General features: G+C 35.2%; 71 protein-coding genes, 1 tRNA gene and 1 riboswitch (1 of these 73 cut by a window edge). Of the genes, 52 read left to right on the forward strand and 20 right to left on the reverse strand.

Going from position 1 to position 55,771, the window contains the following annotated elements; genetic code table 11:
- Positions 1–306: T9SS type B sorting domain-containing protein (locus BLQ00_RS15740; RefSeq protein ID WP_139149437.1), on the forward strand; the 306-nt coding region annotated here is incomplete at its 5' end.
- 146 nt (positions 307–452) lie between these two features.
- On the opposite strand, the gene BLQ00_RS15745 is transcribed toward BLQ00_RS15740, so the two are convergent.
- The gene (locus BLQ00_RS15745) at positions 453–1,976 is read right to left on the reverse strand and encodes an OmpP1/FadL family transporter (protein ID WP_093145281.1); all 1,524 of its coding nucleotides are present in this window, start codon (positions 1,974–1,976) and stop codon (positions 453–455) included.
- Positions 1,977–2,004: 28 nt separating this feature from the next.
- On the reverse strand, positions 2,005–2,994 hold the full coding sequence (locus BLQ00_RS15750; protein WP_093145282.1) for a hypothetical protein: 990 nt from the start codon (positions 2,992–2,994) through the stop codon (positions 2,005–2,007).
- A gap of 102 nt (positions 2,995–3,096) precedes the next feature.
- On the opposite strand from BLQ00_RS15750, the gene proS reads away from it, so the two are divergent.
- The 3 genes from proS (at position 3,097) to rpsT (ending at position 5,002) form a co-directional block, all read left to right on the forward strand.
- Entirely contained in the window at positions 3,097–4,572 is a 1,476-nt protein-coding gene (proS, locus tag BLQ00_RS15755) for a proline--tRNA ligase (protein ID WP_093145283.1), read from the forward strand.
- A 79-nt stretch (positions 4,573–4,651) separates the two neighbouring features.
- A tRNA-Glu gene (locus BLQ00_RS15760) sits at positions 4,652–4,723 on the forward strand.
- A 27-nt stretch (positions 4,724–4,750) separates the two neighbouring features.
- Positions 4,751–5,002 carry a 30S ribosomal protein S20 gene (gene rpsT, locus BLQ00_RS15765; protein WP_093145284.1) on the forward strand — a complete coding sequence of 84 codons (252 nt, stop codon included), beginning with the start codon at positions 4,751–4,753 and terminating at the stop codon, positions 5,000–5,002.
- Positions 5,003–5,085: 83 nt separating this feature from the next.
- On the opposite strand, the gene coaD is transcribed toward rpsT, so the two are convergent.
- Together coaD and BLQ00_RS15775 are read right to left on the reverse strand one after the other, a co-directional pair.
- Entirely contained in the window at positions 5,086–5,535 is a 450-nt protein-coding gene (coaD, locus tag BLQ00_RS15770) for a pantetheine-phosphate adenylyltransferase (protein WP_093145285.1), read from the reverse strand.
- Positions 5,536–5,548: 13 nt separating this feature from the next.
- Entirely contained in the window at positions 5,549–6,532 is a 984-nt protein-coding gene (locus BLQ00_RS15775; protein ID WP_093145286.1) for a D-alanine--D-alanine ligase, read from the reverse strand.
- Positions 6,533–6,629: 97 nt separating this feature from the next.
- Here BLQ00_RS15775 and BLQ00_RS15780 point away from each other — a divergent pair, with 97 nt between their 5' ends.
- Positions 6,630–7,247, forward strand: coding sequence for a PASTA domain-containing protein (locus BLQ00_RS15780; protein WP_093145287.1), 618 nt, complete (start codon positions 6,630–6,632; stop codon positions 7,245–7,247).
- Entirely contained in the window at positions 7,234–8,283 is a 1,050-nt protein-coding gene (locus BLQ00_RS15785) for an RluA family pseudouridine synthase (RefSeq protein WP_093145288.1), read from the forward strand. Before BLQ00_RS15780 ends, BLQ00_RS15785 begins: the two co-directional genes overlap by 14 nt.
- 79 nt (positions 8,284–8,362) lie before the next feature.
- On the opposite strand, the gene BLQ00_RS15790 is transcribed toward BLQ00_RS15785, so the two are convergent.
- Positions 8,363–10,126, reverse strand: coding sequence for a T9SS type A sorting domain-containing protein (locus BLQ00_RS15790; RefSeq protein ID WP_093145289.1), 1,764 nt, complete (start codon positions 10,124–10,126; stop codon positions 8,363–8,365).
- A 191-nt stretch (positions 10,127–10,317) separates the two neighbouring features.
- On the opposite strand from BLQ00_RS15790, the gene yaaA reads away from it, so the two are divergent.
- The 5 genes from yaaA (at position 10,318) to BLQ00_RS15815 (ending at position 20,939) form a co-directional block, all read left to right on the forward strand.
- Complete coding sequence (gene yaaA / locus BLQ00_RS15795; RefSeq protein WP_093145290.1) at positions 10,318–11,079, forward strand: peroxide stress protein YaaA; 762 nt, start codon at positions 10,318–10,320, stop codon at positions 11,077–11,079.
- On the forward strand, positions 11,079–11,738 hold the full coding sequence (locus BLQ00_RS15800) for a uracil-DNA glycosylase family protein (protein WP_093145291.1): 660 nt from the start codon (positions 11,079–11,081) through the stop codon (positions 11,736–11,738). Before yaaA ends, BLQ00_RS15800 begins: the two co-directional genes overlap by 1 nt.
- Before the next feature lie 206 nt (positions 11,739–11,944).
- Entirely contained in the window at positions 11,945–13,279 is a 1,335-nt protein-coding gene (locus BLQ00_RS15805; RefSeq protein WP_093145292.1) for an HTTM domain-containing protein, read from the forward strand.
- 13 nt (positions 13,280–13,292) lie between these two features.
- Positions 13,293–16,652: a VCBS repeat-containing protein gene (locus tag BLQ00_RS15810; protein WP_093145293.1), complete on the forward strand. Its 3,360-nt coding sequence runs from the start codon at positions 13,293–13,295 to the stop codon at positions 16,650–16,652.
- A 234-nt stretch (positions 16,653–16,886) separates the two neighbouring features.
- The gene (locus BLQ00_RS15815; protein WP_175445478.1) at positions 16,887–20,939 is read left to right on the forward strand and encodes an HYR domain-containing protein; all 4,053 of its coding nucleotides are present in this window, start codon (positions 16,887–16,889) and stop codon (positions 20,937–20,939) included.
- Between the two features lie 89 nt (positions 20,940–21,028).
- On the opposite strand, the gene BLQ00_RS15820 is transcribed toward BLQ00_RS15815, so the two are convergent.
- From BLQ00_RS15820 to BLQ00_RS15865, 10 genes are all read right to left on the reverse strand, one after another.
- Positions 21,029–21,157 (reverse strand): 30S ribosomal protein THX, encoded by a 129-nt coding sequence (locus BLQ00_RS15820; protein ID WP_093145295.1) that lies wholly within the window; start codon positions 21,155–21,157, stop codon positions 21,029–21,031.
- A gap of 75 nt (positions 21,158–21,232) precedes the next feature.
- Positions 21,233–22,000: a tryptophan synthase subunit alpha gene (gene trpA / locus BLQ00_RS15825; protein ID WP_093145352.1), complete on the reverse strand. Its 768-nt coding sequence runs from the start codon at positions 21,998–22,000 to the stop codon at positions 21,233–21,235.
- 149 nt (positions 22,001–22,149) lie between these two features.
- Positions 22,150–23,331 (reverse strand): tryptophan synthase subunit beta, encoded by a 1,182-nt coding sequence (gene trpB, locus BLQ00_RS15830; protein ID WP_093145296.1) that lies wholly within the window; start codon positions 23,329–23,331, stop codon positions 22,150–22,152.
- Positions 23,321–23,935 (reverse strand): phosphoribosylanthranilate isomerase, encoded by a 615-nt coding sequence (locus BLQ00_RS15835; RefSeq protein WP_093145297.1) that lies wholly within the window; start codon positions 23,933–23,935, stop codon positions 23,321–23,323. The genes trpB and BLQ00_RS15835 overlap by 11 nt, the downstream gene beginning before the upstream one ends.
- Positions 23,935–24,714, reverse strand: coding sequence for an indole-3-glycerol phosphate synthase TrpC (trpC, locus tag BLQ00_RS15840; protein ID WP_093145298.1), 780 nt, complete (start codon positions 24,712–24,714; stop codon positions 23,935–23,937). Before trpC ends, BLQ00_RS15835 begins: the two co-directional genes overlap by 1 nt.
- Before the next feature lies 1 nt (position 24,715).
- Complete coding sequence (trpD, locus tag BLQ00_RS15845) at positions 24,716–25,711, reverse strand: anthranilate phosphoribosyltransferase (RefSeq protein ID WP_093145299.1); 996 nt, start codon at positions 25,709–25,711, stop codon at positions 24,716–24,718.
- 9 nt (positions 25,712–25,720) lie between these two features.
- Positions 25,721–26,308: an anthranilate synthase component II gene (locus tag BLQ00_RS15850; RefSeq protein WP_093145300.1), complete on the reverse strand. Its 588-nt coding sequence runs from the start codon at positions 26,306–26,308 to the stop codon at positions 25,721–25,723.
- 2 nt (positions 26,309–26,310) lie between these two features.
- The gene (locus BLQ00_RS15855; RefSeq protein ID WP_093145301.1) at positions 26,311–27,720 is read right to left on the reverse strand and encodes an anthranilate synthase component I family protein; all 1,410 of its coding nucleotides are present in this window, start codon (positions 27,718–27,720) and stop codon (positions 26,311–26,313) included.
- 216 nt (positions 27,721–27,936) lie between these two features.
- On the reverse strand, positions 27,937–28,503 hold the full coding sequence (locus BLQ00_RS15860) for a YceI family protein (protein ID WP_093145302.1): 567 nt from the start codon (positions 28,501–28,503) through the stop codon (positions 27,937–27,939).
- A gap of 26 nt (positions 28,504–28,529) precedes the next feature.
- Complete coding sequence (locus tag BLQ00_RS15865) at positions 28,530–28,985, reverse strand: MarR family winged helix-turn-helix transcriptional regulator (protein ID WP_093145303.1); 456 nt, start codon at positions 28,983–28,985, stop codon at positions 28,530–28,532.
- 152 nt (positions 28,986–29,137) lie between these two features.
- Here BLQ00_RS15865 and BLQ00_RS15870 point away from each other — a divergent pair, with 152 nt between their 5' ends.
- From BLQ00_RS15870 to BLQ00_RS15890, 5 genes are all read left to right on the forward strand, one after another.
- Positions 29,138–29,668 (forward strand): TlpA disulfide reductase family protein, encoded by a 531-nt coding sequence (locus BLQ00_RS15870; RefSeq protein WP_093145304.1) that lies wholly within the window; start codon positions 29,138–29,140, stop codon positions 29,666–29,668.
- 10 nt (positions 29,669–29,678) lie between these two features.
- Positions 29,679–30,311, forward strand: coding sequence for a thioredoxin family protein (locus tag BLQ00_RS15875; RefSeq protein WP_093145305.1), 633 nt, complete (start codon positions 29,679–29,681; stop codon positions 30,309–30,311).
- A 114-nt stretch (positions 30,312–30,425) separates the two neighbouring features.
- Positions 30,426–30,737, forward strand: coding sequence for a rhodanese-like domain-containing protein (locus BLQ00_RS15880; RefSeq protein WP_093145306.1), 312 nt, complete (start codon positions 30,426–30,428; stop codon positions 30,735–30,737).
- Positions 30,738–30,748: 11 nt separating this feature from the next.
- Complete coding sequence (locus BLQ00_RS15885; RefSeq protein WP_093145307.1) at positions 30,749–31,153, forward strand: rhodanese-like domain-containing protein; 405 nt, start codon at positions 30,749–30,751, stop codon at positions 31,151–31,153.
- Positions 31,154–31,277: 124 nt separating this feature from the next.
- Complete coding sequence (locus BLQ00_RS15890; RefSeq protein ID WP_093145308.1) at positions 31,278–31,658, forward strand: hypothetical protein; 381 nt, start codon at positions 31,278–31,280, stop codon at positions 31,656–31,658.
- Between the two features lie 309 nt (positions 31,659–31,967).
- Here BLQ00_RS15890 and BLQ00_RS17480 read toward each other — a convergent pair whose 3' ends face one another.
- The 4 genes from BLQ00_RS17480 to tssD are packed head-to-tail and all read right to left on the reverse strand — an operon-like array spanning position 31,968 to position 35,167.
- Complete coding sequence (locus BLQ00_RS17480; protein ID WP_139149438.1) at positions 31,968–32,465, reverse strand: hypothetical protein; 498 nt, start codon at positions 32,463–32,465, stop codon at positions 31,968–31,970.
- 34 nt (positions 32,466–32,499) lie between these two features.
- Positions 32,500–33,081 carry a hypothetical protein gene (locus tag BLQ00_RS15900; protein WP_139149439.1) on the reverse strand — a complete coding sequence of 194 codons (582 nt, stop codon included), beginning with the start codon at positions 33,079–33,081 and terminating at the stop codon, positions 32,500–32,502.
- Positions 33,062–34,474: a hypothetical protein gene (locus BLQ00_RS15905; RefSeq protein ID WP_093145311.1), complete on the reverse strand. Its 1,413-nt coding sequence runs from the start codon at positions 34,472–34,474 to the stop codon at positions 33,062–33,064. Before BLQ00_RS15905 ends, BLQ00_RS15900 begins: the two co-directional genes overlap by 20 nt.
- A 3-nt stretch (positions 34,475–34,477) precedes the next feature.
- The gene (gene tssD, locus BLQ00_RS15910; RefSeq protein WP_093145312.1) at positions 34,478–35,167 is read right to left on the reverse strand and encodes a type VI secretion system tube protein TssD; all 690 of its coding nucleotides are present in this window, start codon (positions 35,165–35,167) and stop codon (positions 34,478–34,480) included.
- A gap of 208 nt (positions 35,168–35,375) precedes the next feature.
- On the opposite strand from tssD, the gene BLQ00_RS15915 reads away from it, so the two are divergent.
- The 23 genes from BLQ00_RS15915 to BLQ00_RS16020 all read left to right on the forward strand — a co-directional run bounded on the left by BLQ00_RS15915 (position 35,376) and on the right by BLQ00_RS16020 (position 47,868).
- Complete coding sequence (locus BLQ00_RS15915; protein WP_093145313.1) at positions 35,376–35,657, forward strand: DUF2188 domain-containing protein; 282 nt, start codon at positions 35,376–35,378, stop codon at positions 35,655–35,657.
- 101 nt (positions 35,658–35,758) lie between these two features.
- A riboswitch (TPP riboswitch) is annotated at positions 35,759–35,851 on the forward strand.
- Between the two features lie 72 nt (positions 35,852–35,923).
- Positions 35,924–36,724 (forward strand): hydroxyethylthiazole kinase, encoded by an 801-nt coding sequence (gene thiM, locus BLQ00_RS15920; protein WP_093145314.1) that lies wholly within the window; start codon positions 35,924–35,926, stop codon positions 36,722–36,724.
- Positions 36,721–37,356: a thiamine phosphate synthase gene (gene thiE / locus BLQ00_RS15925; protein WP_093145315.1), complete on the forward strand. Its 636-nt coding sequence runs from the start codon at positions 36,721–36,723 to the stop codon at positions 37,354–37,356. Before thiM ends, thiE begins: the two co-directional genes overlap by 4 nt.
- Positions 37,353–38,177 carry a bifunctional hydroxymethylpyrimidine kinase/phosphomethylpyrimidine kinase gene (gene thiD, locus BLQ00_RS15930; protein ID WP_093145316.1) on the forward strand — a complete coding sequence of 275 codons (825 nt, stop codon included), beginning with the start codon at positions 37,353–37,355 and terminating at the stop codon, positions 38,175–38,177. Before thiE ends, thiD begins: the two co-directional genes overlap by 4 nt.
- Complete coding sequence (gene tenA, locus BLQ00_RS15935) at positions 38,174–38,833, forward strand: thiaminase II (protein ID WP_093145317.1); 660 nt, start codon at positions 38,174–38,176, stop codon at positions 38,831–38,833. The genes thiD and tenA overlap by 4 nt, the downstream gene beginning before the upstream one ends.
- A 284-nt stretch (positions 38,834–39,117) precedes the next feature.
- On the forward strand, positions 39,118–40,113 hold the full coding sequence (locus tag BLQ00_RS15940) for a site-specific integrase (RefSeq protein ID WP_229792644.1): 996 nt from the start codon (positions 39,118–39,120) through the stop codon (positions 40,111–40,113).
- Positions 40,114–40,221: 108 nt separating this feature from the next.
- Positions 40,222–41,112 carry a helix-turn-helix domain-containing protein gene (locus BLQ00_RS15945; protein WP_093145319.1) on the forward strand — a complete coding sequence of 297 codons (891 nt, stop codon included), beginning with the start codon at positions 40,222–40,224 and terminating at the stop codon, positions 41,110–41,112.
- 93 nt (positions 41,113–41,205) lie between these two features.
- Positions 41,206–41,748: an SRPBCC family protein gene (locus BLQ00_RS15950; protein WP_139149440.1), complete on the forward strand. Its 543-nt coding sequence runs from the start codon at positions 41,206–41,208 to the stop codon at positions 41,746–41,748.
- 2 nt (positions 41,749–41,750) lie between these two features.
- Positions 41,751–41,963, forward strand: coding sequence for a DUF4287 domain-containing protein (locus BLQ00_RS15955; protein ID WP_093145321.1), 213 nt, complete (start codon positions 41,751–41,753; stop codon positions 41,961–41,963).
- A gap of 26 nt (positions 41,964–41,989) precedes the next feature.
- Positions 41,990–42,625 (forward strand): DUF998 domain-containing protein, encoded by a 636-nt coding sequence (locus BLQ00_RS15960; RefSeq protein ID WP_093145322.1) that lies wholly within the window; start codon positions 41,990–41,992, stop codon positions 42,623–42,625.
- A gap of 5 nt (positions 42,626–42,630) precedes the next feature.
- Entirely contained in the window at positions 42,631–42,993 is a 363-nt protein-coding gene (locus BLQ00_RS15965; RefSeq protein WP_093145323.1) for a DUF1801 domain-containing protein, read from the forward strand.
- 9 nt (positions 42,994–43,002) lie between these two features.
- Positions 43,003–43,371: a VOC family protein gene (locus BLQ00_RS15970; RefSeq protein ID WP_093145324.1), complete on the forward strand. Its 369-nt coding sequence runs from the start codon at positions 43,003–43,005 to the stop codon at positions 43,369–43,371.
- 83 nt (positions 43,372–43,454) lie between these two features.
- Entirely contained in the window at positions 43,455–43,694 is a 240-nt protein-coding gene (locus BLQ00_RS15975; RefSeq protein WP_093145325.1) for a hypothetical protein, read from the forward strand.
- Positions 43,695–43,706: 12 nt separating this feature from the next.
- On the forward strand, positions 43,707–43,931 hold the full coding sequence (locus BLQ00_RS17835; RefSeq protein ID WP_229792645.1) for a helix-turn-helix transcriptional regulator: 225 nt from the start codon (positions 43,707–43,709) through the stop codon (positions 43,929–43,931).
- 47 nt (positions 43,932–43,978) lie between these two features.
- On the forward strand, positions 43,979–44,446 hold the full coding sequence (locus tag BLQ00_RS17840; protein WP_229792646.1) for a helix-turn-helix transcriptional regulator: 468 nt from the start codon (positions 43,979–43,981) through the stop codon (positions 44,444–44,446).
- An 11-nt stretch (positions 44,447–44,457) separates the two neighbouring features.
- Complete coding sequence (locus BLQ00_RS15985; RefSeq protein WP_229792647.1) at positions 44,458–44,772, forward strand: hypothetical protein; 315 nt, start codon at positions 44,458–44,460, stop codon at positions 44,770–44,772.
- An 85-nt stretch (positions 44,773–44,857) separates the two neighbouring features.
- Positions 44,858–45,451 (forward strand): Crp/Fnr family transcriptional regulator, encoded by a 594-nt coding sequence (locus tag BLQ00_RS15990; RefSeq protein ID WP_093145326.1) that lies wholly within the window; start codon positions 44,858–44,860, stop codon positions 45,449–45,451.
- A gap of 64 nt (positions 45,452–45,515) precedes the next feature.
- On the forward strand, positions 45,516–45,899 hold the full coding sequence (locus BLQ00_RS15995) for a VOC family protein (RefSeq protein ID WP_093145327.1): 384 nt from the start codon (positions 45,516–45,518) through the stop codon (positions 45,897–45,899).
- A gap of 13 nt (positions 45,900–45,912) precedes the next feature.
- Positions 45,913–46,308 carry an SRPBCC family protein gene (locus BLQ00_RS16000; RefSeq protein WP_093145328.1) on the forward strand — a complete coding sequence of 132 codons (396 nt, stop codon included), beginning with the start codon at positions 45,913–45,915 and terminating at the stop codon, positions 46,306–46,308.
- A 10-nt stretch (positions 46,309–46,318) separates the two neighbouring features.
- Positions 46,319–46,738 carry a VOC family protein gene (locus tag BLQ00_RS16005; protein WP_093145329.1) on the forward strand — a complete coding sequence of 140 codons (420 nt, stop codon included), beginning with the start codon at positions 46,319–46,321 and terminating at the stop codon, positions 46,736–46,738.
- Positions 46,739–46,740: 2 nt separating this feature from the next.
- Complete coding sequence (locus BLQ00_RS16010; RefSeq protein WP_093145330.1) at positions 46,741–47,118, forward strand: nuclear transport factor 2 family protein; 378 nt, start codon at positions 46,741–46,743, stop codon at positions 47,116–47,118.
- Positions 47,119–47,120: 2 nt separating this feature from the next.
- The gene (locus BLQ00_RS16015) at positions 47,121–47,576 is read left to right on the forward strand and encodes a DUF1569 domain-containing protein (RefSeq protein ID WP_093145331.1); all 456 of its coding nucleotides are present in this window, start codon (positions 47,121–47,123) and stop codon (positions 47,574–47,576) included.
- A 40-nt stretch (positions 47,577–47,616) separates the two neighbouring features.
- A complete protein-coding gene (locus BLQ00_RS16020) occupies positions 47,617–47,868 on the forward strand; it encodes a hypothetical protein (protein ID WP_093145353.1) in 252 nt (83 codons plus the stop codon).
- Positions 47,869–47,872: 4 nt separating this feature from the next.
- Here the strand turns inward: BLQ00_RS16020 and BLQ00_RS16025 are convergent, their stop codons facing one another.
- Positions 47,873–48,295 carry a DUF1330 domain-containing protein gene (locus BLQ00_RS16025; RefSeq protein ID WP_093145332.1) on the reverse strand — a complete coding sequence of 141 codons (423 nt, stop codon included), beginning with the start codon at positions 48,293–48,295 and terminating at the stop codon, positions 47,873–47,875.
- 133 nt (positions 48,296–48,428) lie between these two features.
- Here BLQ00_RS16025 and BLQ00_RS16030 point away from each other — a divergent pair, with 133 nt between their 5' ends.
- The 13 genes from BLQ00_RS16030 to BLQ00_RS16100 all read left to right on the forward strand — a co-directional run.
- On the forward strand, positions 48,429–48,755 hold the full coding sequence (locus tag BLQ00_RS16030; protein WP_093145333.1) for an ArsR/SmtB family transcription factor: 327 nt from the start codon (positions 48,429–48,431) through the stop codon (positions 48,753–48,755).
- Between the two features lie 4 nt (positions 48,756–48,759).
- Positions 48,760–49,224: an SRPBCC family protein gene (locus BLQ00_RS16035; protein WP_093145334.1), complete on the forward strand. Its 465-nt coding sequence runs from the start codon at positions 48,760–48,762 to the stop codon at positions 49,222–49,224.
- A 6-nt stretch (positions 49,225–49,230) separates the two neighbouring features.
- Positions 49,231–49,614, forward strand: a complete 384-nt coding sequence (locus tag BLQ00_RS16040) for a DoxX family protein (RefSeq protein WP_093145335.1) — start codon at positions 49,231–49,233, stop codon at positions 49,612–49,614.
- Between the two features lie 22 nt (positions 49,615–49,636).
- The gene (locus tag BLQ00_RS16045; RefSeq protein WP_093145336.1) at positions 49,637–50,026 is read left to right on the forward strand and encodes a DoxX family protein; all 390 of its coding nucleotides are present in this window, start codon (positions 49,637–49,639) and stop codon (positions 50,024–50,026) included.
- A gap of 1 nt (position 50,027) precedes the next feature.
- Positions 50,028–50,492 (forward strand): phage tail protein, encoded by a 465-nt coding sequence (locus tag BLQ00_RS16050; protein WP_093145337.1) that lies wholly within the window; start codon positions 50,028–50,030, stop codon positions 50,490–50,492.
- Between the two features lie 15 nt (positions 50,493–50,507).
- Positions 50,508–50,864 (forward strand): iron chaperone, encoded by a 357-nt coding sequence (locus tag BLQ00_RS16055; RefSeq protein WP_093145338.1) that lies wholly within the window; start codon positions 50,508–50,510, stop codon positions 50,862–50,864.
- A complete protein-coding gene (locus tag BLQ00_RS16060; protein WP_093145339.1) occupies positions 50,865–51,449 on the forward strand; it encodes a YdeI/OmpD-associated family protein in 585 nt (194 codons plus the stop codon).
- A gap of 367 nt (positions 51,450–51,816) precedes the next feature.
- Positions 51,817–52,215: a nuclear transport factor 2 family protein gene (locus BLQ00_RS16070; protein WP_093145341.1), complete on the forward strand. Its 399-nt coding sequence runs from the start codon at positions 51,817–51,819 to the stop codon at positions 52,213–52,215.
- Positions 52,216–52,939: 724 nt separating this feature from the next.
- Positions 52,940–53,668: a GNAT family N-acetyltransferase gene (locus BLQ00_RS16080; RefSeq protein WP_175445479.1), complete on the forward strand. Its 729-nt coding sequence runs from the start codon at positions 52,940–52,942 to the stop codon at positions 53,666–53,668.
- A gap of 104 nt (positions 53,669–53,772) precedes the next feature.
- The gene (locus BLQ00_RS16085) at positions 53,773–54,372 is read left to right on the forward strand and encodes a Crp/Fnr family transcriptional regulator (protein ID WP_229792648.1); all 600 of its coding nucleotides are present in this window, start codon (positions 53,773–53,775) and stop codon (positions 54,370–54,372) included.
- Positions 54,373–54,437: 65 nt separating this feature from the next.
- The gene (locus BLQ00_RS16090; protein WP_093145344.1) at positions 54,438–55,133 is read left to right on the forward strand and encodes a dienelactone hydrolase family protein; all 696 of its coding nucleotides are present in this window, start codon (positions 54,438–54,440) and stop codon (positions 55,131–55,133) included.
- 20 nt (positions 55,134–55,153) lie between these two features.
- Positions 55,154–55,603: a DMT family transporter gene (locus BLQ00_RS16095; protein WP_093145345.1), complete on the forward strand. Its 450-nt coding sequence runs from the start codon at positions 55,154–55,156 to the stop codon at positions 55,601–55,603.
- Between the two features lie 143 nt (positions 55,604–55,746).
- On the forward strand, positions 55,747–55,771 hold the 5' end (the start) of the coding sequence (locus tag BLQ00_RS16100) for a GIY-YIG nuclease family protein (protein WP_139149441.1). The gene runs 320 nt beyond the window's last position; only the first 25 of its 345 coding nucleotides appear in the window; it begins with the start codon at positions 55,747–55,749; the stop codon falls past the right edge of the window.

The following is a 55,771-nucleotide window of genomic DNA, read 5'->3' on the forward strand; positions in this document are numbered from 1 at the left end:
AGAGGTTGTGGAAGTGTTACAATCGAGATTGGAGTGATTGACTATCCTAAGTTTATTACCCCGAATCAAGATGGGTATCACGATACTTGGAATATCATAGGAATTGCTTCCTTTGACCCTACAGCAAAAATCTACATATTTGACAGGTTTGGAAAACTCTTGAAACAAATTAGTCCGATAGGAGCTGGTTGGGATGGTACATATAATGGAAACGCATTACCTTCGAGTGATTATTGGTTCGTTGTAGAGTACACAGAACAAGATGTTCAAAAGGAATTTAAAGGACATTTTACACTGAAACGATAAACGTTCAGCAAGAAAAAAGATACGTAAGGACTAACTTACTATTTATACTAAAACAAAACCCTCTTATCAATTGCGATAAGAGGGTTTTGTTTTTTATAATGTAAATGCTTAATAAAGGCTATTTGTTTTTGTTTATTTCAATAGGTTTAGAATTTAAAACCTACTGAAAAAATAACATTACTAAAAGTAGTTTCTACAGCAGCAGTATCTGCTAATCCATACATTTCTTGATTTCTTTCTTGTTCTGCTCTAGCGTAAGAAAGATCAAGTGTGTAGTTTCCTAAATTATATCCTGCACCTAAAGAAAAGCCACTTAAGTCACCTATTGTTTCTTCATTATTGTAAGGGCTTCCTTCATATCGAAGGCCTCCACGAAGACTCAATTGATTAATACGGTATTCGCCTCCAACACGGATACTAGAAGCTCCTTTTAAAGAGCTTTCAATGGTGTTGTTAACAGTATTAAAGTAAGAGTCATAACCGTCTAGTGAGTCAAATTCTATGGAGCCATAGTCTTTATATGAGTAATCTAGACTGATAAGCGCTTGTTTTCCGAAGATATAAGCTGCACTGGCAGTCACTTTTCCTGGAGTTTTTAGGTAATAAGTTTCATACACATTTATAATTCTAGGATTTACAGTTTCAATAACAGATTGTCCGTTAGCTACTCGTTGAACTTCTAAATATTGAGAAGTCTCTTCAGTAATTTCGTACCATGTAGGTGTTTCTAAAGAAAGTCCAAGTCTAAGGTTGTTTTGAACTTTCATGATTCCACCAAATTGAGCAGAAAATCCAGAACCTTGAACAGATAAGTTGTTTTCAAATCCAACTAGGTTCACGGTGCTTCCATCGTTGTTATTACTTTCAAATAAAGTACTGGACTGATTGTAGTCTATAAGATGTGAATTTAGGTTTACTCCAAAATAAAATTGATCGGTAATTTGAGCAGAAAAGTTTGCTGTAAATTTATTATTACTTCCTTCAGAAAGAAGGATGTAATCATGGTTAAAATTTCTGTTTCCAGCAATGTTGGAGGTATATTCTGAATTTGAAGGGTCGTCTGGATCAATAGGGTCAATAATAAAACCTTGATAGCCTAAAAAGGCATTTTGAGCTGAGACGCCTTGTGTTTCTCCAAGATATGAGTATAAATCTGAGATTGATTCTCCAGATTGAAGTTGCAATAATTCTAATGGAATTCCTTGTGCTTGATTTCTGAAAAAGTCGCCAATTGAATTATTTCCTGTTCCCTTAATGAACAATTCATTGTCAAAATTTTTAGTTTGCTGATAGTTAAATCCGAATGTAAACTTTTTTAATTTAGATCCTTCTGAAGGGTTTTTGAAAACGAAAACAGCTCCTGCTTGATTTATGGTAAAATCGGTGTCAATACTTTTTGTATCTGTATTGAAGTAAGAAGCATTACTTTCTTTATCATTTGCTCCAATCGATACCGTACCACTCGAATTTAAAAAGACAGCGCTACCTGCAGGATTAATGCTAATGGCCGATAAATCGCCTCCTAGCGCTCCAAAAGCACCGCTTAATGCATTAAAACGAGCGGTACCTGTTGTTGCTTCTGATGAATACCTGAGGCCATCGATACTATTTTGTGCGTTCACCGTGGTCATAGCAATAGCAGCTATGATTAAAAATGAAATCTTTCTCATAGAAATTATTTAAATTAAATAGGATATTTTATTGACGACCTCCGCCGCGTCTTGTACTGGTGCTTCTAGTTCCGCTAGATGATCTCGTACTGCTAGAACTTCTAACAGTATTGCTTCTAGGAGTTGAAGATCTGGTAGTGTTAGATCTTATTGTAGTGTTTCTCGTCGTTCTATTTGTAGAAGGATTTGTAGTCGTAGATCTAGTAGTTCTGTTTGTAGAAGATCTAGTGGTTCTAGGTGTTCTAACAGTATTATTACTTTCTCTTCTCGTATTAGATCGCACTGTGTTATTTTGCGAACGACGTGTTGTTTCAGAATTAGAATAAGAACTTCTTCTATGGGTCGACACATTAGATCTATTACTTCTTGTTGAAGTTCTGTTAGGCGTATAATCTGTATTTCTTCTACCGCGGTTGTATGCTATGTGATGGTTGTATCCGTGTCCATACCCATATCCACCGTAATAGTATGGGTTGTTAAAGCCATATCCGTGGTAGTAATAAGGAGCATAATATCCTCCATAATATGGGTATCCCCATCCGTAGCTGAATCCCCAATATGGGTTGTACCAATTGCTTGCATATCCCCAACCATAATTCCAGTAAGGTCTGTTCCAATACCCGTAACCATATCCGCCATTATTGTAAATATTTACTGTAACAGTTTCAGAATTTGAGCCCCAACCTCCGTAGTTTTCTTCAACTTCTTCCGTTACAATGTAACCCTCTTCGTCTAAAGAATCGGTGGTGGTGTAAGCTTCAATATCTGTAAATATGGCTCCATCGTCAGGTAATTGATCGTATTCGCCCGATTTTGATTTAAAGTATTGTTTGTAGTAATTGGTTTTGTCAACTTCTTGCGGCTCAGTGTTTGTAGCTGTAGCAGTTTCCGAAGCGTATATTCCGTCCGTACTTCCGTAGTCATTATTGCTCGTACCACAGGCACTTAAGAGAATGGCAAACATCCCTGTGATAAAAACAGGTAACGCTTTTTTTATATATAAGATTTTGGTACGCATAACTATGATATTTAATTGTTGGACATTATAAAAATAAGTAGTTTTGCTGAGAACTACTAATATATTAACAATAGGTGCAAGTTTTGTGCCAAACTACAGGCTATGGCTAAGAATTTAACGACACGAAGTGAGGATTATTCTAAATGGTACAACGAATTAGTTGTACAAGCAGATCTCGCTGAGAATTCGGGAGTTAGGGGATGTATGGTTATCAAGCCATACGGGTACGCTATCTGGGAAAAAATGCAAGCAGAATTAGATAGAATGTTTAAAGAAACAGGACACGAGAATGCTTATTTCCCTCTTTTTATACCGAAATCGTATTTTAGTAAAGAGGCAAGTCATGTAGATGGCTTTGCGAAAGAGTGTGCCGTTGTGACGCATTATCGTTTAAAAAATGCGGAAGATGGAAGTGGTATTATAGTTGATCCTGATGCTAAACTAGAAGAAGAATTAATAGTACGTCCTACTTCTGAAACTATTATTTGGGATACGTACCGCAAATGGGTTCAGTCGTATAGAGATTTACCTTTATTGATAAACCAATGGGCAAATGTAGTGCGTTGGGAAATGCGTACACGTTTGTTTTTACGTACTGCCGAATTTTTATGGCAAGAGGGGCATACTGCTCACGCAACAGAGAAAGAAGCAATCGCTGAAGCAGAACAAATGATGCATGTATATGCAGATTTTGTAGAGAATTATATGGCAGTGCCTGTAATAAAGGGAGTTAAAACGGAAAGCGAACGATTTGCAGGTGCATTAGAAACCTATTGTATTGAAGCTTTAATGCAAGATGGAAAAGCATTACAAGCGGGAACGTCTCACTTTTTAGGACAAAATTTCGCCAAGGCATTTGACGTGAAATTTGCAACGAAGGAAGGGAAACAAGAATATGTATGGGCAACCTCTTGGGGTGTGTCTACACGTTTAATGGGAGCTTTGGTAATGACGCATAGTGATGATAACGGATTGGTGATTCCTCCAAAGTTAGCGCCAAATCAAGTGGTGATTGTTCCTATTTACAGAAATGATGAACAGTTTGATGCAGTGAGTGAAGTTGCAAAAGAACTTCAAAAAGAATTAAGAGCACAAGGGGTTCGTGTGAAGTTTGACGATAGAGATACTCAGAAACCTGGCTGGAAGTTCAATGAGTATGAAATGAAGGGGGTTCCCGTTCGAATTGCTATTGGACCTAAGGATTTAGAAAACGGGACGTTTGAGGTCGCTAGACGCGATACGCTTTCAAAAGAAATAATTTCTAAAGATAAAATTGTAGCTACGGTTGTTGGACTGATGGATGAGATTCAAACCAATTTATACACGAAAGCTGTCTCTTATCGAACAAATCATACCACCGAAGTAGATACATATGAGCAATTTAAGGAAGTTTTAGAGGCCAAAGGTGGCTTTATTTCGGCACATTGGGATGGTACTACCGAAACAGAGGAGCAAATAAAAAATGAAACAAAAGCAACAATTCGTTGTATTCCTTTGGATGGAAAAAAAGAAGCGGGAAGTTGCATTATTACTGGAAAACCTTCAAAAGGAAGAGTGCTATTTGCAAAGGCTTATTAAATTTTTTTCAAAAAAAGTTCAAGAGGTGTTGCAACATTCTAAAAAAGTTTTATCTTTGCATCCGCATTAAAAAAGCAATGGTCCGTTCGTCTAGGGGTTAGGACGCCAGGTTTTCATCCTGGTAACAGGGGTTCGATTCCCCTACGGACTACAAAAGTTAAGAAAAAAAAGAAGCATCATGGCGAATCATAAGTCAGCATTAAAGAGAATTAGAAATAGCGAAACAAAGCGTTTACGCAACCGTTACCAACATAAAACGGCTCGTAATGCTATGAAGAAATTCAAAGAGCTTACAACAAAACAAGAAGCTGAAAAAATGTTTCCTGAAGTTGTATCAATGATCGATAGATTAGCGAAGAAGAATATTATTCATAATAATAAAGCTTCTAACCTTAAATCTAACATGGCTAAGCATATCGCTGCTTTGTAAGAGATTTAATTCTTAACACAATATAAAAAACTCCTTCAGGTTACTGAAGGAGTTTTTTGATTTAGATGCTTTTTTAAAAGCAGTTAGATAACTGCTTCTGGAACGAGTGTGCGAATGTCTCCGTTGTTTCTTTTCACGTCTCTAACGATAGAAGAGGAGATGTTGCTTACCGAAGGAGAGCTTACTAAAAAGACGCTCTCTATGCCTGCAATAGCGACGTTGGTTTGTGCAATAGATTGCTCGTAATTAAGATCGGTGGTGTTTCGAAGTCCGCGAAGTATAAATTGCGCCCCCTCTTTTTTACAAAAATGAACCGTTAGCCCTGTATACGTTTTCACTTTAACAGTTGGCGTATCAGCAAACGTTTCTTCAATAAAGCGTTTGCGCGCTTCTAAGGAGTACATATACTTTTTATCAGCATTGATGCCAATAGCGATGATAATCTCATCAAACAAGGGTAAAGCTCGTTCTATAATATCTACGTGTCCTAATGTGATTGGATCAAAAGATCCTGGGAATACTGCGCGTCTCATACCTTAAATATACTTAGTTTTTAATTAAAACATTTTCAACAAGCATTCCGAAAAAATCGGTGAGTGTTAATCCAGCTTCTTTTACTTGCTTCGGAATAATACTTTCTCTCGATAAACCAGGGGTGGTGTTTGTTTCTATGAAATGAGGAATGCCATCCTGAATTATAAATTCACTTCTCGTTACTCCCTTCATATTTAATACTTGATATACTTGTTTGGTTTCAAGTTTCACTCTTTCTAGTTCTTCTTCAGAAATACGTGCAGGCGTAATCTCTTGTGATTTGCCTTGGTATTTTGCTTCGTAATCGAAGAAGTCGTTTTCAGAAACAATTTCCGTAGGAGAAAAAACAGTTATTTCGCCGTTGTGTGTAAAAGCTCCTACTGAAACTTCAACCCCAACCAATGCGGTTTCAATGATGATTTCTGAATCTTCTTCATACGCTTTTTCAATAGCTGGAAGGAGTTCTTCCATGGTGTTTACTTTACTAATTCCGAAGCTTGACCCCGACCTGTTAGGCTTCACAAAGCATGGAAGTCCTACTTTTTTTATTATTTCTTCGGAAAGTACCGCGTTCCCTTTGTTTATGTAGTACGAATTAGCACATCTTATTCCGAAGTTTTTCAACACAGAAAGACAATCTCGTTTGTTGAAACTTAAGGCCGCTTGATAAAAATCGGTGCTCGTTTGAGGAATCCCTAAAAGTTCCCAATACGCCTGAAGGTATCCGTTTTCACCTGGATTTCCATGTATGGTGTTAAAAACCACATCGGGAACAATGGTTTCTGTTCCGGTAGAAAAGCTAAAATCCGCTTTGTTTATAGGATGCTTCGTGCCGTCTTCTGCTACATAGTTCCATCCGTCTTTTAAAATATGGACAGGATAAACAGTGTATTTGGCAGTGTCTAACGATTCGCAAACCACAGAACCACTTAATAATGAAATTTTATATTCGCTAGAATAGCCGCCCATAGCTACGGCAATATGTTTTTTACTCATAACAAAACTATAAATACGTCGTTTAACAAAAATATCATTAATCAATAGAAGAATACTAACTTTAGGTTTTATATTTTTGCTTATTAATAATTTGCGTATGACTTTTTTCAAATATCTATTTACTAAGACCTTTTTAAGACAGTTATTGTTTGCTGTATTGGCATTATTGATATTATCATTTTTAATGTTATGGTGGTTGCGTGTTACAACCAATCACAACCAAAGAATTGAAGTGCCAGATTTGGCAAAACTGTCGTTGGATAAAGTAGAAGATGTTTTGGACGAATTAGACTTGCGTTATGAGATTTTAGACTCTGCAAATTTCAATCCTGAATATCCACGATTTTCAGTTATTGAGCAATTGCCAAAGGCAGGAAAGTTTGTAAAAGAAGATAGAAAGATTTACTTAACCTTAAATCCTTCAGATTACCGAAAAATAAAAGTACCAGAAGTTGTTGGTAAAACGGGAAGACAAGCAACGCCTACTTTGTTAGCTATGGGCTTTCAAATTGGGAAAGTGAGCAAGCGCCCGCATATTAGCGATCACGTATTAGAGTTACGCTATAAAGGCGAAAAGTTAGTGCCAGGTACTGAAATTCCGAAGACATCTGTGATAGATTTAATCGTAGGAGATGGTTCACAAAACCGAGTGCAGGAAGAAACAAATGATACAGAAGAAAACACCGATGAAACAGGAGACAATGGAGGAAACTAATTACGATGTTCCGCAGCAGGATGATGGGAATGATGATTTATATGAGCATTTTAGGTTTGTAGCAGACAAAGGGCAACAACCCTTGCGTGTGGACAAATACTTGATGAACAAAGTAGAAAACGCCACCCGAAATAAAATTCAAAAGTCGGCGAAAGACGGAAATATTTTTGTGAACGATGTGGCGGTAAAATCGAATCATAAGGTACGCCCTAATGATGTGGTAACCGTATTATTTGAGCATCCGCCGTATGAATATTTACTGAAACCCGAAGATTTACCCATTGATATTATTTACGAAGACGATGACGTGTTGGTGGTGAATAAACAAGCGGGAATGGTAGTGCATCCGGGTCACGGTAACTATAGTGGGACTTTGATTAATGCGCTTACCTTTCATTTTGAAAACTTACCGAACAACAGTAGTGATCGTCCAGGATTGGTGCATCGTATCGATAAGGATACAAGTGGTCTTTTGGTGGTAGCTAAGACTGAAATTGCCATGACACATTTGTCGAAGCAGTTTTTTAAGAAATCTACGGAAAGAGAATACTTAGCTTTGGTGTGGGGAAATATTGAAGAAGACGAAGGAACCATTGAAGGAAATATAGGCCGTCACCCTAAAAACAGATTGCAAAATACTGTTTTTGAGGGGGAAGATGCCGAAGAAAAAGGAAAACCAGCGGTTACTCATTTTAAAGTATTGGAGCGTCTTACCTATGTTACTTTGGTGTCTTGCCGATTGGAAACAGGGAGAACGCACCAAATTCGTGTGCACATGAAATACATTGGACACACCTTGTTTAACGATGAGCGTTATGGAGGAGAGCGTATTTTAAAAGGAACTACTTTTTCTAAATACAAACAGTTTGTTGAGAATTGTTTTAAAGTACTTCCGAGGCAAGCGTTACACGCACGAACTCTAGGGTTTAAGCATCCAGTATCTGGCGAAATGCTTCGCTTTGAAGCGCCAGTGCCAGATGATATGCAACAATGTTTAGAGAAGTGGAGAAACTATTCTAAACACGTTATCGAGTAGTAATTTACTGATATTAAATATAAAAAGCCTGAAGTATCGTAAGATACTTCAGGCTTTTCGGTAGTAATAAGTAGGTGTTCTACTTTTTAACCCATTTTGCGGTGAAGTTTTGTTCTCCACTTGTGATTGCTACGAAATAAAGACCGCTTTTTAATGCCTTTAAATTGTAGTTTAATGTTGTGTTCTGCTGAATTGTAGCCGCTTCAGAAAAAACTACTTTCCCGTCTAAGCTATATATTTTAACCGTTGCATCTTCCAAAGCAATAGGTAGTGATAGGTTGAGTTCGCCTTCAGAAGGATTCGGACTAATTTTAATGCTGTAGTTTGAAGCGATATCATTCACTCCAGAAACAGTTTCAGTTACTAAACCATCGCGGTAATTGTTTCCTTTATATCCATTTCGAAGTATTTTTGAAGCGTTGTAAGGCACATCAAGATTGTAAACATGTACAAACGTTGAATCTACACCTGCACCAAAAGTTTGAGTGTACGAGTTTGCGGTAAGATCCATTAAGCCATCTCCATCAACATCGCCAATTACAGCTCCGTTTAAAAAAGTAAACCCTCTTGTACGAAGTGGGAAATCTGCTAACTCGCCACTTCCATCCGTAGAAAATGCATGAATGTAACCATAGCCATCTGCATCGGTTAAGGTGCTTGAGAAAATAATATCGTACACATTGTCATCATTAATATCAGCAATGGTTAAAACACCTTCGTTACCACCGTATTTTGAAATCGGGTAGTTCGGTAAGTTCGATCCATCTGGAGCCAATCCGTATACAACATCTAATGGAGTACCGTCATTACTCGTATTTCGGTCTGCCATAAAAAGTTCATACGTTCCATCACCTTCCAAATCGGCAACAGTTGCTGGAGAATATGTCCATCCGCCTAAAGCAACAGGCCATCCTGGTGCGTAGGTTGCATCATGATCCATCACGTAAAAACCAGGGGCGTCTCCGTGATTACTTCCTACAATTTCTAAGGTTTCGTCCCCGTCTAAGTCAACTAAAATAGGGGATTGATACGAGTATCTTACATTTGGATCTGCCAACGGAAATCCAGGAAGTAATGTCCCGTCGCTATCATACGCGTACATTCCAGTTGAAGAAGTTGCGATGACAACGTCTTTCGTTCCGTCGTTGTCAATGTCTCCAATAGAAGGCGTAAATGCAGGAGTAGCATCAAATTGTACAGGCCAGTTTGCGTTAAGAGGTGTTCCGTCTAAATTTAAAGCGTGCACATACCCTTCTGTAGAACCAAATCGTTCACACGTAATAATATCAAGTGTTCCGTTTCCGTCTAAATCTGAAACGGCAGGTGCATTAATCATCCATTTGTCATCAAAATTTAATGGCCAACCTGCTAAATCAGTTCCTTCATGGTCCATTGCGTAGATACGTCCTACGGTTGTTGGATATCCAGTGTTCAAGATGATTTCCATATCACCATCTTCGTCCATGTCAACCACCGTTGGAGGAAGTAAAATAGGACCTAATACGGCTTTCTCCCAAAGAAGAGAACCATCACCTTTAATGGCATACAATGTAGTATTAATACCATAGATGATTTCGTCAACTCCATCTCCATCTAAATCGGCTAATGTGGTTCCTCTTGAGTTTTTTATTTGTGGATTTGCAGGTTCTCCAAAGCGAAAAATTTGTGAAGGACTTACAGGTCTTTGCGAGCTATTTTGATAGGCTTCAGGTAGCGTTACTGTTTCAACTTGAAGCGTTCCATCTTCAGATAGTGAGGCTTTATTTCCTAAAACAGTTTGCGCGATACTTGGTGTGAGAGCTAGTAAAAAGGCAAAGAAAGATGCGTTTAGTTTTTTATTCATAATTGGGTTTTTATTAGTTAATAAGCTAAAACTACCATATTTTTTAGTAGAAAAATGTTAAGTTATTAAAAATAATTCTTTTTGAGGATTTAAAAAAGTATTGGTAAACCGAATGAAACTATCGATTTAATATATCTAGTTGCGTTGTATCGCGCTGTATTTCTTTCTATTTTTGAACAAAAGCATTGTTTATGAAAATTGTTGTTTCTCCAGCAAAATCTCTGGATTATAAAACGGAAGTACCTACTACTAAAAGCACGCAGCCTATTTTTTTAGAGGAAGCGGAAGCAATTAATAATAAGTTAGAGCGCAAGTCGAAAAAAGCTATTGGAGAGTTAATGCATATAAGTGATGCATTGGCAGAATTGAACTACAATCGTTATAAAGAATTTTCGATACCTTTTACCAAACAAAATGCACGTCCAGCAGTTTTTGCTTTTTCAGGCGATGTGTATGTAGGGTTGAATGCCTATACACTTTCAGAAGAAAAACTCGAAAGCTTACAAAATACGTTGCGAATACTATCGGGTTTGTATGGTCTTTTGAAACCACTCGATTTAATGCAACCCTACCGGTTAGAAATGGGAACAAGTTTGCCTATCAACCGAAAGAAAAATTTATATGAATTTTGGGGAAATACCCTTACGGAGGCTTTAAATGAAGAGCTAGCAGACGACGAGTTATTTCTGAATCTTGCAAGTAACGAGTATTTTAAAGCTCTGAAGCCTAAAAAGTTGAAAGTCCCTGTGATTTCTCCTGTGTTCAAAGATTTTAAAAACGGAAAGTTGAAAATCATTTCTTTCTTTGCGAAAAAGGCAAGAGGTAGTATGGTGCGTTATATAATTGATAAAGACATAACTACTTTAGAAGGAGTGAAAGGATTCGATTATGACGGATATGCCTTTAGTGCGGCACATACCGAGAACGAACTAGAACCCGTTTTTATTAGATAGTGTTTCATCATACCCATCCATATCCACCGTTTATTCCAGAAAACACCACCAAGTTAATTGTAGGTACGTTGCCACCACCGCGATTTACGTCGGGCGATTTAAAAGAAGGCGATGTTAATTTTTGCTACGGAAGTCGCGACGGACAGTTATGGCCAATTCTAGATCGTATTTTTGAATTGGATTTAAAGTTTGAAACCACTGCGGAAGCCATTGAGCAACGAAAAAACTTCTTAAAAGCTCGAAACATTGGCATTTGTGATATTGTGGCTTCCGCAAAACGCGACAAAATTGATGCTTCAGATTTAGGGATGCAAGATATTGAACTTCGTGATGTTGTTGCGGTGCTTCAGAAATACCCAAAAGTGGATACGTTATTATTTACGGGAGGAAATAGCAAAAATGGTCCCGAATATTTTTTCCGAAGACATTTAAAAACATATTCCGTTTCATTAGAAGTTATTGATGATACGGTGCCAAGAATACACGCGTTTACACTTCCGGAATCTTTCAGAAAAATAAAAACAGTTTCATTAACGGCACCATCTGGAGCCGCCAATAGGGCCGTGGGTAGTTTGTTAGCCTACCGAGAAATGAAAGCTACTTTCCCTGAGAAAACGACCATCGATTTTAGAATTGAACAATACACTCCTTTTTTCTAGTTTGTTTTATACCTAATAACTCCAAAGAAACATTTTTACACACAACGATCTACCAGTTTTGTGGGAGGTCATGTAAACACATTCTTTAGTTGTCTTCGCAATTCTTTGTATGGATGAATATATAGTTTGTTTATATTGAGGTAGCTATAAAAAAAAACTGCTCTCTTTTTTTAATTAAATTATATTGTGGTATAATTGAATTAAATATGAAAAAACTAACCCAACAAATTAACGGAACCTCTTTAGCTATTTTTAGAATAGGATTTGGGTTGATAATGATTTGGGAGTTGATTTATTTTTTAAGATTAGATTTTGTAAAAGTCTTTTTAATTGATCCGCAAGTTCAATTTACGTATTCTTTTTTACCCTTCTTAAAACCCTTGCCGGAGCCTATTTTAGATGTATTGCTTATCGTACTCATGGTCGCATGCTTTTTTATTACAATAGGAAGGTATTACAAACAGGCTATGATTGTCTTTTTTGTGGGTTTCACCTATATTTTTCTGCTAGATAAGGCGTATTACAACAATCACTTGTATCTTATTTGTTTGCTCTCTTTTTTAATGATTTTTATTCCTGCAGATGATGCGTTGTCTTTTAAAAAGAATAAAGAGAAAACTGCTACGCCGCCACTGTATTGGCACATACTCATTTTACGGTTACAGTTGGCCTTAGTGTATTTTTTTGGTGGGGTGGCGAAGTTAAATTACGATTGGTTAATTTCTAACGAACCGGTTAGGTCGATGCTTGCTAATTTGTCTAAAACAAGTTTTTTAGGAGATGCACTTACCTCTAATTTTTCGATTTACTTTTTTACGTATGGCGGACTTCTATTTGATTTGCTAATCCCTTTTTTACTGTTTATTCCGAAGACAAGAAAGATGGCGGTTTTAATGGCGTTGCTTTTCAATGTGTTAAATGCGTGGATTTTTGAAGACATTAATATTTTCCCTTATTTTATGATGCTTTCTCTTCTGCTATTTCTAGATACGGATCGTGTAGCCAACTTTGTTCGGAAAAAGGTTGAAGGGAAGAAAACCAGCGTTCAAACAGCTGTATCGTTTGGAAATTTAAAAAAGCCTATGTTAGTTGTATTGGGAGTGTATTTTTTAATTCAATTAATACTACCAGTACGACATTTATTGTATAACGGAAATACAGATTGGACGGGTCTTGGGCAACGGTTTGCATGGCGCATGAAAATTCAGCATAGAACCTTAGAAAAGATGGAGTTTAAAGTGTGGGATGTACAAAAGAAAGTTATTTATCCTGTGGGTGTTGATCAGTACGGATTGAATCAAGATCAGATTAATTTATTAGCTTTCGATCCAACAGCAATTTTACAATTTGCCGATTTTCTAAAAACCCATACGAAGAAGAATAAGTCCATGAACGATGTTTTGGTAAAGGCAACTGTAGAGGTTACATTTAATGGTAGAGCCCCTCAAAAGATATTTAATGATGATTTAAATCTGTTAGACGTTGGAAGTAGTGCTTCAGAGTTGTCAAAATGGATACAGCCTTTAAATACTAATAGATAAAAGTTATAAAAGAATGAAACATAAGTTACACCACAGGTTTGCCTCTTTTTTGTATTGTCAAATAAAGTTAATAGCTCTTATTAGCATTCTATTAATGGTTCAAAGTTGCAATGAAAAGGAAGTGGTAGTTGAAGAATTTTCAGGTCCTTTGTTTACCTCAATTGCTTCTGAAGCCTCTGGAGTTACATTTATTAATGCATTGCCCGAAACACCTGAGATGAATATCTTAACCTATCAATACCTTTATAACGGTGCGGGAGTTTCAGTTGGGGATATCAATAATGATGGGCTTGCTGATATATTTTTTAATGCCAATTTCGGACCTAATCATTTGTATTTGAATAAAGGTGATTTCACATTTGAAGAGATTGGAAGAACTGCAGGTGTAGGAGGAAAGAGAGCATGGTCTACGGGCTGTACTATGGTTGATATTAATAATGATGGGTTTTTGGATATTTATTTGAGTTATTCTGGGAATACGGAAGCTAACTTTCGAAAAAACGAACTTTTTATAAACAACGGCGACCTTACTTTTACAGAAAAAGCTTCAGAATATGGACTAGCAGATACTGGGTATTCAACTCAGGCATCCTTCTTTGATTATGATAAAGATGGTGATTTAGATATGTTCATGTTAAACCATCCTATTAATCCTTCATTAGACCTTGATTTTAATAAAATGGTTTCAGAAAGAAATATAGATGCTGGAGATCGTTTGTATAGAAATGATGGTGGAAAATTTATTGATGTAAGTGAAGCGGCAGGAATTATAAGCAATAGTATTGGATATGGTTTAAGCGCTTCTATAGGAGATATTAATAACGATGGTTGGCCAGATGTATATGTTTGTAATGATTTTTTGGAACGAGATTATCTGTATGTAAATAATGGTGATGGAAGTTTTTCAGAAAAAGCAAAAGAAGCAACGCGGCATATTTCAAATTTCTCTATGGGGTCTGATATGGCCGATTTTAACAATGACGGCTTGTTAGATTTAATGGTGGTAGATATGGTTGCTGAAGATAATTACCGGATCAAAACAAATATGTCTGGGATGAATCCTGAAAAGTTTTATAGCGCTGTAAACCATGGTTTTCATCATCAGTATATGATGAATACCCTGCAAATGAATAATGGGAATGGTACATTTAGTGAAGTTTCCAAATTGGCAGGTGTGGGAAATACCGATTGGAGTTGGGCTCCCCTATGGGCAGATTTTGATAATGATGGTTTGAAAGATCTTTTTGTTACAAATGGACTTCGGAAAGAGGCGCGGAATAATGACTTTGTGAAGAAGAAGAAGGTATTATTGAAGGAAATGGAAAAGAATCCTGAGCAGCGATTAGAACTTCTGAAGAAAATGCTGGATGAAATGCCTTCGACCAAACTGAAGAATTATAGTTTTAAAAATGGCGGAGACATCTCTTTTTCAAACGTTACAGAAAACTGGGGTCTTGACGAGCCTTCTTTTTCAACGGGAGCTGCGTATGCCGATTTTGATAACGATGGCGATTTGGACATAGTAATTTCAAATATTGATAACCCTGCTTTTATCTATAAAAATAATGGTGAAAAACGGAAGTCGAATCAGTATCTGAAGGTAAAATTAAAAGGACCGTCTCAGAATACTTCAGGAATAGGGGCCCGTATTACCCTAAAAAGTGGGGGTGACTTTCAAATGAAGGAGCATTATCTAAATCATGGATACTTATCTTCAATGGAGGACAAGTTGCATTTTGGGTTGGGAACTACCACTAAAATTGACTCTTTATGGGTAGAATGGCCTGACGGAAGCAGAAAAGTGCTTGCCAATGTAGCTGCAAACAAAGAGATTTTAGTAGCCTATGAAAAAGGAGCATCGGCACCATTGGCTAGTTTGTATAAAACTGCGCCTACTAAAATGATGGCTGAGGTTACCGAGGAAATTAAAATTGATTATAAGCACCAAGAGAATGAGTATAACGATTTTGAAAAAGAAAGTTTATTGCCACATAAAATGTCTATGATGGGTCCAGGGATGGCTGTCGCAGACGTGAATGGTGATGGATTAGACGATTTCTATGTTGGAGGAGCCAAAGGATTTGCGGGGAAACTTTATGAACAGCAAGTGGATGGAACTTTTGTTGAAACCAATGCAAGTACTTTGAATAAAGATGCTGGGAACGAGGATGTAGCCGCGGTGTTTTTTGATGTTGACCAAGATGGAGATCAAGATTTATACCTTGTAAGCGGAGGAAATGAATTTGAAGCCAATTCGCAACAGTTACAAGATCGTTTGTATCTAAATGATGGTACAGGTAGTTTTCAAAAGGCGCTAAATAAACTTCCTAAAATGGTAACAAGTGGAGGTTGTGTTGCTGTTGAAGATTACGACGGTGATGGAGATTTGGATCTTTTTGTAGGCGGAAGAGTGATTCCGGGGCAGTATCCAAAGGCGCCTCGTAGTTATTTACTTCGGAATGATGCCGGTGTTTTTGTAGATGTTACTTCGGAAATAGCTCCAGGTCTATTGAATCCTGGATTGGTTACTTCGGCTATATGGACGGATTATGATAAGGATGGTAAAAAAGATTTGATGGTTACTGGAGAATGGATGCCGATTACGGTGTATAAGAATGATACAGATGGATTTGTAAATGTTTCCGAAGCAATTGGACTCACAAACACTGAAGGATGGTGGTACAGTATAACAGCAGGCGATTTTGATAATGATGGAGATGAAGATTATATGCTAGGAAATTTAGGACAAAATTATAAGTATCAAGCAAGTTTAGATAATACGTTTGATATCTATTATGATGATTTTGATGATAATAAAACAGGCGATATTGTTTTGAGTTACAAAGAAGATGGTAAGGCAGTGCCTTTACGTGGGAGACAATGTTCTTCCGAGCAAATGCCGTTTATTAAAGAGAAATTTGGCACGTATGATGAATTTGCGAAAGCAAGTATGGAAGATATCTTTGATGCTAAAAAACTAAAAAATGCATTACACCTTGAAGCAAAATCGTTTGCAAGTGTTTTTATAAAGAATAATGGAGCTAATAACTGGGAAGTTGTAAACTTGCCGCGATTAGCGCAGCTGTCTTCTGTAAATTCTATGCTAGTTCATGATGTTGATAATGACGGTAATTTAGATGCAATTTTGAGTGGAAACTTATATGCTTCGGAAGTAGAAACGCCTAGAAATGATGCTGGTAACGGTTTGGTTTTAAAAGGTGATGGTGCTGGAGGTTTTAAAGCACTTACACTTCAAAAGACCGGTTTTTTCACGCCTAGGGATAGTAAAGAACTTCATTTTTTAACAATAAAAAACAAACTACATATTGCTGTCGTGAACAATAATGATGTACTTCAGTTTTTTCAATTTTAAGAATAATTTTTTTAAAAAAATAAAAGGGTAAATGAAGTGTCTTTAAACATGAAAAACTTCAGTTTTAGCTTCTATAGATTGGTGTTTGTTTCAATATGTACATTTGAATATTTTTAAAAAAAGTATATAGTTTTAAAAACCTTATTTTATTCCTCCTAATTTCCTTTGTATTATTGATATTTTATGTTATTTTTAACATTTAAATCTTGTTTAATTAACTTAAATTATATCAATATGAAAAAATTTACTTTAGGGATTGTACTTAGTATAGTCTTTCTTTTAACGGGCGCTTTGCAGGCTCAAATTTCGACCTTTCCTTATCAGGAAGGATTTGAAGCTGGAGCTGGCGGATGGGCCAGTGATGCAGGAGCCAATGACTCTTGGGTACTAGGTACGCCTGCAAAAGTTGTAATTGTTGGGGCCTCAGAAGGAACTAATGCTTGGGTAACAAGTTTAGCTGGTACTTATCCAGCAAATCAATTATCGGCAGTGGAGAGTCCTGTTTTTGACTTTTCAGCTTTAGCAGGCGATCCAACTATTACAATGGACGTTTGGTGGGAATCTGAATTAAGCTGGGACGGAACGGTTCTACAATCTTCTATTGATGCGGGAACTTCCTGGCAAGATGTAGGGGCTTTAGGGGATCCGGACAACTGGTATACTGATGGTACTATTAATGCTTTGCCAGGATCAGAAGATGGCTGGTCAGGTCGTAATGGAACTGGAAGTGGTGGCTATGTTGAGGCAGAACACTTATTAGATGGTCTAGCTGGGGAAGCTGCTGTAACACTTCGTGTATTATTCGGATCTGATGCTAGTGGTCAGGACGATGGTTTCGCTTTCGATAACGTAAGAATTACTACTCAAGTAGGAGATGCTCCAGTAATTGCATGTCCTGCAGATTTAATAATTGATACTACAGCAGGAATGTGTTCTGGTGTCGCTAACTGGGCAACTCCAGTAGCTATTGATACCGAAGATGGCCCAATCACACCAGTTCAAACAATGGGACCTGCAAGTGGAAGTGCGCTTCCAACAGGTGTAACAATTATTGAATATACAGCAACCGATAGTGACGGAAATATGACTCCGTGTCAATTTACAGTAACAGTAGTTGATAATGAAGCTCCTGTAGCTGTTTGTCAAGATCTTGCTTTAGACCTTGACGCTTCTGGAATGGCAACAATCACTGTTGCTGATTTAGACAACGGTTCTTCAGATAACTGTGGTATTGTTTCTTCAACAATGACAATAGGTGCTGGTGGACCTGCAACTTTAAATGTTGGTTTTGCTTCTAATAATGGTGCTGCAGGTAATATGTTTGATGTTATGGCAATTAATCCTATAACGATTAATTCTTTCGATATCAATGCAAACGATATAGCTGGTGAAAGCCATGATTATGAAGTATATTATAAAGTTGGTACTTGGGTTGGTTCTGAAACAACTTCAGGAGACTGGACGTTAGTTGCGAGCCCAACAGGTATAATTACTGCTGGAGTTAATGTTCCAACGCCTTTAAACCTTGCATTAGGTATTAATGTTGCTGCTGGAGATACAGTTGCTTTCTATATAACTGCTACAGATGGTTCAACATTAGCTTACACTGGCGCGACAGGTACTACAGGTACAGGGAACTTATGGGCTAGTGATGCGAACTTAGAATTTTATGAAGGTGCTGGTAAAGGTTACCCATTTGGTTCTACATTTGCACCTCGCGTTTTTAATGGAAACATTCAATATGAAGCGGGTCCACAAGTATTTTCAGGAACATTCGATTGTTCTAATATAGGATCTAATGTTATTAATGTAACACATACAGATGCTCAAGGTAATTCTACTTCTTGTTCATCTACTGTTACTATTACCGATAATACTGCTCCAGACATTGTTTGTATTGGACAACCAGCAACTGTTACTGATTCAACGACAGATGCACCTGCTTTAGCAATTCCTGATTCGGATGCTGCAGGAGTTGATACTATTATTACAATTGCTGATGACTTTAGCATTACAGATTTAGATGTAGATCTTGATATTACTCATACATGGGTTGGAGATCTTATTGTTACTTTAACTTCACCTGCTGGAACATCAGTTGTTCTTGTGGACAGAATGGGAGTTCCTGCGACATCAACTGTTGGTTGTAGTTCAAATGATATTTTAATTACAATCGATGATGAAGCTACTGATCCTATTGAGGACGAATGTGAGCCAGGACCTCCTGCTGCAAGTGGTTCTTTTGTTGGTAATGGAGCTCTTTCTGCTTTCGATGGTGAAAGCACAATGGGAGACTGGGTACTTAATGTATCTGATAACGCTGGTGGTGATACAGGAATAATTAACTCTTGGGGACTAAGCTATAGCCACGATATGTCTGGAACTCCTTTAGAGGTAGTTTTAGATGCTAATGGTAATGCTTCTATCAACGCTGCAGATTTATTATTATCTGTTAACGAAGGTTGTGGATACTCTGTAACGGTTGGTTCAGCACCTGTTCCAACAACATTAAGTACACCTCTTACAGGTGGTAATGGAAACTTTGGTAATATGTTTGACGTAAACGCGCTTACAGATATTACTGTTGATTCTTTTGATGTTCACGGTGATGTAGGTTTAACTTTCGACGTAAATGTTTGGGTAAAAACTGGAACTCATGTAGGTTTTGAAGCAGATGCTTCTGCTTGGACACTTCTTGATACAGCTGTAGGTATTGTTTCTAATGGAGACGGAGTAGTTACTCCACTTAACTTAACATTAGGATATACAATTCCAGCTGGTGAAACACATGCATTCTTCGTATCTCCAATTGGAGGTGGGTTTAACTATCATAATGGTACAGCAGTTGGAGCAATTGCAGGTGCTGATGCAAATTTAGAATTGTTAGAAGGTTCTGCTGTTGATGAAGCTTTCTCTGGTACTGTTTTCGCACCACGTGTGTTTGAAGGAAACATTATTTATAGTGCTGGTGGAGGAGTTTCAAGTACTGTAGATTTCGATTGTTCTAACTTAGGAGATAATCTTGTAGAAGTAACTGTAACAGATGATAGCGGTAACGTATCTACTTGTACAGCTACTGTAACTGTATTAGATGAAACTGCTCCAATTTTAGTATGTTCTTCAGATGCAACTATTGAGTTAGGTCCTGATGGAACTGCGGTAGTAGATCCAATGGCTTTATTAGCTGTAATGCCTACTACATATAACGTTATGACAATTAGTAGCGATAACCAATCAGGTCTTGAAGGATTTACAGATCTTACAGTTCCTGTAACTGAAGCTGCTACAATTACATTCGACTGGTCGTATAGTACTGCTGATGGAGCCGATTTTGATGGATTTGGATATCTTTTAAACGGTGTTTACACTGAGTTAATTGACCCACTAGGAGCAACCAACCAAACAGGTAGCGCTTCTGTAGCGGTAGCTATTGGAGATGTATTTGGTTTCCGTTCTCAATCTGATGATGGATTATTCGGTGGTTGTTCTACTGTAGTAAGCAACTTTATGCCAGGATTTACAGGTCAATTTGACCCTGCTAACTGGACAGAAACATTGACCAACTCTGATGGATCTGCAGAATTTATAGAAATTCCAGGTGGACCATTATCATTTGATGCTTGTGGAATCACTGTATTAGCAGTTGATATTACTGAAGTTAGTTGTGATGACATAGGAACACCTCTTACTATTACAGTATTTGCTAGTGATGCAAGCGGTAACATAGCATCTTGTACTTCTACTGTAACTGTTGTTGATGCTTTAGGACCAGTTGTAACTTGTCCTGCAGATCAAACTCAAGATCCTGGAGCTGGAAACTTATTCTATGAAGTGCCAGATTACTTCGCAACTGGAGAGGCTACTGCTGAAGATAACTGTACAGATCCTGTAACTATTTTCTCTCAAGATCCTGCTGCTGGAACGTTATTACCTGATGGTGTATATCCAGTAACTATTTCTGCTGAAGATGAATATGGTAATGTTGGTTCTTGTACATTTACACTTACTGTTGAAAGTGTACTTGGAGTTGAAGATAATACATTAGATATCGCTATCGCAATGTATCCTAACCCAGCTCAAGAGCAAGTAACAATTTCTAATAACTCTAATATCCAACTTGAAAAAGCTACGATATACGACTTAAACGGAAAAATGGTGAACCAAGTAAACCTTAGCAATATGCAAGGTGAGAAGGTGATCGATATTTCTGCGTTAGCGTCTGGAGTATATGTTGTTCAAATAATTAGTGACCAATCAAGCACTGTAAAACGTTTGATTAAAGAGTAATCTTTACTGGTTAAACAACCAACCAAAAAAAGGAAAGCCCCTTCACACATTGTGAAGGGGCTTTTTAATTTATACTACTAGTTAAAATACTATTGTTTTATTTGAGAATCTTTTATTGTCTTAGGTCTAATATTAAATTTTTTTCGTCTTGGACGTAGCTTTCCGAATGTCCCTAAAATAATTTTTCCTCGTTTTGTTTTTTTATCTCCTTTTCCCATAATTTTAGTTTTTTGGTTTATTTCAACTTACAAAATCAAAATCACAAAAACTATTAAGGGAATTATAAAGAAGGGTTAAAATGAACGAATACTCTTTACAAATTCTGAAATTCCAACAATTCCTTTTTCAGTGAGCATTTTAATAAAGGCACTTCCAATAATAGCTCCTTTTGCTTTCTTTGTTGCTTGATTGAAGGTAGTTGCATTACTAATTCCAAATCCGACAATTTGAGGATTCTTTAAGGCTAAAGCATCTATCTTATTGAAATATGTTTCTTGGGTGTTTTCAAAGGTTGTTTTGGCGCCTGTGGTTCCTGCACTACTAACCATGTAAATAAACCCTTTAGAAGCCTTGTCTATTTGTTGAATGCGTGCTTCAGTGGTTTGTGGTGTAATTAAAAAGATGTTGTACAAATCATATTTCTCAAATGTTTCTTTGTAGTGTGCTTCATATTCAGCTAAAGGAAGGTCCGGAAGTATGAGTCCGTCGATACCAACCTCTTTGCATTTTTTACAAAACGCATCTACACCGTATTGAAGTACGGGATTAAAATACCCCATGATGATTAACGGAATGGAAACTGTTTTCCGAATGTCTTTAAGCTGTTCGAAAAGAAGTTGTGTGGTCATTCCATTGTGTAGCGCCTGTGTCGAACTTGCTTGTATGGTTGGACCATCGGCAAGTGGATCGCTAAATGGCAATCCGATTTCTATTAAATCGACACCATTTTTTTCTAATTCTTCTATAATAGAAACAGTATCGTTTAGTTGTGGATATCCTGCCGTAAAGTAAATGGAAAGGATTTTTTTATCGTCTTGTATTCTTTGTTGAATTCTATTCATCATCTTTTTGCATTAGGGACCTGCCTTTTCTGGCAGGCAAGTTGAACGGTGTGTTTGAGCTCTTCTCCATAGCAGCGCTATGGGGGAAGCGAGTAGTGAAAGCCCGACCCTCCAAAGCTCAGAGAGCGACGGAGGGAAATGCCCATTCCTTATAAATTAAAATATGTAATGTATGTGTTTAAATCTTTATCGCCACGACCACTTAAATTGACTACTACAATATCGTCTGGTTTAAACTTTTTATCGTTAAAAATAGCGAGTGCATGACTCGACTCGATGGCAGGAATAATCCCTTCCAACTTGCATAAATCGAGCCCCGCTAGCATGGCTTCATCATCGGTAACCGATAAAAATTCGGCACGGCCTGAAGCAAATAAATGTGCATGCATAGGGCCAACGCCCGGATAATCTAAACCTGCCGAGATAGAATACGGTTCGGTAATCTGCCCGTCGGGGGTTTGCATTAACAACGTTTTACTACCGTGAATAACACCTACTTTTCCCAATACCGAAGTTGCCGCGCTCTCACCGCTGTGAACTCCTTTACCAGCAGCTTCAACTGCGATAAGGCTCACTTCTGGGATGTCTAAATACTCGTAAAAAGCACCTGCAGCATTACTTCCCCCGCCCACGCAGGCAATGACATAATCTGGATTTGAACGTCCCTCTTTTTCGGTGAGTTGGGTTTTAATTTCTTTGGAAATCACACTTTGAAAACGTGCCACCATATCTGGATAGGGATGAGGTCCCACCACACTTCCAATAATGTAATGCGTGTCTACAGGATTCGAAATCCAATCGCGAATGGCTTCGTTGGTTGCATCTTTAAGCGTTTTGCTCCCGCTCATAGCAGGAACTACAGTAGCGCCCAACATTTTCATACGCGCCACATTTGGTGCTTGTCGTTCAATGTCGATTTCGCCCATGTACACAATGCATTCTAAGCCCATTAAAGCACAAACGGTGGCTGTAGCAACACCGTGCTGTCCTGCGCCAGTTTCAGCAATAATTCGGGTTTTATTGAGGCGTTTTGCCATTAATATTTGACCAATGGTATTGTTTACTTTATGTGCACCTGTATGACATAAATCTTCTCGTTTTAGATAAATCTTTGTATTGTATTTTTCTGAAAGTCGTTTCGCAAAATACAAAGGAGTAGGACGTCCTACATATTCTTTAAGCAATTGCTGAAACTCTTCTTGAAACGATTCTTCTTGCATTACGGCAAGGTAGTTTGCGCGTAATTCTTCTACATTTGGATAGAGCATTTCTGGAATATAGGCGCCTCCAAATTCTCCGTAGTAGCCCATTTCGTCTGCGTTATAACTCATTTTTAAACTTTTTTAGATCGTGTATATTTTTTAAACCAGGTTGGCTTTCGAACTTGCTATTTACATCTATTGCGTAGATAGGAAGTTCTGTTTTTTGTATTTCTTTTAGTGCGTCTAGTTGCTCTAAACCAATACCTCCACTTAAAATGAAGGGTATTTTCGAAGGGTAGTCTTTTAGAATAGTCCAATCGAAAGTGTAACCGTTGCCACCTTTTTCTTTGCCTTTGGTGTCGAAGAGGAATTTGTCTGCGTACGGTTCGTACGCTGTTAGGATTGAAAAATCAAAGGCATCTTTAACGCTAAAGACTTTCCAGACTTGGACGTTGTTTTCTGCTTTAATTGTTTTGCAAAACTCGGGTGTTTCTTCTCCGTGTAATTGAATAACATCCAATTGGTATGTTTTTATTTTTTCTGAAATGAATGCTTCGGAAGCGTTTACAAAGACCCCTACTTTTTTTAGTTTTGAAGAAAGTTCGGGAAGTTGCGCAGTAAAGTTTCTCGGACTCCCCTCATAAAATATGAAACCCAAGTAGTCTGGCTGAAGGTTTGCTACTTCAGCGACATTGTGTTTTATTCCGCAGATTTTCAGTTTTAACGAACTCATTACAATTGTTTCATAAATTGAAGCGCACTCGCTCCAGGGTTTTCTGTTTTCATAAAATTTTCACCGATTAAGAATCCCTGAAAACCGTATTCTTTCAATGCTTTTATGTTTTCAATTGAGCTAATACCACTTTCAGAAACCTTTACAAATTCCGAAGGGATCAATTTGGATAAGCTTTTGCTTGTTTCTAAAGAGACTTCAAATGTTTTTAAATTCCGATTGTTCACACCAATCATATCGATGGTAGGAAACAACGATTTTTCAAGTTCCTCTTGATTATGGACTTCTAGCAACACATCTAATTGCAGATTTTTTGCAATGCTCGAGAATAGTTTTATTTCGTGAGCGTCTAAAATTGCTGCGATTAATAAAATGGCATCGGCACCATAGGCTTTTGCTTCGTAGATTTGATATGGATCTATGATAAATTCCTTCCGAAGAATTGGAAATGAAGTTGCTTTTCGAGCCACCAATAAATCGTCTAAAGAACCGCCAAAAAAGGGAGTGTCTGTTAAAACGGACATTCCGCTAACACCTGCTTTTTCGTATCCAACAGCCACATCTTGCACTAGCACTTTATCATTGATTACCGATTTGCTCGGCGAACGTCGTTTGTGCTCTGCGATAATTCCGATGGGAGCAGTGCGTAACGCTGTGGCTAATGAAACTGTTTCACGTTCAAAAAGGGTAGATAGCTCTAAACTTTTGATGGGGAAGGCTTCTTTTTTTGCTGAAACCTCTTTGGTTTTCTGCGCTGTTATTTGATCTAATATATTCATATTACTGAATGCTTAATGATTGTAAGGCAACTAACGATTTTAAAGCCTTCCCTGAGAATAATGAATCTTTTGCCTTTTCGAAAGCAGTTTCAAGAGTGCATTTTTCTACGACTGAAATTGCCATAGCCGCATTGGCACAAACCACATTGTTTTGTGCTTCTGTTCCGCTGCCATTCAAAACATTGATAAAAATTTGAGCCGATTCTGCAACAGAAGTTCCTCCATAAATATCGCTCTGCTTTATTTTTGGTACTCCAAAATCTGATGGATGTACTACTGTTTCCGAAGCATTTGTAATTACTTTAGTGGGTCCCGTTAATGAAATTTCGTCATAACCATCCATCGCGTGTAGCACCGCATAATTTTTAGAGCTGTTCTGATATAGATATCCATACATACGTGCTAGTTCCAAATCGAACACACCAACCAGTTGATTTTTAGGAAAGGCAGGGTTTACCATTGGTCCCAACATATTGAAAAATGTTTTGGTTCCCAATTCCTTCCGAATGGGAGCTACGTTTTTCATTGCAGGATGAAATAAAGGGGCGTGTAACACGCAAATTCCGGCCGTATCTAACGACTGTTTCAAAAAATCGATGTCGTTACTAAATTTTATCCCTAAATACTCCATCACATTACTACTTCCACTTACAGATGAAACACCGTAGTTTCCATGTTTTGTGACTTGAACACCTGCGCCGGCAGTTACGAAAGAAGCTAAGGTGGAAATGTTAAACGTATCCTTTCCGTCGCCCCCTGTACCACATAAATCGATGGTATTATAGTCGGATAAATCGACCGCAAGACAAAGGTCTAATAAGGCATCGCGAAACCCTTCCAATTCGTTAAGGGTCACGCTGCGCATCATATAAACGGTAAGAAAAGAAGCGATCTGACTGGTGTTGTATTTTCCTTCAGAAATAGAAACCAAGACGCCTCTAGCTTCCTCTTTGGTAAGTGGTTCGTGATTTATAAGTGTGTTTAAAATGTGTTTCATAGCTTCTTTTTAAAACGTTGGGACTTTACTTTCCGAAGTCACCCAGTTTTTAATAATTTGTTTCCCTTTTGGTGTAAGTACACTTTCTGGGTGAAATTGAACCCCACGCACATCGTAGAAGCGATGACGAAGCGACATAATTTGACCGTTTTCGTCTCTTGAAGTGACTTCTAACGTTTCTGGAAAGTTGGTATTAGAAACTACCCACGAATGGTAGCGACCGATTTCAATTTCGTTTTCTAGACCTTTAAAAAGCGGTTCATCGTTTACTAAAAGGGTTGCTTTGGTTGCAACGCCGTGAAAAACTTCACTAAGATTTTCGAGAGTACCTCCAAAAACTTCACCAATGGCTTGTTGTCCTAGGCACACTCCTAAAATACTTTTAGAGGTTGCATATTGTTTGATAACGTCTTTCAATAATCCTGCTTCGTCTGGAATTCCAGGACCTGGAGAAAGTAAAATTTTATCATAGTGAGCAACTTCTTCCAAGTCGAAACGATCGTTTCTAAGTACGGTTACTTCACAGTCTAGTTCTTCCAAATAATGCACTAAATTGTACACAAAACTGTCGTAATTATCTATTACTAATACTTTCATATTTATAGGGTTTCAGCAAGTTGTAGTGCTTTTGTTAAGGCTCCTAATTTGTTATATACTTCTTGTAATTCTTTTTCTTCGTCACTACTTGAAACGACACCCGCGCCTGCTTGGTAGTTTAGTTTATGATCTTTACTTACAAAAGAACGGATGATAATGGCGTGGTTGTAATTTCCTTTAAAGTCCATAAAACCAATAGCACCTCCATAAAATTCTCGGTTTATGTTTTCGTATTCTTCCAGTAATTTCATGGCGTTGTGTTTCGGTGCGCCACTTAATGTTCCTGCAGGGAATGTGTCGGCTACAATTTGCATGGTTGGCGTTCCTGGGTTTTTGGTGGCTGTCACTTTACTAACCAAGTGAATCACATGCGAGAAAAATTGTACTTCTCGGTAGGTTTCTACTTTTACATTGCTTCCATGTCTGCTTAAATCGTTTCTTGCCAAATCGACTAGCATGACGTGTTCGCTATTCTCTTTTTTATCTGCGGAAAGTTGTTTCGAAAGTTCGGCATCTTGTTCGTCATTTCCGGTACGTTTGAAGGTTCCGGCGATGGGATGAATTTCGGCGCGATCTCCACTCACCACTAGTTGGGCTTCAGGAGAGCTTCCGAATATTTTGAATTTTCCGTAGTCGAAAAAGAAAAGATAGGGGGAAGGGTTTACACTTCGTAAGGCGCGGTATACATTAAACTCATCGCCTGTAAATTCTTGTGTAAATCGTTTGCTCGGTACAATTTGAAACACATCACCTCGTTGGCAGTGCTCTTTGCATTTACGTACCAATTTTTTAAAACCTTCGTCGTCTAAATTTGTAGTGGGTTCGCCTTTTCGCAAAAAAGGATATTCAGCAAAATTCTTTGACCTTAAAAGTTGTTCTAACTTCGGAATGTTATTTTCAGTATTGAAACAGTGTGCAAACAGATAAGCTTCATTGTTAAAATGATTGATAGCAATTACATTTTGATACACGGCATAATACATATCGGGCATTCCCAATTTTGATTTGCTTTTATCGATAGCGACACTTTCAAAATAGCGAACAGAATCGTACGCCATATATCCAAAGAGACCGTTGTTTATAAACTTAAACGCGTTGTCTTCCGAAGAAAAAGAGCTCGCAAATGCTTCCAAAACCAAGGGTACATTTGTTTCCGAAGTAATTGTTGTTTCTGAAGATGTTCCATCAGGGAATTGCTGAGTTATTACTTCATTTTCAATTTTAATAAAGGCGATGGGATTGCAACAAATATAACTGAAGCTATTATCGTTTGCATGATAATCGCTACTTTCTAGCAATAGACTGTTTGGGAATTTATCGCGCAGTCTCAGGTATACCGAAACAGGTGTTAAGGTGTCTGCCAATAGCTTTTTGGAATAGCTAGTAAGGTGATATTTCGATTTGTTTTTCATTTTTATAGTAATGTATGCTGATGCTAAATGGTTGTTTTTTAAACAAAAAAAAAGGCTTGTCGTGTTAGACAAGCCTTTGTATATAGAGTATACTAATAGTGCTTAGCTCACGACTTTTGACGTAAGTTTTTCCACCACCAAGTATTTACTGTTATTGTATTCATATATTGAACTTCAAAGATATAAATGAAATTTAGAATGACAAATTAAAGTTCCTTAAAATTTTAGAACTACGTCTAATTCAAATTTATTAGAGATCGCATTGTCTCCTAAGCTATCAAAGAAATCGCCAGATCCGTATTTGATTCCGTATTTCGTACGGTCAACTTTTACTGAAGTGCTAGCGCCACTATCACCCATTTCTAAATCAAAATCAATAGATTCTGTAACCCCTTTAATCATTAGGTCACCAGTTACGGCATAAGTGTTTCCAGATTTAGTTGCTTTTTTAATCGTTAATGTTGCAATAGGATGGTTTTCAACACCAAAAAAATCATCACTTTTTAAGTGACCTTCCAATTTTCCTTTCGTATCACCTTCTAAGTCTGTACAAACAATAGTTGTCATATCTACAATAAACTCACCACCGGTTAAAGCATCACCATCCATCTCTAGGTATCCACTTTTAAGGTCGATAGTTCCAGTGTGTGATCCTAAAATTTTCTTTCCTTTCCAAGTGATTGTTCCTTCTTTAACTTCTTTTCTTTCGATTGTTGAAGTTGTAAATGCGGCAGTTCCAAATACGACTGCGAGTACTAATAGTGTTTTAATTGTTGTTTTCATTTTTATTTGTATTAATAGTTATTGTTTTAAGAATCTCGTAATGTGTCTAATAAATGATTAAAATCTTCTAATTGTTGTTGAGAAAGATTGTTTAATGCCTTTTCATTTGCTTGTTCCGTAATAGGGTCAAGCGTTTCTAATAGTAGTAGTCCCTCTTTTGTGATAAAAATTTCAACCTTCCGTCTATTTAATTTGCAGGTGTTTCGGTTTACCCACCCTTTTTTTATCAGTTTATCTACCAAGCGTGTGGTGTTACTGTTTTTATCTACCATTCTTTCTTGAAGGGTTGATAGGTTTGCGGGACTTCCTTTCTGACCTCTTAAAATACGAAGTACATTAAACTGTTGTGGTGTTAAGTCGTAAGGTTTCAATGCAGAAACTACTGCTTCTTCAATAATACGAGAGGTGTACATTAAATTAATCACCGTTTTGGTGGTGATGGACATTTTGTTTTTAGATTTTATAACTTCTTCAATCTTCATAGTTGTTGCTACAATAGTTGTAGATACAAATGTACTGCTTTTTACTTCTGAAAATTTATTTTAACATAATTTTAATTTGATTTTTGATGGGATGCTCATAATCTATTGTTAAAGGGTTTCTGAAATAGATTTTCAATGAATATTTTTAGTGCATGAAAAACATATTCTTATTAATGGTCTTGGTGGTGCTTCAATCCTGTCATGAAGGAAAGAAAGAGGTTTCTTCTGAAGCAATACACGTTGATGAAACTGTAAATCCTTCCGAAGAAAAAATACCGAGTTATAATTTTGACGAATTGGAGCCTTTACTCAACCGTAAGGATGACACAACTTATGTGGTTAATTTTTGGGCCACTTGGTGTAAACCTTGTATTGAAGAATTGCCTGCTTTTGAACAATTGAATGAAACCTATGCCGATCAAAAAGTGAAGGTGATTTTGGTAAGCCTTGATTTTCCTGAAAAGTTAACATCGCAAGTCATTCCTTTTATAGAAAAAAATAACATCCAATCGGAAGTGGTATTGTTAGACGATACAAATGCAAATCGTTGGATTCCGAAAGTTTCTGAAACATGGAGTGGTGCGATTCCGGCAACCTTAATTTATAAAAATAACGAACGAAAATTTTACGAACAATCATTTAGTTTTGAAACCCTTGAAACCGAAGTTAAATCAATTTTATAAAAAATAAATCATGAAAAAAAGAGCCGCTTATTTAGTAGTACTAGTAGCAATCGTTGGAACGGTTGTGTTTAGTAGTTTTAAAAATTCAGAAACAGCACCAATATCAAATGGGTATACGATTGGAGATGAAGCTACCGATTTTAAATTAAAAGATGTGGATGGTAGCATGGTTTCTTTAGCAGATTATAAAGATGCAAAAGGATTTATCGTAATTTTTACCTGTAATACTTGTCCGTTTGCAGTTGCGAGTGAGGATCGAATTATCGCATTGGATGAAAAATATAATAGCAAAGGATATCCTGTAATTGCAATTAACCCGAACGATCCTAAAGTACAACCAGACGATACCTATGAATTAATGCAAGAGAAAGCAGAAGAGAAAGAATTTAACTTCCCGTATTTATACGATGCAAAAGATAAAATTTATGCTGCTTATGGAGCAACAAAAACACCACACGTATATTTGTTACAGAAAGAAAACGGCAAAAATATTGTAAAATACATTGGTGCAATTGATGATAACGTACGTGACGCAGCTGGAGTAAAAGAGCAATTTTTAGCAAATGCAATTGAAGAATTGTTAGCAGGAAAAGAAGTAACTGTAAAAGAAACCAAAGCAATTGGTTGTTCTGTGAAGGTTTAACTATTTCTCATACTGTATATAAAAACCGAAATCGTTGTAACGTTTTCGGTTTTTTTATGTCTAAGAAGAAACTGAATTCTTATTTTTACTGAAAATTTATAAATACTAGCAACAATGGCAGATTTGACACAGACACAATGGAGCGAACAATTAGCAAACGATGATAACGCGGTAATTTTGGATGTTCGTACTGAAGCAGAAGTGAGCGAAGGAAGTATTCCTAATAGAATCCATATGGATATATTTAATGCAGGTCCGTTTATGGATGCAGCAAAAAAGATGGATGCTTCTAAAAATTACTATGTATATTGTCGTTCTGGAGGCAGAAGCGGACAAGCTTGTGCTATTCTAAATTCATTAGGTTTTAAAAACACCTATAACCTTATGGGTGGATTTATGGAATGGGAAGGTGAAACAACAGTTTAATTAAAACACGTATGAAAAAAATATTCTTTTTAGTTTTAGTAGGGGTGTCTTTAACCTTTTTGGGGTGTAAAAACAAAGAAACTTCCTCTGTAATGAAGGTTGTAACGCCACAAGAGGTGTATGATGCTGTTTATAACAGTAATGATTCTAGTGCACAATTGGTAGATGTTAGAACGCAAGAAGAATATGGTGTGAGTCATTTAAAAGACGCACAGAATATTTGTGTGACAACGTCCGATTTTCAAGAAAAAGTAAAAACCTTAGATAAAAACAAGCCTGTTTACTTGTATTGTAAACGAGGTGGAAGAAGTGCAAAAGCAGCAAAAATTTTAACTGATTTAGGCTTCACAAAAGTATATGACCTTCAAGGAGGGATTACCAATTGGGAGGATAAAGGCATGGAAACTGAAAAATAAGTTTCTCAGTCCTTAAATTCTTTAACATAGCCTTATTCAGGGAGTTAAATTGAAGCTAAACTTCAATCTAACTCCTTTTTTTTCGTCTGATAATACCTAATTTTATTCCATAGAAAGTCGAGTTATGGAAAATTCAAATAAATTAGTGAATCAAAAAATGCGGGAGCTTATAGAAGTAAGCTGCGATATAGAAAATTCTGGAGATACTTATTATAGTTTACACAAATCGTTATTAAAGTTTTTCTTTAATGCGATTGCAGTAACCATAGATTACGATAAAAAGCTTATTTCTTTGTGGAATTCAAAGCCTACTAGAAAAGTTGATTTTAAATTATACGGTATCGATGAGGCTGTTTCAGCAAAAGTGAATTACACGAATTTGGAAGACACTTTAAAAGGATGTTTGGAAGAAGGGGAGAAGCAAGAGCGATTTTATAGAAGCTTATTAGCGTTTTACAGTCAGAAAAGCTCAACAGGTGCAAGCTCTAATTTTAAGAGTGCATAGCGTTTCTTCAGGCGTTCATCATATTAGATACGAAACCATTATTTTTTGAGTACTCAAAAAATAATGGTTTTCTATTTCTTTTAAAATGTAAGGAAGGTAACTTAAGTTCTCTCCTTAATTTCAACAATAATTCCTATAATAAGACAAGTAACAATTGCTCCGATAACTAAACCGCCTACGCCCATTTTGTGTGTTTTTTAGATTAATTTGAGGTGCAAAGGTATAAAAATAGAAAGGGAGTTTTTTAATAAAAAAGAAAGTTTATTAGGAACTCAATTTTTTAATAGGTCAATAGTTTAAACTTACATACTACCAATCTTTATAAAAATCTGCGGTGTGAACTGGCGTGTAATCAATTTTAGGGTTTTCTAAAAATCGAAAATCAATGTAACTATTTTCTATGTTCTTTTTGTTGATGTAAAAGGTTGTTTCTTTCTGTTGATAAAATTTGATGCCTAGCCAATCTCCATCAACATATAGAGTTGTTAAAAATTCAATGGTTTCCCCTTTGTATGAAATCGGTATTGTAAGATCACTTTTGTATTCATTTACTTTTTTAAACTCAAAAAATCCATCCTTTCTCACCGCATTAGGATTTATTTTATTTCCGTACATGTCTACCATGATCTCCTTTTTCCAGCTACGATGCTTAATAGCGATGGTGGATACATCTAGAGTGAAAGAATCACACTCTTTTTTTAATTCCTGGAGGATATCATGGTCAATACGATTCTTATCCTCTAAATTAAAGTAATTGAGTAGTGTGAGAAAGCCTAGTAAAAAAAGGGATGCTATTATGGTGAGCAACAGTTAACGGTATTTAGGAGGTTTGTATTCTTGTTTACCTAGCTACTGGGATTTTAACGGGTTTTTCAAAACCAGGACTAGATTTGTCTTTTAAAAAATGAATTTCTAAACTATCTTTTGCTATAATGGCTTTTATCAGGTTTCGTTGGTTGGGTTTTAAGTTATTTATGTATTCAACTGGAATAGAATCGTTGATTATTTCCCCTTTTTTATTGATAAATAGTTCTTTTAGCGACTCTTGATAAACTAAAGACTTATTTGTTATGTGGTGATTAGAAGTTATGATAAATGTTTTTAAATCTCCTTTTTTTATGAGATTTTTCTTAAAGTGTGTATCGTGTAATTTACCATTTTTCAATTCAAATACTCTAGCACTCGATAGGTCTCTAATTTGCTGGACGCTTTCTAAAAAAATATCATAAGATTTTGTGTTCTCTATTTGTATTTTTTGAGGAACATTTAAACGCCACAGAACTTCTTTTTCACCATCATAATCAAAGTAAATAGGTAGTTCGGATTGTAGTTCTGTTACTACAATTTCTTTTTGTTTAGTACAGCTTGTAGTACTAAGTAGTACAAAAGCAATTATTTGAAATTTAAGATAAATACTCATCATAAAATATGGTTTCGAGAACTTCTATATACTTTTCCTTTGATTGACTGTATGAAATTCTATAGAGAATGTTTATAAATTTTGTGTCATTTTTTGTTTGATTATGTGAGGCTTGTCTTGCCTCTCTTAAAGTAATATAAGTTCCTTTAAGAATTTCATTAGTAACTCCTGTTGAGAACTTTTCAAGTCTAAATGCATACTCCTCATTATGCCCCCAGTCGCTAACAAATTTACGAATTCCCTCAATACCTTTTGTCTTAGCGACTTGCAATTCTTGCTGAACCACTTCTTCCATAAAAATGTCATCTTCTTGCTTCATTTGTTTTACCAAAAGACCCGCTACAGAATTAACCAACGCAAAAGTGCTTCCAAGTGTGCCAAGACCTCCCATTCCGAGAGATCCAAGAGGTGAATTTGTATCTAGTTCGTCTTCCATTCCAAACTTCAGCAAATCAAAAAAATCTAAGCCTGTATCAAAATTTTTTAAAAAACCCAATACGCGAACTCGCTTTCCAGATTGAGTAAAATAATCGTACTGACTAATCCCTTTGGTGGTTTCTGTAGCATTCCCCCAGTTTTTTCTTTTCTTTAATTCTTCCATAAAGACTCCGTCATTGGTATAGGTGTCAGTTTTAAAAATTTCTGCATTTATATTGGTTTGCACTCGCCCCGTATTTGTAACCAAGCTCCCTCTTTGGAGTTTTGTGAGTGCTATGTCGCTTATTTTGAGTTCCATCTTTTTCTTGGCAAAATCTATTGCTTTGGATGTGATTTTCCCTTTGACTTTTCCCATTATAAATTTCATGAGGAGTAACGGACTTCCATCCTTGCTAAGTAATTCTGGGAGGTTGTGTCCGAGAGCAGGGGGTTTAAAGTAAAGCGTTCTGTCAGATTGCCGTACTTTTAAATAGTCTTCTTTCTTATTCGGAAGTGATTTTTTCAAGGAACCATAAACCACTTCCCAGTAAAGCTCAATCGCTTCGTCTAACGAAAACCAAACATCGTGATCGTCCTTGATAATACCCTGCCATTTTTCATTTAGAAAAAGCGCAACCGTGGCAATGCGCTTGTTTCCTTTTTGTTCAATAGAAGTTTTTTTTAGGACCGCATCATCGGGGAATTTACGATCATCAGGATCTATGATGTCACTAAAAATAAAACCGCCACTCCCATTATAATCAAACTCCGCAAGATTTAGTTCTAATTCTTGGCCGACAGCAATTCCTTTTACTTCCACATGAAAATAAACGGTTTCGCCAAGTTTCGATTTTTGCAAAAGTGTTTTTCCTTCCTTGTCGCTTGTCCACCAACCTTCAATAAACTCCGGTTTGGCGATGGTAATGCTCACCGACTTGACTTCTCCTTCTAGGTTAACTGTAAATGTGTTTCTTCCCATGCCTTAGTTTTGTTGCGCGATGATGTCGAGTTCTAGTTTCTCCAAATCTGTTGTAATGGTATATGCTGAAAGTGTGTCGTTCTCTAACCGTTGTCCGTTGTGTAGAAAGTCGTGAGTCTTGTCTTTGATGGATATACTGATGTTTTTCCCAACTGCATTTTTGGTTTCAATATGCAACTGTATTTTAGCTCCTGTTTCATATTCTTTCAATTCGTTGCCATTTTCATCGGTAATGAAATAAGAAATCAGTTCGGCTTTATGGTACGGTATAGGGGGCATGCTATTTTGAGTATTCAGATCGGTAACCTTCCAGAATTTTTCAAATAGTACTAATCCGTCTAGTTTCAGAATCGCAGGAGACAAAATAATACGATTGGTCATTGGTCGATTGTTAACCGAATTAAAACTCACTTTATTTTTCAAGCAGTGTACATCAATAAGGTCGAAGGTTCTACTTTTTCCGTCCATGCGAACAGAAGACTGTACAATTTTCGCTTGCTTCATCATGTTTGGCTGTATGGCCCATTCAGAGAAGAGTTCGTCTTTGGTGCTTTCTAGAGTGATTTCAAAAAGGCCTCCAATGGTTTTAGAGGAAGGTTTTCCTAAAAAATCATAAGGTCGTTTAAAAGCTAATTGGTAGTTAAGAATGTTGAATTGCTTATCATCAACATGCAATCTCGCAATGATACTCATAGGATGAGGTGGGTCTTTGCGGGGAGAAGAAGTACTAAAACTACGAAACTATTTCAAAATAGAGAAAAGTTTTATGTCTAGCTTCATGATTTATCACCTCTCTTTACGAGTAGTTATTTGTGACGTACGTTTGAAAGTTGTTACTTTATAGGCGAGTTCTATTTTTCAGAAAAAAAAAGAGCTAATTCAATAAAAAAACAAACCATACATGCCCAAAACGACCAAGAATTCATGGTTTACAGCCTTCCGTGAAATAATTGAAGTGCTCTTAAAAAGCATGAACAAACGCAAAAGAACGTGGCATCAACATGTGGTGCCCTACGAAGACGATTGGGCAGTACGACGCGAAGGCAATAAACGAATCACATCTAAACACAGGCGCCAAGATACTGCCATTAAAAAAGCCAAACAACTCGCTAGAAAACACAAAGCCGATGTCATTATCCACAGGCAAGACGGTACCATACGCGATCGTATTAATTATGAATAAGATATAGTTTATAACAGACTTACTTTAAACACTACATTTGAAGCTTCGTGTTCAGAATTCTAAATTAAAGTAAAATAAACACCATTTTTTGACTATTTTTGATGTGGCTTTAGGGGTATTCTGTAAAGAATTGAGACAGTCCCTTTGAACCTGATCCAGTTCACACTGGCGTAGGGAAAAGTTTGAAGAACATTTCTTCCTTTTATAGTATCTTTCTCATTCTAGAGAAGCCTTCAGCCGTATTTATAATTTTAAAAAATACATCTATGGTAGCATCTCTTTGGAAAAACATCCTTCTCGTTCGAAAAAAATCACCCTTAGTTCATAATATCACAAATTTTGTAGTGATGAATAACACCGCCAATGCATTACTGGCGGTAGGAGCATCGCCTATTATGGCGCACGCTCATGCTGAAATTGACGAAATGACCAGCTTGTGTGCTTCGTTAGTCATCAACATAGGGACGCTCGACGAATATTGGGTGGAAGCTATGTGTAAGGCTGCAAAGAAAGCAAACCAGGCAAGCAAACCCTTTATTTTAGATCCAGTGGGCGCTGGAGCCACCCATTTTAGAGACAGTACCTTGTCAAAATTAGTGGATTTGAAACCCACGGTCATCAGAGCAAACGCATCTGAAATCTTAGCACTTGCCAAATTCAATAAAACGAAAACAAAAGGAGTCGATAGTACGGCTCACAGTTCGGAGGCTATCGAAGCTGCAAAGGTTCTTAATGAAACATTTGGGGCGGTGATTTGTATTTCTGGTGAAACAGATATTGTGGTTTCAGGAGAACGGCAAATACAGGTAAAAAATGGGAGTCCGCTAATGACTAAAGTTACAGGATTAGGGTGTTCGGCTACTGCGATTATTGGAGCATTTATAGCTGTAATTGAAGACAAAACAGAAGCCGTACTCGCCGCAACAGCTTTAATGGCAATCGCAGGAGAAATTGCAGCAAAAGAAGCAAAAGGTCCCGGAAGCTTACAAGTTTTACTGCTGGATAAACTTTATAACATTACGGAAGCGGAATTTACACAGCATTGTAACATAGAACGAGTATCGTGAAAGAAGTATTTCCATACAAACTGTACCTCGTAATTTCTGAAGAAGGTTGCGCTGGGCGTGATTTTTTACAAGTTGCAGAACAGGCAATTTTAGGAGGAGTCGATATCGTGCAACTGAGAGAGAAAAAGGCCTCAAATTCCAAGTTTCGTGAAATAGCTTTTCGATTACAAGAGGTGCTTGTTAAAACGGACACTCCCTTAATTATAAACGACAATCTGGAAGTAGCACAACACGTAGGAGCCTACGGAATTCATGTAGGGAATAATGATGTGACACCTTCTCAGATTCGGGCTGTGTGGAAGGACTGCAAATCGATAGGCTATTCCATCGAATATCTAGCACAAATGAAAAGCAAGGAGGTAGCAGCTTCCGATTGTTTGGCAGTTAGTCCGGTATTTAAAACGCCAACCAAAATAGATACCATCACCGAATGGGGACTGGAAGGGGTTTCACAAATCCGAAGAGAAACCAATAAACCATTAATAGCAATTGGAAATATGAATTCGGACAATGTATTTGAGGTTGTAAAAGCGGGAGCCGATTGCATTGCTGTTGTTTCGGCCATCTGCGCGGCAAAAGACCCTGCGATGGCTGCATTTACACTGAGAAATCAAATTGAAAAAGCACTATGAAAAAAAAGCAGTACATCACAACGTTGACCATTGCAGGTTTCGATCCTAGCGGTGGTGCCGGAATTCAAGCAGATATTAAAACGATGTCAGCTTTGGGGTGTTATGCCACTTCGGTACTCACAGCATTGCCAGTTCAAAACACGGTGGGCGTACGGTCAATTTACCCTGTTCCTTACCAAGCTGTAAAAGAGCAAATAGAGGCAGTACTGGAAGATATTTTTCCAGATGCACTAAAAATAGGAATGGTGCATACCAGCGAATTGGTGACGACCATCGTCGAAACCTTGCGTAACTACCCTAAAATGCCCATAGTGTTCGATCCCGTGATGGTAGCAACAAGCGGTCATAAATTAATTGAAAATGAAACCATACAGCGTATCGTGAACACTCTTTTTCCTATTGCAGATATCATCACACCCAATCTTGACGAAGCAGGCATTTTGGCCGATATGAAAATTGAAACCGTTGAGGAAATGTATCTGGCTGGAAATAAAATAAAACAGCTAGGCGCCAAAAACATATTGCTGAAAGGAGGCCACTTGAAAACAACGCAACTGACTTCCTTGTTTTTTAGTGAAGAGGATGAGGTGCATGAATTTCATTTTGAAAAATATGAAACCAAGAATACCCACGGTTCAGGGTGTAGCTTATCGTCTGCGATTGCGTCTTATTTGGCACAAGGAAACTCAATGTTGGAAGCCGTTACCTTGGGGCAAAACTATGTAAAAGAAGCCATCTATCAGGGCAAAGACATACATATTGGTAAAGGGAATGGCCCTTTGAATCACTTTTTTAACCCAGTAAAACTTATGAAAAAATGAATTGGTCAACAAACGCATGGGAGCACATAAAACCCATTTACAACTCCATCGTAAAAATGCCTTTTATTACGGAACTAAGGGAGGGAACCTTGCCGGTAGAAAAATTTCAGTTCTATATGGCGCAAGATTCCCATTATCTAGAACACTTTGGTAGAAGCTTGGCAATTATTGCAAGTAGAATTCAAGAGGTCACAGATATGCTCGCTTTTATAAAATTTGCTGAAGGGGCAATTGTTGTAGAAAACGCACTTCACGAATCCTATTTTAAAGAATTCAACCTGACGGGGAAAGGCAACATGCAACCTGCTTGTCATCACTATGTGCATTCTCTAAAAAGTACGGCTACGTTAGCAAGTGTTGAGGTAGCAGTTGCCGCAGTACTCCCTTGCTTTTGGATTTATAGAGAAGTAGGAACGTTTATTTATGAAAACCAAAACACAGCAGCGAATCCGTATAAAAAATGGATAGATACCTATGCCGGTGACGACTTTGACGTGTTGGTAAAACAGGCGATTGAAATTGCAGATAGATTGGCTTCAAAGTGTACCACTGCCCAACAACAGGCGATGACCGATGCTTTTTGTACGTCTAGCCACCTAGAATTTCAATTTTGGGATGCTGCCTATACGTTGCGAACGTGGGAAGATAGCCTATAGTTTTATTGAATTTGAGAGCGTGTACATTGGTACGCCAGAACCGTTGTAGGGACAATTACTATAGCTCCAAGAGAAAAAAATAGAGGAAAGAGTTAGTTTTTTAAAAATCGCATAGAAGGGTAGGGTAGCCCCTACGAATACGGAAACCCGTAAGGGTGTGTGGTAAAACTACCTACATTTAGAAATACTAAGACAGTACTCATGGAGATTTTGAGAGATATGAGTACCTTTAGTTGTGATATAAAACGTTAGAGCAGCAAGTTTATGATACACACCACACAATATTGAAAGACAAAATAACTGCAACCTCTGCAGTTTTAAAATCTAAACTTCAAGGTGTTGATGATAAACAAAGAATGTTAATTCCAATCTTCAAAGATCATAATAACAAAATTAAAGAACTGGTTGGAAAAGAATATGCTCCAGGAACATTAGAGCGTTACAAAACATCTTTAAAACACACAATAGCTTTTTTAGAATGGAAATATCAAATATCGGATATAAATATTGCAAAAATCAATCATGCTTTCATAACAGATTATGAATTTTATTTAAGAAGTGTTAGAAATTGCAATAATAACACAGCTGCTAAATACATCAAGAATTTCGGTAAAATCATAAAGATATGTTTGGCCAATGATTGGCTAGACAAAAATCCATTCGCCAATTATAAAGCAAAAGTTAGAGAAGTCGAGCGTGTATATTTAACAGAAGAAGAAATCCAAACCATGTTGAATAAAGATTTTAAGACAGAAAGACTATCGCTAGTTCGTGATATCTTCCTTTTTAGTTGCTTTACAGGATTAGCATACATTGATGTCAAAAATTTAACAAAACTGCATATAAGCATTGGAATCGATGGAGAGAAATGGGTATTTACTCACAGACAAAAAACAGAATCCGCTTCAAAAATTCCCATACTCCCTGTTACACAAATGATAATTGACAAGTATGCACAGCACCCGCAATGTATAAACGAAAACAGACTGCTTCCTATTTTGAGTAATCAGAAAATGAATGCCTATCTTAAAGAAATTGCAGGTGTTTGTGAAATTGAAAAAGATTTAACTTTTCATATTGCACGCCACACTTTTGCAACCACCGTAACACTTACAAATGGTGTTCCTATAGAAAGCGTAAGTAAAATGTTGGGGCATAAAAATTTATGGACTACCCAACATTATGCGAAAATTTTGGATAAAAAAGTAAGTGAGGATATGAAGGTTTTGAGAGATAAATTCAGTTTAACTGATATAAAATCTCATAAAAAAATAATTTAACTTATTATAATAAACTACTATCAAACAACTTATAACTATGATTGTTTTTCTAAATATCTTTTCTTTGTAATTCAAAACAAACATTAACTATATAAGAATAGAAATTTAATGAAAGAGAAAAGTATTCCTTTTTATACTTCTATTAATGATTTTCTAGAATCAATACCTGTCAATCATAGGACTAAAAATCCTATGTTTTATTGTATGCGTTTAGAAGAGCATAAAGATGAAATTTACAAAGCTCCATTTCGTAGAGATTTTTTTTTTATAGGTTTAATAACATCTAAAGGAAAAACCAATGTTATTTATAACAATCAAGATGATCATATAAAAGAGTCATTTCTCACTTTTCAATGTTCAAACTTGATTTATAGTTTTTACAAAGAAAAAAATACGGAAGGTTATCTCATTTATTTTAAACAGGAATACTTTAATTTTTTAAAATTTGATTTTTTTAATGAATTCCCATTTTTTAATATTTTAAACATCAACTTATTTCAACTAGAAAATAAAAAATATCAAGAATTAGTACCAGTATTTGAAGAGGTATTTAAATCTTATGAAAATATAGATGTCTTTTCCAAAGTTACTACACATAAATTTCTTGCCTTACTCTATAATCTAAAAGAATTTACTAAGATTCAAAATGAATTACAACTATTAATAAATTCTAGTCATTCCATTACAAATCAATATTTAAAATTGGTGAATGTTCATTACCTCGAAAAACGAACAGTTAAAGAATATGCTACCTTATTAAATATCAGTGCTAGTCACTTATCTAAAACCGTTAAAACTGAAACTAATAAAAAAGCACTTTCGCATATTAATGACAGGCTTATAAAGGAGGCAAAATCACTGATTCAATTCACTAATTTAAGCATAGCTGAAATAGCGCATCAATTAGGCTTTTCTGACACTTCTAATTTTGGTAACTTCTTCCGTAAGCATACTTCAACCAGTCCACTAACATTCAGAAAAAACTACACAACCCGATAAACACCATTTATTCCCGCTTTTGCACCATTTAATTGATTTAGGTTCATTTAATTTTGTTTCAAAATAAATCAAAACCAATCAAATTAAATGAAAATGTTAGTATTAAAAATCGCAGTTGTTGTAATTGCTATAATCAGTGTATTGTGTGTTATTGCCATATTTACAGCAAAAAAATACACCATTAAACGTGAAATCACCTTAAATAATAGTAACTCAGAGATATATGAGTTTCTACGTTTTCATAAAAATCAAAAACTATTTAATCAATGGTTGAGTTACGACCTTAATACGAAAATTGAAATAAAAGGAAGCGAAGATGGTAAAAAAGGAGCTACACTTCATTTTTCCAGTAAAAGTAAAAAAACAGGTAAAGGAGAATGGGAAACCACAAATCTAGTAGAAAACAAAAGAATTGATTTTGAACTTCGATTTTTAGAACCTTATACGTTTACAGCAAATGGTTCACTTTATCTAAAAGAAATTGGTGCTAATAAAACCAATCTATTATGGGAATACCATAGTGGTATGGATTGGCCAATGAACATTACGCTACTTTTTATGGATATGGACAAAATCATTGGGAAGGATATTGAAGCTTCTTTGGCTAAAATCAAATCAAATACAGAAAAACTATAATTATGTCATTCCAAACATACATCAAAAACATAGAAGAAAAAACAGGTAAAACAGCAGAAGATTTTCAAACATTAGCAGAACAAAAAAGCTTTACCAGGAATGGAGAATTAGTTGTAAAGGCTACCGAAGTGACCAATTGGTTGAAAGAAGACTTTCAGTTAGGCCATGGTCATGCAATGGCTATGTATGCCTATATAAAAGGGAAAAGAGAATAAACTACCATCCTTAAAATTATAATTAAATGAACAAGTTAACTGTCACAAAAATAAGTGCTATCGGATTTGTTGTCCTATTAGTCATTTTACATTTCATAAACACATCAGTAAATCCAATATGGCAACCCATTAGCGAATATGCATTAGGAAATGCAGGTTGGTTGATGCAGATTGTATTCTTTTTACTTGGTATAAGTTTTTTAACCTTAGGCTTATATCTAATTAAATACTTACCCAAAATAGGTTCTAAAATTGGAGGAGTGTTGTTAGTAATAGCATCTCTTGGTAATTTCTTAGCAGGCATTTTTAATACTGATCCTGTGGATACTTTACCCGAGTACATGACTATGAGTGGCCAAATTCATAACGCAGCAGCAGGATTATTAGGTTTTATGATTTTGGCTACGGTGTTTATTACTTATCAATTTAGAAAACAGGAAAAGCTTAAACCATTTAGAAAAAATATGTTTGTATTTACTATAATTCTTTGGGGTTTAGAGTTTGCTTTAATTGCTGCTATGGGTATTTATTTAAATGAAACAAACGGTATGATAACACCAGAGACTCCTATTGGTTGGCTTGGTAGAATCGTTATCGTATTTTGTGCTATTTGGGTTTGGAGTTGTGCTCATTATCTCCAAAAATCTAATTTCAAAAATTAGCTCATATGAATACCATCAATCAATTCATAAAAGATAAAATTAAGGAAGAGCATCAACCTATTTTTTCAAAGTTTAGGAGCTTGATTAAAGCAAAATTTCCAACACTAAAAGAAGAAATGCGAGGAGGAACCGAAAAATATTATGGTGTCCCAGTTTATAGATACAATAGAATTATCATCTCCGTGAGCCCTACCCTAAAAGGAATTACCTTTTCATTTACGGATGGTAAACAGTTTGATGACAAGTATAAACTACTGGAAGGAATCGGAAAAAAATCATTAAATTTAAGATTGAGTGACCCTAAAGATTATAAAGATGACATACTTGAGTATTATATTTTACAAGCGATTGAATTAGATAACAAATAAAGATGTGTAATGAAAACAACCATTCTAAGAATAGTTCCTAACATTTATTCCAATGATGTGGAAGCAAGCAAAAAGTTTTATACTCAGTTTTTAGATATGAAATTGGTGATGGATATGGAATGGGTTTTAACTTTTGCATCCAAAGAAAACCCAAAGGCCCAAATCACAATTATTCAAAATACGGGGAACAAACCACTGGATAATAAAGCCATTTTTCTATCCATAGAAGTGGTGAATATTGACCTATGGTATGAAAGAGCAAAAACACAAGATATTGAAATAGTTTACCCAATAACAACCGAATCTTGGGGTGTAAAACGATTTTTTGTCAAAGATCCCAATGGAGCAACAATCAATTTATTGTCACATTGTGTTTAGTTTTTTAAAAATTAAAAAAGACCGTCAAAGGGTTGTCACAATTCCTAGTTTTCTTTGTTGTATAAAATTATAATTGTTATAAAATGATAGAAGTATATAAAACTAATATCTTAAAAAAGAAACAAGCTAGGAGAATAAAGAAACAAATAAAAAATAGGTTTCCTAATTACTGTATTGATTTTGATCTTGAAGATTGTGATCATATTTTAAGAATCGAAAATTTTAACGATATATTAGACAATGATGTTATTATTAATTTGGTTCAAAAACAAGGTTTTAATATTGAAATTCTAACAGATGAAATTTCTATAGTAGACATTTAAAATACTATTGTGATGGCATATACAGATAATATTTCAAGACTTTCACGGTTAACGGCAATTCATTTAAAATTACAGTCCAATTTATATGTGACTGTAGAACAATTGTCGGAGCAATTCAATATTAGCAAAAGAACTGTTTATAGAGATTTACTCGCTTTAGAACAAGCCAATGTTCCTATTGTGGCTGTGGAGGGGAAAGGTTATACTTTATGGACGGGTGTAAAATTCCACCTGTAATGTTTACAGAAACTGAAGCAAGTGCACTCATTTTTGCGTAAAAGATAATGGCGAAAACCAAAGATGAATCTCTAATTAACGAATTTAATAATGCCATAGATAAAGTAAAAGCAGTATTAAGAAGTGAAGAAAAATCAAAAGCTGATTTTTTAGCGAATAGAACATTTATAGGAAAGAATTGGCAAAATGAAAAAACAAGTAATTTTCTTTCTGTAGTACAACGTGCTTTAACAAATTTTAATGTATTAAAAATAGCCTATAAAAAAGAATCTGACTTAGAACCAATTCTAAGAGAAATAGAACCTTTTGCTATTTACCATAGTTTTTCAGAAGATTGGATTGTAGTAGCTTGGTGCAGGTTGAGAAATGAATATAGAAATTTTAGAATAGACAGGATAAAAACCATCGTTAATTTACCCGAAAAATTCGTTCCACACCAAATGACAATGGAAGAATATGGTGAAATCCAGCGGAAAAAATATTTAGAAGTAAATAGTTTACATTATAAAATATAAAAACAACCAAAATGATAACCGTAAAAGTAACGTACACTGTAAAACCTGATTTTGTTCAGAAGAACCAAGAAAACATTAACTTGTTTATGACTGATTTCAAAAAATGGACACTAATGAATTCCGCTACGGTTCCTATGTGTGTGGAGACGGCAAAACATTTGTTCACCTATCTCATTACAAAAATGAGAACATTCAAAAAAAAAATGCTTCAGGTGCCTTCATTTTTGTCTTTTCAGAAACAAAGAGATGAAAGTAGCTTAGAAGGCTTGCCAGAAATTGAAGTAATGGAAGTAGTTGCTTCTTCATATGATATTTTTAAGTTTTAAAACCTATAAATAAAAAGGAATTTTTCCTACTCCAATTTTAAAATTATAGAATCTCAATATTTTGTATTTTTAAACAAAAAAAATAATGACAGATTCCTTTTTTGAAAGTATTTATAACTATCCAAGTATTAAAAAAGAGGACTATAAAGCTATTATGGCCGCCCACACCAAAGTTGAGTTTTCAAAAAATGAAATCATACTTAATGAAGGCAAAGTAAGCAATGAATATTTTTTGATAAAAAAAGGTTTGTTTCGTTCATTTGTTATTGACTATAAAGGCAACGAGATTACTACCGATTTTTTTAGTCCTGATGATATTTTAATTGAAGTAGCTTCTTTATTTCTTCGAATCCCTTCAAAAGAAACCATTCAGGCATTAACAGACTGTGAAGTTTATAAAATTGAGTTCAATGATTTTCAAAAATTGTATGGCACTATAGAAGGCTTTACCGAATGGGGAAGAACTTGGATGTCTCAGCAACTTTTTATAGTTAAACACCGTGCTGTAAATATGCATACACAAAGTGCTTCTCAACGGTATTTGAGCCTTGTCAAAGAAAAATCTCAAATCATTAAAAAAGTACCATTAAAATATATAGCTTCTTACTTAGGCATTACCGATACCTCTTTGAGCAGGATTAGAAAAGAAGTACTATCTCAAACCGAGAACTTGCCATAGGACAAGATTTTTTCGCTTTCCTTTTTTCACCTTTGTAATCGTAACAATTAAATAAATAGATAAGATGAAAAAATTTAATCCTGTAGTGTGGTTCGAAATATATGTAAATGACATAGATAGAGCTGCAAAGTTTTACGAAAATGTACTTCAAGTAACATTGGAAGATATGAGTGATCCAACCAATGGGACTGTACAAATGAAATGTTTTCCTAGTAATATGGAAAATTACGGTGCAGCTGGAGCTTTAATGAAAATGGATGGGATAACACCTTCTACAAATGGTAGTCTTGTTTATTTTGGTTGTGAGGATTGTAAGATTTTAGAAAATCGAGCAGCTGAAAATGGAGCTGAAATTATTCAAGCGAAAATGGGAATTGGAGAACATGGCTTTGTATCTATTGTTAAAGATACTGAAGGGAATTCTATTGGGTTTCATTCCTTAAAATAAGAATGAATATATTATGGAAAGTATTGAACATATCAACTACATAAAAGCCCCTATTTCTAAAGTCTATAATACACTTATTTCTGAAGACGGGTTAGGAAATATTTGGACCAAAAAACTCCAAGTAAAACCAGAAATTGGTTTTGTGAATGAGTTTGATTTTGATGAGGGATATATTACGAAATTTAAGATACTTGTACTTGTAGAAAACAGTAAAATAGTCTGGGAATGCATCGAATCTGATGAAGAATGGGTAGGAACTAAAGTATCATTTGAACTTACTGAAAAAGACAACAAAACAAAAGTTACCCTAAAGCACTTTAACTGGAGCGAACGAACCGACTTTTATCGTTGGTGTAACTACAATTGGGCTATGTTTTTATTTCGAATGAAAAACTATTGCGAGTCTTAAAATTCTAATTATGAATATAACACAGATTTGGGCAAATCTAAGTGTAGAAAACATCGAACAAACGACAGAATTTTATAAATCATTGGGCTTTCAGTTAAATGGAAGCCCTTCAGAAGATTTAGTAAGTTTCTTTTTTGGTTCTGATAATTTTGTGATTCACTTCTTCTTAAAAGAAAAGCTACAAGAAAGCCTTGAAGGAAAAACGTCTGATTTAACATTAGGCAATGAAGTGATGTTTTCTTTATCAGTTGAAAACAAGGAAGAATACAACCAATGGGTAACTAAAATAAAGAATGCTGGTGGTAAAATTTTATTCGACTCTAACAAGGATAGAAAAGCTTTTTATGATGAAAATGGATTTTATGTTTGTGTGTTTTCCGACCCAGATGGACATAAATTTAACCTGTTATATAATGCTAAAAACGATTAAAAATGACCAAAATAATATCGAGTCCAAATTGCGGCAATTCTCCCAAAATGGAGTTTTTAAAACTGTTTAACATAGCCTTTGCTAAAGGAGATGTTGCCTTTTTAACCGAAAATGTAACAGATGATATCATTTGGAACATTATTGGCGTCAAAAAATTAGAAGGAATAAAAGCGTTTACTGAGGAATTAGAAAAAATGCAATCTGTAAAAACATCTGAATTGAGAATTGACCAAATCCTATCTCACGGCAAAGAAGGAGCTGCAAATGGGTTGATGAAAATGAAAAACGGAAAGCAATATGCATTTTCTGATTTTTATCTGTTTCAGAGTGCTAAAGGAGAGAAATTAAAAGAAATAACATCATATTGCATAAAATTATAAAGATGAAAACCATTTTTGACCCGAACATCAGACTACAGCTAATCAAACGAATTGAACAAATCAATGCAGACAGTAAAGCGCAATGGGGTAAAATGAATGTTTACCAAATGATAAAACATTTGAATATTTGGAATCAATGGGTGTTAGGTATTAATAACAATATACCTTATAAACAAGACTTTCTTGGTAAACTTATTGGAAAAATGGTCTTAAAGGCCAACACCAAAAACGACAAACCAATGGGTAAAGGTGCACCAGCAGGTTCAAACTTTACTATCAAAGAAAAAAGTGGAGATATTGAGAAACAAAAGCGAAAACTAGTAGAATTAACAGAACATTATGGACACTATGACAACCCAGATTTTATTCATGGTTTTTTCGGCAAAATGACCAAAGAACAAATTGGGATTTTCGCTTATAAGCATTATGATCATCATTTAAGACAGTTTGGAGTTTGACTTACATTCATTGTATAGAAGTATAAATCTCTTGAAGAAAATGAAAGTGAATCCCCAGATTAATACTCCCTCTGCCACGGTCGAGATTTTCAAAACCAATGTCACGCATAATCAGTTAGCCAACAAAATAGTAGCTGATTTCAAGCAATTATATCCTGAGTATCGCATCAATTTTGATTTAGAGGATTGTGATAAAGTACTTCGTATAGAAAGTTATACAGGTATTGATATTTTAGGCATTCTCAACTATGGCAGTTTAAACAATTTAGAAATAAATCTTATTGACTATTAGATGCTTAAAATTTTATTTCAGAGCTTGGTAGCAAACGTGAATCTTCAAGTGCAGCAGTTCTATGACCAGCATTTTTTAGATAATCTTCACTTTGAGCAAATTCCATAAATTTTAGTACCGATTGATGTTTAACCAATAATATTGCATCCCATTTTTCAGTTTCAGGTCCTATTAAAAAATCTTTTCCCTTTCCATAATATACAATTTCACTACCTGCTTTTAGAAATTGTGATTTTGTGGTATCGAGATATAGCTGATAGGCTTCTTCTCCACTAATTTCTTGTTTGGGTCTTAGATGTTTTAAATTTGTATAATCAGCTATTTCTTTAAATTTTAATAGATTTAACATTACTATTTCTCCCCTGTCCTTAAAGTTTTGATAAAATTGTTTACCACTATTGGTTGTGGCTTCTAAATATTTTTCCATTACAAATTATTTAATCTAACCATTCATTTACAGTTGTCTAATTTAAAATAATACACATTTTAATTATATTTTTCTTTAAAAAAATTGCGCAACTAAATAACTGCACTTATATTTGCAGTTAAATAACTGCGTAATGAAATTAAGAAGAGACGTTTTTCAAGCCATAGCCGACCCAACTAGACGAACAATTATCACATTGGTTGCGGCAAGTGCAATGACACCGAGTGCTATTGCCGAAAATTTTGAATACTCCAGACAAACTATTTCCAAACACATCCAAATTCTTACCGAATGTGAAATATTGGAACAAGAGCAAAAAGGCAGAGAAATCTATTATCAACTAAATCCTGATGGGATGAAACAAATAGCCGATTTTATAGAACCTTTTAGAAAACTATGGGACGACCGATTTAATTCCTTGGAAGCTATTATGAAGCAGCATCAATCAAATAATACATAAACTTATGGAACAAAAAACAAAAATTAATGCTCTGGAAGGCAAACAGGAACTAACCATAACCAGAGATTTTGAACTTCCTGTTGAACTTGTTTACAAAGCCTATACCGAAGCAAAATTTGTAGCGCAATGGATGGGAACCAACGTACTAAAGTTGGAAAACAAAAAACACGGAAGTTATGTGTTTGAAACCTCACACGAAGGCAATGTAATGTTTAAGGCAAATGGAACCATACACAAGCTTATTCCGAACCAAGAAATAGTACGAACTTTTGAAATGGAAAATATGCCGATAGGTGTACAATTGGAGTTTTTGAATTTTGAAAAAATTACAGAAGACAAAAGCAAGTTAACCATTCAGGTTATTTATAAATCTGAAGCACATCGTGCTGAGCAATTAAAACTACCTTTTGTTTATGGCTTAAATATGGCACATAATAGACTTCAAGAAATCCTTATCTCATTGATATAGAACTGAATGGAAAAAAGAAATAAAATTATCTATTGGTCATCTACAGTTATACTTTCATTAGGATTTTTTCTAGGTGCAATTGCCCAATTAATTAAAGAAGAACATACTACAGAGTCTGTTGTTCGCTTGGGTTATCCTCTATATATAATGAATATACTAGGTGTTTGGAAAATACTAGGGGTAATTATTTTACTAGTTCCGAAATATCCCAAGATAAAGGAATGGGCATATGCTGGTTTTTTTTTCGTAGCAAGTGGTGCAGCAATTTCACACATTGTTTCAGGTGATAGTTTTTCAGGGTATATAGGACCTGTTATTTATGTTATACTAATTATTACCTCATGGTATTTCAGACCAGCCGACAGAAAAATCAAAAAGCTAATCAATTAATAAACAAGTTAAATAAGTCAAAATGGAAAAAAGAAACAAAATTATCTATTGGGTTGTTACCATCTTCCTTTCGTTCGGAATGTTAGCAGGTGGTATTCAGCAATTACTACAAATTGGCGGCTATAATGAAATTGTAACACAATTAGGTTACCCGCTATACCTGTTAAGTATTCTAGGTGCTTGGAAAATACTAGGTGTCATTGCTATCCTCATTCCTAAGTTCCCGCTTTTAAAAGAATGGGCATATGCAGGCTTCTTTTTCGCCATGTCTGGTGCATTCATTTCTCATTTGGCAGTCGGTCAATCCTTCTTAGATGCGATACCGTCTTTAATATTAATGACAGTTACCGTCCTATCTTGGTATTTCAGACCAGCTACAAGGAAATTACCAGTAATCATTAATCAAAATTAATATGGCTAATAAAGTAAATTTCAAAGAGGTTTCTACATCCGGTTTGGAAGCATCTCCGGTTAAAGAAACCCTAGCAGGACTAAGAGCACACGAAGCGAGATATTTTATGAATAAGTATAAACTAGATTTTATAGTCTATCCAGCAAAAGATTCTCCTGACAACATTAATTGGGTACATAACATTTTAAAAAAGGAACGAGATATTGAAATTAAAAACGAGCCGTTGGAAACTGCAAATTTGATGATTGGAAACACTAAATGGATCTATGTATTTTATCAAAATGGTTTGGCTATAAATGTATTATATCCACTAGATGAACCAAAGAAACGGGCTGTGGGTTTTAAACTTTCTGAAGGCATGGAAGTTCCAAACGAATTAAAGAGTAAGTTTAAGTTTGCCAGACAAAAGTCGAAATTGGCAGGTACAATTCGTGGTTCTTTTTTCGTTATTAAAGGCGAATATTAAATGTATACATTGTAAATGAACAGTAAAAAACCAAAAACAATTGATGAGTTTATTAATTTCTCACCAGAAGAATCTCAAGAAATTATGATTAAGCTTAAAAGGCTAATTGAAATTACTGAACCAAATGCAGAAAGTGGTATTAGTTGGAATGTGCCCATCTATAAATACAATGGCATTCTTGCTGGATTTTCCTTGGCTAAAAAACACGTAAGTTTTGGCATAGACTCATTAACAGAAGAAATGCGTAAAATATTGGAAGAAAAGGGATATAAAACAGGAAAAAAAACCATTCAAATAAAATTTAACCAAGATATTCCTTCAGAAGAACTGATAAGCTTGGTAAAAGAGCAAGCTAAATTAAACGAAATTTAAATGGAAAAAGTAGACCAATACATCGAAAAGATAAAGAACTGGAAAGAAGAAACCATTCTATTGCGAGAAATCTGTTTAGAATGTGGTCTCGAAGAGGATTTTAAATGGATGCATCCTTGTTATACTTTTCAAGGTAAAAACATTGTACTTATTCACGGTTTTAAGGAGTATTGTGCCTTGTTATTTCATAAAGGAGCATTACTTAATGATGCTAACAACCTTTTAATTCAACAAACCGAAAACGTGCAGTCAGCTCGTCAAATTCGATTTAGAAACAAACAGGAGATTGTTGACTTAAAAGTAGTTATAAAAACCTATATATTTGAAGCCATAGAGGTGGAAAAAGCAGGATTGGAAGTAAAAATGAAAAAGACTTCTGAATATGAAATTCCTCAAGAACTTGAAGAAGCATTAAAAAGTAATCCCGAATTAGAAACCGCATTTTATGACCTAACCCTAGGGAGACAAAGAGGATATTTACTCTACTTCTCACAAGCCAAACAATCCAAAACACGAATATCAAGAATTGAAAAAGCAAAACCGAAAATTTTTGAGGGAAAAGGATTAAATGATCGAGAAGTATAAAACATCCAATTAGCTATGGAAAACTATCCTAAAGACAAATTAATACAAGCCACAACAGTTATTGAGTCACTTTTACATAAATGTGAAAAGTCCGTACTAAAACTTTCGGATAGAACGTCACAATATACTTTATTAAAGAATCGAATCGAGGCTCTCAAAATTGCTATAGAGCTTATAGAAAATGAGGTTGAAAACAAATCTATAGACAATGGAAAGTGAAAATAACAGCTTAATCCAAATGGACTTTTTAAGAATCCCATTTATTATTATTTTAGCTCTTATATTTAATATAGCATCATTGATTATATTCATTTGTCCGCAGTCATTGTAAAACGACATTCAATAATTGAAAAAAAAAAGGTATAATATGGAAAATAGTATAAATAAAGTCATTCAAAATTTTCTCAAATATCTTGCAGAAAGAAATTTAGAAGATTTGACTAAACTATTCGTTGAAAATGTGGATTGGTATATTCCTGGCGACGAGAGTAAAGTTGAATGGCTAGGAAAAAGAAATAGTCGCAAGGAAGTTTATGAGTTTTACGACCTATTATGGAAAAATACTAAACCGATTTCAGCAAATATTGATAACATTTTTATTAACGACAACAAAGCAGTAATAACAGGAGAATTTTCGACAATAATGCTTCAAACAAACAAGATAGTTAATTCATTATTTTTTATACAAATAACTGTTGAAAATGAAAAAATTGTAAAATACAGACTTTTAGAAGATAGTTATGCAGTTTCTATCGCATTGACGTAGAGCAAAACTTATATGACACTATAAAAACAACAAACCGCTAACAAGGCAGTATCAAAAGTGAGATGAAACGGCTTCGAATGAAAATTTGTGCCAGGTTTGACTTTAGTTCTTCTAATCATTTTTTGCGCTAAAAATCCCTGCCTTCTGCAATACCTAAACCGTTATTCGTCAGCTTTACGAACCTTACAATTATTTAACCAAAGAAATCTAAAGTAAATGAACTTAAATACTAATTATCAAAATATATTATTTCCTTATGCATACAATATTTTAGGTTCTGTTGACGATGCTATGGATGCAATCCAAGACGTAATAACTAAATACATTTCATCATCCAAACCAAACATCGAAAATGAGATTAGCTATCTTATCAAAGGTATAATCAATCAGTCAATCAATATCAAAAAACCATTGTGGATAAAATATGACTTTCAGAACCTATTACAACGGAAAAAGTTGCCGCAAACATAAATCGTGAAAAAACAATTTTTTATGTTAATTGGACTAGGGCTTATACTCACTACCTACAAAAGGCTAATTAAAGTTAGTCTCAAAAAAACATAATTAATCAACATATGTAAAAAACTATAAGAATTCTTAAAACTATTTTTGATTTTTGATTCATTCTATTCACTCTAATACGTTTTATAATACGACTGAATTTGAATAGAAAACCAGAATCTAAATTTATCGCACACTTATGTTGGCGAATAATAAAACAAAAATGAATAATTACAAAAGAGATAATATTAATAATTTAATCTCACTTTGGAAGTTAGCTGGAAATTCGTTTCAGCAATATATCCAAAATGAGCATTTCAGTTACTGTATCATTCCTAATTCAGAATGGCCAAATAGAATTTGGTTTAATAAAAAGATGAACAATAGCATTTTGGAAAAAACAGTAAAAATAATTAAGAACTCCTCTGCTCCATTATCATTAAGTAACTGGAGTGACTTTGATAATCAATATCATCATATTTTCGAGAAGTATGGGTTTATAAAAAAATCAGAGCAAATAGGTATGTCTTTAAAACTACAAAGTAAGTTTGAAGAATTTCACAGGTTGAATTTTATTAGAGTTACAAATCCAAAACAAGCTAAAATTTGGTCGGATATATTTCCTCAAAGCTTTGGATATAGAATTTCGGAAGAAATAATCAATAGAACATTAAACGATACCCAATACTATTTAATTTATAAAGAGCAACAGGCTATAGGAACCGTCATTGCACATGAGACGGATGACCTCATTGGAATTCATGGAATGGGCATAATGCCATTGTTTAGAAAGCAAGGTTTTGCTAAAGAGGCGATGATTCACATACTCAACAAAGCGCTTAGAGAAAACAAAAAAATGGCTACACTTCAATCTTCTGCAATGGGTAATAGGATATACAAAAAATTGGGGTTCACCGAAGATTTTATAATAAACACATTTAAACTAGAATAAGAGCACAAGAAATATATTAAAAATATAGAACAAAACATAATCAATCCGTTCTTTTAGAAAATACTATTGATTTTACATGAAAGATTGGATAAAACTTAAAAACAGTGAATGAACACATAAAATATAGTGCAAATTTTAAAGAAAAAATCTCAGAATATTTTCCAATTTCAGAGGAGTCTTTTAATTTACTTGAGAACATTATGTCTTTTAAAAAATTAAAAAAAGATCAGGTTCTATTAAACTTTGGGCAGGTTTCCAAAAATATTTACTTTGTTTGCAAAGGAACAATAATCGCTTATTTCACTGATGATAAAGGTAACACATACAATAAAAATATCTTTTTAGAAAAGCAGTTTGCAGGTTCAACGGTATCTGCTCTACTTAAAACACCTTCAGAATTTACTTTACAAGCTATTGAAGAAACAATTTTAATAACTATTAACTATCAGCATTATAAAAATTTAATTTATAGCAATAAAGAGCTTAATTGTTTTTATATAGCCTATCTCGAAAAAAATTGGATTATAGATAAAGAACAAAGAGAAGTTTCTCTGGTAATGGAAAATGCAACTACCCGTTATTTAAAATTTTTGACCGATTATCCAGATATTGACAAAAGAATTTCCCTAAATCACATTGCTTCACATCTGGGAATTACACCAACCCAACTAAGTAGAATTCGGAAAAAATTAAAAGAAAAATAGCAGATTCAACATATGTAAATCAACAAGCAAATTAGAGTATATACTTTTGCAAATAAAATAAAAGTATGTCTAAACAAAATTTACAAAATGTTATATACCAAGATGATGGTATTATATTAAACGGATTAATTACCTCAAATCAAAATAAAAACTTTCCCGGTGTTCTCATTTTACCAGCTTGGTATGGAATAGACGAAGAAGCAAAACAAGCAGCAATAAATCTACAGCAACAAGGATATACTGCTTTTATAGCTGATATTTACGGAACAGAAAGGATTCCTACAACCCCAGAAGAAGCATCCAAAGCATCTAAAGGGTATAAACAGAATTTTGAGTTATATCAAAGGCGAATTGTTTTAGCCATAAACGAGCTAATTAAAGCTGGAGCCAATCATTCCAGAATAGCTGTAATTGGATTTTGTTTCGGTGGAACAGGTGCACTTGAAGCTGCTAGAGGTAAACTACCAGTGACTGGAGTGGTATGCATTCATGGAGATCTTTATAAAAATCCTAATAGAAAGAATAATAAAATAAGATCCCAGATTTTAATAATACACCCAGCTAATGATCATACTGTATCTAAAGATGCGTTTGAAAAAATACAACATGAAATGGAAGAAAGTCAAGCAGATTGGCAAATAATTTCTTGCGGAAATTCCAAGCATACATTTACCAATCCTAGCTCACCTGATTTTAACGAAACTATGGCTAACCGTACCTGGATGCAAATCATATTGTTTTTGGATGAAATTCTAAAATAAATTCAAAATAATACTTTACTATGAAACATAATTTAATAATTGGAATTGGATTTTTTGCAGGAGTTTGTTTGGCATTACAATCCGCTTTTAGTTCACAACTAGGCAGTATTCTCAAAAAACCTATTCTAGCGTCAATTTCTACCTATTCAAGTGGAGCATTATTTGCTATATTCTTTGTTGTTATTTTTTCAAATGAAAGCCTAAATCTGCAATTAGCAAAACAAGTACCATGGTATTTATGGTTCATAGGTGGTTTATTTAGTGTTACAGGAATTACAATCTATTACTTTGCTTTTCCTATAATTGGTATGGGTAAAATGGTGGCAATAGGATTGTGTGGTCAACTAATTCTATCAGTAATTGCAGGGCATTTTGGTTGGTTAAATTTACCTATAGAGCCTATTACAGTTAGAAGCTTATTTGGAGTTATGGCAATGATGATTGGTATTTATCTTATTACTATAAAATAAGAAAAAAGGAGTATCAGTCTATTAATATAAAAACTATTGATGATAAAATATAGCTTTTAGGACCTATTGCAACGGAAAAAGCCGACACAAACATAAATAATGAGGGAATTATTTCCTATTCGATGTTGGTACTTTTAGAAAAATTGAATCCCAAAGAAAGGGCTGTTT

The sequence above is a fragment of the Ulvibacter litoralis genome, assembly GCF_900102055.1.
In the GTDB taxonomy this organism is placed as follows: domain Bacteria; phylum Bacteroidota; class Bacteroidia; order Flavobacteriales; family Flavobacteriaceae; genus Ulvibacter; species Ulvibacter litoralis.

Bases quoted from the DNA above. Each gene is read 5' to 3' on its own strand.
- BLQ00_RS16035 (WP_093145334.1), top strand. From the start codon at position 48,760: ATGGAACAAAAAACAAAAATTAATGCTCTGGAAGGCAAACAGGAACTA.
- BLQ00_RS15750 (WP_093145282.1), bottom strand. From the start codon at position 2,994: ATGCGTACCAAAATCTTATATATAAAAAAAGCGTTACCTGTTTTTATC.
- BLQ00_RS15810 (WP_093145293.1), top strand. From the start codon at position 13,293: ATGAAACATAAGTTACACCACAGGTTTGCCTCTTTTTTGTATTGTCAA.
- BLQ00_RS15950 (WP_139149440.1), top strand. From the start codon at position 41,206: ATGTTAGTATTAAAAATCGCAGTTGTTGTAATTGCTATAATCAGTGTA.
- BLQ00_RS17835 (WP_229792645.1), top strand. From the start codon at position 43,707: ATGGCATATACAGATAATATTTCAAGACTTTCACGGTTAACGGCAATT.
- BLQ00_RS15955 (WP_093145321.1), top strand. From the start codon at position 41,751: ATGTCATTCCAAACATACATCAAAAACATAGAAGAAAAAACAGGTAAA.
- BLQ00_RS15835 (WP_093145297.1), bottom strand. From the start codon at position 23,935: ATGAGTTCGTTAAAACTGAAAATCTGCGGAATAAAACACAATGTCGCT.
- BLQ00_RS16095 (WP_093145345.1), top strand. From the start codon at position 55,154: ATGAAACATAATTTAATAATTGGAATTGGATTTTTTGCAGGAGTTTGT.
- BLQ00_RS15805 (WP_093145292.1), top strand. From the start codon at position 11,945: ATGAAAAAACTAACCCAACAAATTAACGGAACCTCTTTAGCTATTTTT.
- BLQ00_RS15860 (WP_093145302.1), bottom strand. From the start codon at position 28,503: ATGAAAACAACAATTAAAACACTATTAGTACTCGCAGTCGTATTTGGA.
- BLQ00_RS15875 (WP_093145305.1), top strand. From the start codon at position 29,679: ATGAAAAAAAGAGCCGCTTATTTAGTAGTACTAGTAGCAATCGTTGGA.
- BLQ00_RS15945 (WP_093145319.1), top strand. From the start codon at position 40,222: ATGAAAGAGAAAAGTATTCCTTTTTATACTTCTATTAATGATTTTCTA.
- BLQ00_RS15865 (WP_093145303.1), bottom strand. From the start codon at position 28,985: ATGAAGATTGAAGAAGTTATAAAATCTAAAAACAAAATGTCCATCACC.
- BLQ00_RS15815 (WP_175445478.1), top strand. From the start codon at position 16,887: ATGAAAAAATTTACTTTAGGGATTGTACTTAGTATAGTCTTTCTTTTA.
- BLQ00_RS15855 (WP_093145301.1), bottom strand. From the start codon at position 27,720: ATGAAAAACAAATCGAAATATCACCTTACTAGCTATTCCAAAAAGCTA.
- BLQ00_RS15900 (WP_139149439.1), bottom strand. From the start codon at position 33,081: ATGATGAGTATTTATCTTAAATTTCAAATAATTGCTTTTGTACTACTT.
- BLQ00_RS15890 (WP_093145308.1), top strand. From the start codon at position 31,278: ATGGAAAATTCAAATAAATTAGTGAATCAAAAAATGCGGGAGCTTATA.
- BLQ00_RS16090 (WP_093145344.1), top strand. From the start codon at position 54,438: ATGTCTAAACAAAATTTACAAAATGTTATATACCAAGATGATGGTATT.
- BLQ00_RS15970 (WP_093145324.1), top strand. From the start codon at position 43,003: ATGAAAACAACCATTCTAAGAATAGTTCCTAACATTTATTCCAATGAT.
- BLQ00_RS15960 (WP_093145322.1), top strand. From the start codon at position 41,990: ATGAACAAGTTAACTGTCACAAAAATAAGTGCTATCGGATTTGTTGTC.
- BLQ00_RS15870 (WP_093145304.1), top strand. From the start codon at position 29,138: ATGAAAAACATATTCTTATTAATGGTCTTGGTGGTGCTTCAATCCTGT.
- BLQ00_RS16055 (WP_093145338.1), top strand. From the start codon at position 50,508: ATGAACAGTAAAAAACCAAAAACAATTGATGAGTTTATTAATTTCTCA.
- BLQ00_RS15985 (WP_229792647.1), top strand. From the start codon at position 44,458: ATGATAACCGTAAAAGTAACGTACACTGTAAAACCTGATTTTGTTCAG.
- BLQ00_RS15990 (WP_093145326.1), top strand. From the start codon at position 44,858: ATGACAGATTCCTTTTTTGAAAGTATTTATAACTATCCAAGTATTAAA.
- BLQ00_RS15850 (WP_093145300.1), bottom strand. From the start codon at position 26,308: ATGAAAGTATTAGTAATAGATAATTACGACAGTTTTGTGTACAATTTA.
- BLQ00_RS16045 (WP_093145336.1), top strand. From the start codon at position 49,637: ATGGAAAAAAGAAACAAAATTATCTATTGGGTTGTTACCATCTTCCTT.
- BLQ00_RS15880 (WP_093145306.1), top strand. From the start codon at position 30,426: ATGGCAGATTTGACACAGACACAATGGAGCGAACAATTAGCAAACGAT.
- BLQ00_RS15790 (WP_093145289.1), bottom strand. From the start codon at position 10,126: ATGAATAAAAAACTAAACGCATCTTTCTTTGCCTTTTTACTAGCTCTC.
- BLQ00_RS15995 (WP_093145327.1), top strand. From the start codon at position 45,516: ATGAAAAAATTTAATCCTGTAGTGTGGTTCGAAATATATGTAAATGAC.
- trpB (WP_093145296.1), bottom strand. From the start codon at position 23,331: ATGAGTTATAACGCAGACGAAATGGGCTACTACGGAGAATTTGGAGGC.
- BLQ00_RS16070 (WP_093145341.1), top strand. From the start codon at position 51,817: ATGGAAAATAGTATAAATAAAGTCATTCAAAATTTTCTCAAATATCTT.
- coaD (WP_093145285.1), bottom strand. From the start codon at position 5,535: ATGAGACGCGCAGTATTCCCAGGATCTTTTGATCCAATCACATTAGGA.
- BLQ00_RS16000 (WP_093145328.1), top strand. From the start codon at position 45,913: ATGGAAAGTATTGAACATATCAACTACATAAAAGCCCCTATTTCTAAA.
- BLQ00_RS16005 (WP_093145329.1), top strand. From the start codon at position 46,319: ATGAATATAACACAGATTTGGGCAAATCTAAGTGTAGAAAACATCGAA.
- BLQ00_RS15785 (WP_093145288.1), top strand. From the start codon at position 7,234: ATGGAGGAAACTAATTACGATGTTCCGCAGCAGGATGATGGGAATGAT.
- BLQ00_RS15775 (WP_093145286.1), bottom strand. From the start codon at position 6,532: ATGAGTAAAAAACATATTGCCGTAGCTATGGGCGGCTATTCTAGCGAA.
- BLQ00_RS16060 (WP_093145339.1), top strand. From the start codon at position 50,865: ATGGAAAAAGTAGACCAATACATCGAAAAGATAAAGAACTGGAAAGAA.
- thiM (WP_093145314.1), top strand. From the start codon at position 35,924: ATGGTAGCATCTCTTTGGAAAAACATCCTTCTCGTTCGAAAAAAATCA.
- BLQ00_RS16015 (WP_093145331.1), top strand. From the start codon at position 47,121: ATGAAAACCATTTTTGACCCGAACATCAGACTACAGCTAATCAAACGA.
- proS (WP_093145283.1), top strand. From the start codon at position 3,097: ATGGCTAAGAATTTAACGACACGAAGTGAGGATTATTCTAAATGGTAC.
- yaaA (WP_093145290.1), top strand. From the start codon at position 10,318: ATGAAAATTGTTGTTTCTCCAGCAAAATCTCTGGATTATAAAACGGAA.
- BLQ00_RS15885 (WP_093145307.1), top strand. From the start codon at position 30,749: ATGAAAAAAATATTCTTTTTAGTTTTAGTAGGGGTGTCTTTAACCTTT.
- BLQ00_RS16030 (WP_093145333.1), top strand. From the start codon at position 48,429: ATGAAATTAAGAAGAGACGTTTTTCAAGCCATAGCCGACCCAACTAGA.
- BLQ00_RS16010 (WP_093145330.1), top strand. From the start codon at position 46,741: ATGACCAAAATAATATCGAGTCCAAATTGCGGCAATTCTCCCAAAATG.
- BLQ00_RS16050 (WP_093145337.1), top strand. From the start codon at position 50,028: ATGGCTAATAAAGTAAATTTCAAAGAGGTTTCTACATCCGGTTTGGAA.
- BLQ00_RS15745 (WP_093145281.1), bottom strand. From the start codon at position 1,976: ATGAGAAAGATTTCATTTTTAATCATAGCTGCTATTGCTATGACCACG.
- thiD (WP_093145316.1), top strand. From the start codon at position 37,353: ATGAAAAAAAAGCAGTACATCACAACGTTGACCATTGCAGGTTTCGAT.
- trpA (WP_093145352.1), bottom strand. From the start codon at position 22,000: ATGAATAGAATTCAACAAAGAATACAAGACGATAAAAAAATCCTTTCC.
- tenA (WP_093145317.1), top strand. From the start codon at position 38,174: ATGAATTGGTCAACAAACGCATGGGAGCACATAAAACCCATTTACAAC.
- BLQ00_RS16080 (WP_175445479.1), top strand. From the start codon at position 52,940: ATGAATAATTACAAAAGAGATAATATTAATAATTTAATCTCACTTTGG.
- BLQ00_RS15820 (WP_093145295.1), bottom strand. From the start codon at position 21,157: ATGGGAAAAGGAGATAAAAAAACAAAACGAGGAAAAATTATTTTAGGG.
- trpD (WP_093145299.1), bottom strand. From the start codon at position 25,711: ATGAAACACATTTTAAACACACTTATAAATCACGAACCACTTACCAAA.
- BLQ00_RS15905 (WP_093145311.1), bottom strand. From the start codon at position 34,474: ATGGGAAGAAACACATTTACAGTTAACCTAGAAGGAGAAGTCAAGTCG.
- trpC (WP_093145298.1), bottom strand. From the start codon at position 24,714: ATGAATATATTAGATCAAATAACAGCGCAGAAAACCAAAGAGGTTTCA.
- rpsT (WP_093145284.1), top strand. From the start codon at position 4,751: ATGGCGAATCATAAGTCAGCATTAAAGAGAATTAGAAATAGCGAAACA.
- BLQ00_RS16040 (WP_093145335.1), top strand. From the start codon at position 49,231: ATGGAAAAAAGAAATAAAATTATCTATTGGTCATCTACAGTTATACTT.
- BLQ00_RS17840 (WP_229792646.1), top strand. From the start codon at position 43,979: ATGGCGAAAACCAAAGATGAATCTCTAATTAACGAATTTAATAATGCC.
- tssD (WP_093145312.1), bottom strand. From the start codon at position 35,167: ATGAGTATCATTGCGAGATTGCATGTTGATGATAAGCAATTCAACATT.
- BLQ00_RS15975 (WP_093145325.1), top strand. From the start codon at position 43,455: ATGATAGAAGTATATAAAACTAATATCTTAAAAAAGAAACAAGCTAGG.
- BLQ00_RS16020 (WP_093145353.1), top strand. From the start codon at position 47,617: ATGAAAGTGAATCCCCAGATTAATACTCCCTCTGCCACGGTCGAGATT.
- BLQ00_RS15965 (WP_093145323.1), top strand. From the start codon at position 42,631: ATGAATACCATCAATCAATTCATAAAAGATAAAATTAAGGAAGAGCAT.
- BLQ00_RS15780 (WP_093145287.1), top strand. From the start codon at position 6,630: ATGACTTTTTTCAAATATCTATTTACTAAGACCTTTTTAAGACAGTTA.
- BLQ00_RS16025 (WP_093145332.1), bottom strand. From the start codon at position 48,295: ATGGAAAAATATTTAGAAGCCACAACCAATAGTGGTAAACAATTTTAT.
- BLQ00_RS15915 (WP_093145313.1), top strand. From the start codon at position 35,376: ATGCCCAAAACGACCAAGAATTCATGGTTTACAGCCTTCCGTGAAATA.